Consider the following 43,213-nt stretch of genomic DNA (forward strand, 5'->3'; position numbering starts at 1 on the left):
AAGGACCGCGAGCGCGATCTGGATATCGGCTATGTGCTGCAGAGCGGCAGTCTTAAAGGCCTCGGCATCCGTGTTCGCAATGTGATGGCGCGTTCCAACTACCGCAGTGATATCGACGAAAACCGCCTGATCCTCAGCTACACGTGGGAGCTGTTATGAGCCCGCGGTCACAGATCTGTGGTGCAGTCACCCATGACTTCGTACGTCACGCGATGGGTCTGGCCCTGATGATCGACATATTCCATGGTCGCAGGCACAACCCCGCAGGCGGTTGCGGTGTTCGTCACTGAAACCACCTTGGCGATGTCCAGCGGCTGCGCCGGGTTGTACGAGGTGGCGGCTGGCTCGTTGCCGGCGGCCAGGGCCGAGGTGGCGGTGAGGGTCAGACACAGGTTGATCAAGGTTTTCATTTTTCCGTACTCCGTGTTGATTCCGATGTCTCAATTCTAGGCTTTGCCCACGACCGATAAAGGGGCCTCGGCCTGATTCAGCCTTACAGAAAACGTAACAATCGCTGGTTCTTTTTGATCGGGTACATATCCGTTTCTGCGGTAATGGCTGCTTATGGTTCCGCCCTTACGGCGGGGGCGGCTACCGCGGTATCCATGCCGCGGAGCCCCCTGCGCAACGCCTGCGTTCGGCCTCAGGGAAAGGGGCAGATCAAGATCAAAAACCAAAGCAGAGCCACGGCAAGATCAAAAGATCGCAGCCTCGCTTCGCTCGACAGCTCCTACAGGGAAATGCGTGCACTTGAAGTCAGGCCGGCCGGTAGGCCGCCTCGCTTTTGCTTTTGCGGTGCACGCCCCCTCGAGAGGCCGAGCGGAGGTTCTGCGCAGTGGGCAACCCGGCATGGATGCCGGGTTAGCCGCGCACGGCCATGGATGGCCGATCGCGGCGGGCCCACGGAGCAGGACCGGAGCGAGGGCATGCCGAGCCTAAGCGAGGCACCGAACGAAAGGGGCAAGAGCGCTTTGGTTACTTTCGCGCTTTTCGAAAGTGACTCGCTGTAAGAGCGAAACCATAAGTCGCCGTTACCGCAGCAACGGATATGTACACGATCAGAAAAGAGCCGCCATTACCGCAGAAACGGATACGCCCCCAATTCTAAAATACCCCTCCAGAGCAAAGTCGAAGGGCGGTGTAGACTGAGGCCCTGTCCTCTTTCGGCAAGACAAGGGAGTGTGCCCAGCCATGATCGGTGCCGAGTTACTGTCCTCCGAAACCCTGACGGTAGGGTGGCTGATCTATGCACCGGTGCTGATCTGGGCCATTGCGCGAGCCCCCTGGGTCGAACTGTTCAGCGATCGCCGCCGCCAGCATCTATTGTTCGGCACGGTGTTCGCCCTGTTCATGCTCTGGCTGGTGCGACGGGACTTTGATACCGGCGTGTCCTATCACTTCATCGGCATGACGGCGGTGACGTTACTGCTGGATTGGCCGTTGGCGATTGTCGGCGGGTTGGTCGCGCAAGCGGGATTGGTGCTGCTCGGTCGGCAGGACATGGCGGCCATGGGGGTCAACGGCGCGCTGCTGATCCTGCTGCCGGTGTTGGTCACCGAGTGCTGCGCCATCCTGGTCGAGCGCGCGCAGCCGCGTAATCCCTTTGTATATATCTTCTGTTCCGGTTTTTTTGCCGCTGCGTTGTCTGCCCTGTTGTGCCTGACTCTGGCGCTCACGCTGCTGTGGTATGACGAACGTTTCGCCATGCCGTACTGGCTGACAGATTTTGTCGGCTACCTGTGGCTACTGATTTTCCCGGAAGCGTTTATCAACGGCATGGTGGTCAGTGCATTGGTGGTGTTCTGCCCCGAATGGCTGGAGACGTTCAATCGCACCCGCTACCTTTCGGCGCCCTGGAAAGACGACGATCCCAAATCTTGATCCACATCAAACCCAAAAAACGTTGCCGAATCCATGCTCTGGAAAACCTTCAGGAGCAATGGCATGAGTGTGTATGAGTGGGCCAGGCAGGAGTTGCGTCAGAGTCTGGATATGGCGCAAGAGGTGGGCTTCGATCCGGGATTGAGCCTGCGCGCCTTGCTCAGTGCGGTGGTGCAGCAGAGCAAGGCGGTACGCAATGTCGAAGACCTGGCCGATGAGTTGCGGTTTCTCGCCGAGAACCTCGACGAGGGCCAGGACTATGGCTTTATGCGGCCCTGAGGGGCGGGATCAGTGGCGCGGGTCGAAGTCGCCGCTGAACATCTCGTCCTCGGCATCGGGAGGCATCGGGATCTTGTGTTCTTCCGACGCCCAGGCGCCCAGGTCGATCAGTTTGCAACGGTCTGAACAGAATGGCCGGAACTTGCTTTCGGGGCTCCATTCGACAGGGGCGCCGCAGGTTGGGCAATCGACGGTTGGGGTTTGGCTCATGACTGGCCTCCACGCAAAGTAAGGTAAAAGTGATGCAGGCGTTCGACCTCGCTGTGCAGCCAGGCGAGGTCGCGGTCGTTGACCACCACATCGTCGGCATGGTTCACGCGGTCCTGTCGGCTGGACTGGGCCTTGAGGATCGCCTGGACCTGCTGTTCGCTGGTCTGGTCACGCTGCAAGGTGCGTTCGATCTGTAACTGTTCCGGGGCATCGATCACCAAAACCCGTTGGGTCATGGTGTACTGCCCGGACTCGATCAGCAGCGGCGAAACCAGAATCGCGTAAGGCGATTGTGCCTTGGCCAGATGGTGGGTGATTTCTTCGGCGATCAGCGGATGCAGCAGCGCTTCGAGCCAGCGGCGTTCATCCGGCACTTCGAAGATCAGCTTGCGCAGCGCCGCACGATCCAGTTGCCCATCGGCTTGCAGCACGCCGGGGCCAAAGTGCTCGGCGATCTTCGCCAGTGCCGGGCGACCGGGTTCGACCACCCAGCGAGCCGCATGATCGGCGTCTACCACATGCACGCCCAGATCGATGAAGTGCTGGGCGGCCGCGCTTTTGCCGCTGCCGATGCCGCCGGTCAGGCCGAGAATCCAGGGTTTTTCCACAGGGGTATTCATTTCAAACCGACAAACTGCCAATAGAAGCCGGTTATTTGACCACCCCAGAGCAAGGCAATCCAGCCGGCAATAGCCAGATAGGGGCCAAAGGGCAGCGGAGTCGAGGTTTTCGCATCCCGCAGGCGCAGCAAAATCACCCCGATGACGGCGCCCAGCAGCGATGAAAGCAGGATGGTCAGCGGCAGGATCTGCCAGCCACCCCAGGCGCCGAGCATCGCCAAGAGCTTGAAGTCACCGTAGCCGATGCCGTCCTTGCCGGTGATCAGCTTGAACAGCCAGAACACCGTCCACAGCGCCATGTAGCCGGCCACCGCGCCCCAGAGCGCGTCATGCAGTGAGACGAAGAGCCCGAAACTGTTGACGATCAACCCCAGCCATATCAACGGCAGCACCAGCACGTCTGGCAACAGCTGGTGTTCGGCGTCGATCAGGCTCATCGCCAACAGGCCCCAGCTCAGGACCAGCACCATGCAGGCCTGCCAGCCGAAACCGAAATGCCAGGCGACGAACGCCGACAGCACGCCGCAGGCCAGTTCGGTCAGCGGGTAACGTTTGCTGATCGGCGTCGCGCAGTTCGAGCATCGCCCACGTAAAAACAGATAACTGAGCACGGGAATGTTTTCCCACGCTCGAATCCGATGGCCACAGTCGGGGCACTCGGAGTGAGGCAGTATCAGGTTGTAAGCCGGGCCAGGGGCTTCGGGTGGCAAATCCAGTACGTCATGGGCCTGCAGGCGCCATTCACGCTCAAGCATTTTCGGCAGGCGCCAGACCACCACGTTGAGAAAACTGCCGATTACCAAGCCGATCACCCATGCGGTGATCGTGAAGGCCAGCGGGTTGAGACTCAAAAATTCGTTCAAGGACATATCAGATCGCTGAGCCGAGTTGGAAGATGGGCAGGTACATCGCAACCACCAGGCCGCCGACGATAACCCCCAGCACCACCATGATGAAAGGCTCCATCAGACTGGTCAGGTTATCGACCATGTTATCCACCTCGTCCTCATAGAAGCTCGCGACCTTGTCGAGCATGTCGTCCAGTGCGCCAGACTCTTCGCCGATGGCCGTCATCTGGATTGCCATGTTCGGAAAGATGCCGGAGGTGCGCATGGCAAAATTCAGCTGCATGCCGGTGGAAACATCCTGCTTGATGCGTAATACCGCTCGCTTGAACACGATGTTGCCGGTCGCGCCCGCCACTGAATCCAGGGCTTCGACCAGTGGCACCCCGGCGGCAAACGTCGTCGACAAGGTGCGGGCGTAACGGGCCACGGCGGACTTGTACATGAGCGCGCCAACCAACGGCAGTTTCAGCAGCCAGGTGTCCATCCGGTCCCGGAAACCCGGGGACTTTTTAAAGGCATGACGTACGCCGAAGATCGCCGCACCCAGCATGCCGAGCATCATCCACCACCAGGCCTGCATGAATTCCGACAAGCCGATGACCATCACGGTGAAGGCCGGCAGCTCGGCGCCAAACCCCGAGAACACCGACTCGAATTGCGGCACAACCTTGACCAGCAGAATCCCGGTCACAATGATCGCGACGAACACTACCGCCAGCGGGTAGGTCATGGCTTTCTTGATCTTGGCCTTGAGGCTTTCGCTCTTTTCCTTGTAGGTCGCCACCCGTTCCAGCAGGGTATCCAGGGCGCCGGCCTGTTCGCCGGCATCCACCAGGTTGCAGTACAGCTCATCGAAATATTGGGGCTTTTTACGCAGGGCTGCGGCGAAGCTGTTGCCGGCCGCGACTTCCTGTTTCACTTCGTCCACCAGCTTGCGCATGTTCGGGTTATCGAAGCCCTCACCGATAATGTCGAACGATTGCAGCAGTGGTACGCCGGCTTTCATCATGGTCGCCATCTGCCGGGTGAACAGGGCAATGTCCAGGGGCTTGATGCGTTTGCCTGCACTAAAAATGGACGCGGTTTTTTTCCGCACCTTGCCCGGGTTGATCCCTTGCTTGCGCAACTGGGCCTTGATCAGCGCGGGATTCTGGCCGGTCAACTCACCGGTCATTTTTGAGCCCTTCTTGTCCGTGCCTTCCCAGGCATATACGCTGATTTTCGCTGCTTTGGCCGCCATGTTCAGTCCTTCGTGACCCGGTTGATTTCTTCAAGGCTGGTGATGCCTTGCATGGCCTTGAGCAGGCCCGAAGTACGCAGGTCGTTGAAGCCGTCCTTACGCATCTGGATGTCGATTTCCAGTGAATTGCCTTCGGCCATGATCAGCCGTTGCAGTTCTGGGGTGTTCTTTACCACTTCATAAATCCCTACTCGCCCTTTGTAACCGTTGTTGCACTGATCGCAACCGACCGGTTCATAGATCGTGAACGAGCCGATGCGTTCCTGGGGAAAGCCTTCTTTGATCAGCGCCTCGCGGGGAATCTCGATGGGCTTTTTGCAATGACTGCACAGTTTGCGCGCCAGGCGCTGGGCGATGATCAGGCTGACCGAGGTCGCGATGTTGAACCCCTGAATCCCCATGTTGTGCAAGCGGGTCAGGGTTTGCGCGGCGCTGTTGGTGTGCAGGGTGGAAAGCACCATGTGCCCGGTCTGGGCGGCCTTGATGGCGATTTCGGCGGTTTCGAGATCGCGGATTTCACCGACCATGATCACGTCCGGGTCCTGACGCAGAAACGAGCGCAGCGCCTGGGCGAAATCCAGTCCTTGCCTGGGATTGACATTGACCTGGTTGATGCCTTCGATGTTGATTTCTACCGGGTCTTCGGCAGTGGAAATATTGATGTCGACGGTGTTGAGGATGTTCAGCCCGGTATAGAGCGATACGGTCTTGCCCGAGCCGGTGGGGCCAGTTACCAGGATCATTCCCTGTGGTTGCTTGAGGGCGGCCATGTACAGGTCTTTCTGGTCGGGTTCGTAGCCGAGGGCATCGATGCCCATTTGGGCACTGGACGGGTCGAGGATCCGGATCACCACCTTCTCGCCCCACAGGGTTGGCAGGATGTTGACCCGGAAATCGATGGACTTGCTTTTGGACAGGCGCATCTTGATTCGCCCGTCCTGGGGTTTGCGCCGTTCGGAGATGTCGAGACTGGCCATGACCTTCAGCCGCGAAGCAATGCGGTTGGCCAGTTGTGTCGGCGGCCTGGCGACCTCCCGCAGCATGCCATCGGTGCGCATCCGCACGCGGTAGATTTTTTCATAGGGCTCGAAATGCAAGTCGGAAGAACCGCTCTTGATCGCGTCGAGCAGCATCTTGTGGACGAAGCGAACCACGGGGGCATCATCGGCATCTTGCCCCACGAGGGCATCCTGTTTCTGCTCATCGACCGACTCGATGTCCAACCCGTCGAGGTCGACATCGGCCATGTCTTCCAGACCGGTGGAGTGGTTGTCGAAGAATTTTTCGATGGCGTCGCTGAGCTTGTCTTCCTCCACCAGAATGGCTTCGGTGCTCAGCCCGGTGCTGAACTGGATGTCGTTGATGGCTTGATGATTGGTCGGGTCGCAAATCCCCACGAACAGCTTGTTCCCACGCCGCCAGAGGGGCAGGGCGTGATGCTGGCGGATCAGCTTCTCGCTGACCAGCCCTCGAGGCTGGGTGTCCTTGTCCAGGCAATTGAGGTCCAGCAAGGCCATACCGAAATGCTCCGAGGCCACTTCGGCGACTTGCCAGCTCTTCAGTAGTTTGTTTTGCACCAGATAGCTGACCAGCGAGATTCGATTGCGCTGGGCTTGCTGATACGCCTCTTGCGCACTTTGGTCAGTGATCAGCTCGGCCAGCACCAATTGCTTGGCCAGACCGCTAAGGGCAATGTCATTCATTGGGATACCGACGCCAGACAGTTAATGACTTATAGCCTAGTCAAGCAGTGGAACCAAACCAGCCGGAGTGAGGTGACAAAAAGTGTCAGATAGTGCGGATCCTTGGAGTAGGAAAGGTCTTTAGCGCGATCTCTCGCCCCGCAGGCAGGGGCGCGCGCGGCTTGGCATGACCTGTGCTGTGCCTTGTTCAGATCATGAGATTTCGACTCATGCATGGAGCCTGTCTATGAAAAATCAAAATGGTTTTACTCTGATCGAGCTGCTGATCGTGGTGGCGATCATCGGGATTCTGGCGACGTTTGCGTTGCCGCAGTATTCGAAGTACCAGGCGCGGGCGAAGGTCACCGCTGCTCTTGCAGAGATCTCGGCGCTGAAGGTGCCTTTCGAAGACATCATGAACCAAGGCACTGACCCCACCCTTGCTCTGATTGGCGGCACGGCGACTACAGGTAACTGCACTATTACGGCATCGGGTACCTCCTCTACCGGTGTGGGCAGTATTGGCTGCACGATCCTCAATGCTCCAGGGCCGGTGCTGAGCAAGACCATTACGCTTTCGCGTACGCTCGCCGGTGGCTGGACATGCGCCACCACGGCGGCACAGGAATACGCGCCTAAAGGCTGCACTGGCGCCTGATCCGTTTTCATCCTTCAAATGCCCCGCGTTTCACGACGCGGGGCATTTTTTTGCTCGTCATTTTCCGGGTTGTTCGAATAATCAAGAAACCCCCGACAAATCATGGCCTTAGGCCTGCGCTAAAACCCGCAAGTTGCATGTAGATAATTCCGCAGTCATGCAATTTGCATGATTTCGAAAATCGCAGTATTGACTAACTTATTGATTTATATCTATTTATTTTTAATCTGACAGTTGGCACAGCGTTCGCACTCTCTCTAGTAACCCTGCTGACAAGACACGCAGCAGACTTTCCAGAAATACAGGAGTTACTCGTATGAAGAAGTTCGCTATCGCTGCCGCTACTGCTACCGCGCTGACCCTGACCATGGCCAACGCTGCATTCGCACAGACCACCCAAGCGACTCAGGCACCCATGATGCTGGCCGCCGGTGAAGTCACTGAAGCGAAAGAGGATGTTTCCGATACCTGGATCACAACCAAAGTCAAAGCAGACCTGGTAACCGAAAAAGGCATCCCAGGCACCGACATTAAAGTCGAAACCAACAAAGGCGTTGTCTCCCTGTCTTCCATGACCGTACTGACAGATGCTCAGAAAACAACCGCCGTGGCTATCGCCAAGAAAATCAAAGGCGTCAAAGCGGTATCCGCTGATGGCCTGAAATCCGAGTAAGACAAGGCTTCTCGCCTGGACCGGGAGAAGGTGCGGTAGACGGGCCGAGTCATACGTCTGCCGCTACTTGAGAGTTCATGCGAAGGCCACAAGGATGTGGCCATTACAGGCCCCGGCATTCGTGTCGGGGCCTGTTCTATTTGCAGCAACGCATCACTTGTAGGAGCGAGGCTTGCCCGCGAAGAACGATTACGCGGTATCCCTGATGGACCGAGGCGGCTGGTTCGCCGGCAAGCCTGGCTCCTACATTAGGGACGTGGGGCAAGCTCGATTGTTCAATTACCACGCTTGCTGGTGATTCGAACCAACCGGTTGCCTTCAAAGCGCAGGTACTGGTACATCCCGCTGTTGGGGCCGTAGGTCCATTCCTCGACCTGAAACTCTTCCCGCCGATTGGCGCTGCGTTTATAGCCCAACAAGTCGCGGGCAACGGGTTCTCCGCATTTTTGCAGCACTTCGCCGGACCTGTCCCCGACGCTGATCAATTGACTGCCGCAACGCAAGGTATCGGCTGCCGCTGCCTGGCCGGCAATCAGCATCAGAGCCACGCTCAGAAGCCAACGTGCGCCCATCACTCGGCATCCAGATGCATGGGCGTGATAACGTGGCCATCGCTTTCTGCCTCACCGAGGCTGGCATCGATGAAGTACACGCGGTCATCGGCCAATTGACCCTTGTCCACCAGATAATCCTTGATGCTGCTGGCCCGTTCTTGCCCCAGTTGACGCAACAGCACCTCGCTGGAGCTCCAGAAGCCAATCACGTCTTCACGCATTTTTTTGCTGCGTTCTTCCTTGCCCAAGTCCTTCCATTCGGCGGGCGGCTGGGTCTTCAGGCGTGTGCGGTAGATCCCTTCGAGCAGCGGGCCTTTCTCGCTGTCCGGCACTTGCAGCAATGAGGCCTGGGCCGGCACCTTGTCACCGCGACGCTGGAGCATTTTGTAGTAGTTGTACTGGTATTCCCGCTCCAGGCGTTGCTCGGCAATCAGCGGGCCATCGCTGCTCTTGGCGGCGGTGCCTTCGATTTCCAGGCGCAGGGCCGGACGTTCCTTGAGCGCCTGGGACAATTTGACCAGCGCCGCTTCGGCGTCTTTGCTCAAGTCACTGGAACCCGGTGCAAATGCCACGCTGCCCAAATCTTCCGAGCCACCGCCGCTGACCAGACCGCCAATCATTTTGAATGGCGCTGCGGCGGCTTTCACGATCAGGTTGCGCAGGGTCTGCCAGATAATCGGCATGACACTGAACTGCGGGTTGTTCAGGTCGCCGCTCACTGGCAGCTCGATGGAAATCTTGCCGTCGACATCCTTGAGCAAGGCAATCGCCAGCTTCAACGGCAGGCTCACAGCGTCCGGGCTGTCGACCTTTTCACCCAGTTGCAGCTGCTCGACCACCACTTTGTTTTCGGCCAGGAGCTGGCCGTTGGTGATCTTGTAATGCAGGTCGAGATTGAGTCGGCCCTTGCGGATACGGTAACCGGCGAACTTGCCGGAGTAGGGCGTCAACGTCGTCAGTTCCACCCGTTTGAAACTGGTGGCGATGTCCAGGCTGGCCATCGGGTCGAACGGGTTGACCGAACCCTTGATGGTCACCGGCGCATAGCGGTCGACCTTGCCTTTGACGTCAACACTGGCCGGTTTTGCCTGCCGGCTGTCAATGGTGCCGATTTTTCCGTTGAGCTGTTGAACGGCTGTGGCGAAGTTCGGGGTCAGGCTGAAGTCGGCGAAGTTTGCCGAACCGTCATTGATGGCAATGCCGCCAATGTGGATGCCCAACGGTTTGTCTTTTCCGGCTGCCGGTTTGGCAGCGACGGTTTTTGCGCCGGCATCGGCCGGTTGCGGGATCAGCAGGTCATCGATGTTGGTGGTGCGGTCATCGTTGATCATGAAGCGTGCATAGGGCTGGAACAGGTTGATCTTGTCGATCGACAAGCTGTCGCCATGCTGATAGTTCAGGCCTTCGAGTACCACCTGTTGCCACTTGAGGAAGTCGCGGGTTTTCAGGGTGTCGAGGGTATGCAGTTGATCGACCTGGGCTTTGCCTGTGACGCTGAACGCCAGCGGCTCGGTGCTTTTCAGGTCGACCGCCAGATCACTGCCCAGCATGCCGCTGCGCAGTTCGAGACGAATAAACGGGTTGATGTAGGACTGGGCGACACGCAGGTCGATGTCCTTGGTCTGCACGTTCAGTTTGGCGTTGATCGGGGCCAGATTGACCACGCCGTCCGCGGTGATCTTGCCTTGCTTGCCCACGCCGGTGTCGAGCTTGAGGTTGAAAGGTGAGCCATTGAGGCTGTCGAAATTTTGCAGGTCCAGGTTCAGCGGACCCAGCTCCAGCGCCACCGCCGGTTGTGCCTTGCGGTCGGCCAGGTGCACCTGATAATCGCGTAGCTGCACGTCTTTGAGCAGCACCTGCCAGGGTTTGCTCGGCGCGGTCGGTTCAGGCTTCGGCGAATCGGCTGCTGCCGGTGTGCTGGCTGGCTCGGCATTGGCTTTGTTGGCCGCTTTGGACGGCTGACTGGCGAACAGTTTTTGCCAATCGAGTTGCCCGTCGGCTTCGAGGGCGGCCCAGGTTTCCAGTTTCTGACTGCGGATCTTGCCGACCACCACTTGCTGTTTGGCCAGATCCACGGTGGTTTCGCTGATGTCCAGCCGCTCGAGCTTCGCCAGCGGTCGACCGTCCGGTGTCTTGATGGAGAAAGGTGCGACGCTGACGGCAACGTTGCTCAGCAGCAGTTCGGTTTCCTTGGCCAGGTTGAGTTTGTAGTCGGTGCTGAGGCTGACGACGCCATCTTCGAGTGCGAGTGGCACAGCATCGCGTACGTAGGGCCAAAAGGATTTCATCTTGCCGTCGGTGATTTTCAGCTTACCTTCGGAGGCGATCGGGATCAGGCTGAAGTTACCGGTCCAGTCGATCTGTCCACCTGCCGGGCCGACGGCCACCAACGTCATGTCGGCGCTGTCTTCGGGCAGGGTGCTGAGGTTTTTCAGTTCGAAGTCGAGTTTGTCGTAGAGGAATTCGATGGGTTCGCTGGGCCGTGCATCCTCGAAATGCAAGGAGCCGCTGGCCAGTTTGATTCGCTCCACGCGCAGCGGAAAGGGTTTGGCGTCCGGATCGACCGGGGTCGGTTCGCTGGCGGGGATTTTGAACAGACCGAGCAGGTTGAGCTTGCCGTCCTTACTGAAGAGGATTTCAGTCTTGGGTTTGTCCAGTTCAATATCGGACAGGTGCAATGCCTTGGTCCAAAGACTGTCGATCTGCAGGTTGGCGTACAGGCGTTCGAAGCCCACTTGCTCCTTGCCCGGCTCGCCGATGACCAAGCCCCAAAGGGTGACTTCAAGGCTGAACGGGTTGAGTTCGATTCGCTGAATCGTCGCGGGTGTCGTGGCGTAGTTGGCCAATTGTTGATTGGCAATCCGCAACGCGATGCCCGGTAAAATCAGAAACCCCAGCAGGCTATAAAGAGCCAGGGCAGTCAACAAGGCGCCGATAGCGCGAATCAATCCTTTGGGCATGTGCGGCTTCATCTGTCGGAATCGGAGTGCCTTGGAGTATGGCATGCGTTTGCGGTTCCGAAGCTACCACGCTTAATAGGATTTATCTGATCATCGGCGTGGATTTTCAGAGCTGCAGGATCAGCGTTTTCAGCGGTGGCTGCTGGTCCATCGACGGGAAATCACTACCCGGTGTCAGCGCTGTCCACTCACGCACCGGGCGCCCGGCCTTCTCTGCGCAGCGCAAAACCTGCTCGCGCCAATCGTCCATGCTGACCTTCGCCAGGTTGTTGCAGCAGATCAGCACGCCATCATCGGCGGTGGTCAGCAGCGCCGGTTTGAGCAGGCTCTGGTAGTCACGCAACAGGTCGACCGTGCCGAAGGCACTCTTGGCCCAGGCCGGAGGATCGAGCAGCACCAGATCGTACTGACGCGGGTCCAGACGTTGATAGCTCGGCAGTTTCTGCCCGCGACGCTGACTGATCGGCAGGCCGGCCAATTGACGAATCGCCGGGAAATAATCGGACTGGATGAATTCCATCGTCGGCAATTGCGGGTTGAGCAGACCGTTCTCGCGGCCGACCGCCAGATTGCCTTCGGCAAAGTCCAGGTTGCACACCTCGCTCGCACCACCCGCCGCGGCGCTGAGGCCGACGCCACAGGTGTAGGCAAACAGGTTCAGCACACTTTTGTTTTTGCTGTGCGCCTTGACCCAGCCGCGAGCGTTGCGCAGGTCGAGAAACAGCAACGGATCCTGGCCGGCGTGGCGCCCGCGAACCCGGTAGTTCAGTCCCCATTCGTGACCGATCAAGTCTTGCAGGGCGGCTTCGTCGGCGCGGTAGACGGTGTCTTCGCGGTCGATGCGCGAGTTGCCACGGGAACGGTCGTTGTAGACCAGCAGGGTGTCGAGGCCCAGCTGTTGATTGACGGTCTCGTGCAGTTGCAGCAGGGCGTCACGCTCCAGCGCCTGATGAAAGCTTTGCACCAACAGTTGCGGGCCGTAGCGGTCGATGGTCAGGCCGCCGGCGCCTTCCTGGCTGCCGTGGAACAGGCGATAGCAATCGGTGTCTTGCTGATGCAGCTCGGCGAGCAAGTCCTGGCGACGATCAAGGGCGGCGCACAGCGCCTGATTCAAGGAAGACATGCTGGGCGCCTTGCAGGAGGGAATTAGGGCGCGGGAGTTTAACAGCTTGGACGATAAAGAACCTGTACCTGTTGGAGCGAGGCTTGCCCGCGAAGACGGCGGGACAGTCAACATCAATGTCGCCTGACACACCGCTTTCGCGGGCAAGCCTCGCTCCTACAGGTTCAGGCGTTGATCGATCAGCCCTTGCACCACGCTCGGGTCGGCGAGGGTGGAGGTGTCGCCCAGGCTGTCCAGTTCATTGCAGGCGATCTTGCGCAGAATTCGTCGCATGATTTTGCCCGAACGGGTTTTCGGCAGGGCCGGCGCCCATTGGATCAAGTCCGGTTTGGCGAAGCTGCCAATTTCCTTGCTGACATGCGCGAGCAATTGTTTCTTCAGTTCGTCATTGGGTTCGGTGCCATTCATGGGCGTGACGAAGGCATAGATGCCCTGGCCTTTGACGTCATGGGGATAACCGACCACGGCAGCCTCGGCGATGCTGTCGTGCAGCACCAGCGCGCTTTCCACTTCGGCCGTGCCGATGCGGTGCCCGGAGACGTTGATCACGTCGTCGATGCGCCCGGTGATCCAATAATCGCCGTCCTCGTCACGACGCGCGCCATCGCCGGTGAAGTAGTAGCCGGGGTAGGGCTTGAAGTAGGTTTCGATCATCCGTTTCGGGTCGCCGTAGACGCTGCGGATCTGCGCCGGCCAACTGGACTTGATGGCCAATATGCCGCTGCCGGCACCTTTGATTTCCTTGCCGTGTTCGTCGAGCAATACCGGTTGCACGCCGAACATCGGTTGGGTGGCGCAACCGGGTTTGATCCGTTGGGTGCTGACCAGCGGGCTGAGCATGATGCCGCCGGTTTCGGTCTGCCACCAGGTATCGACAATCGGGCAGCGCTGCTCGCCGACTGTATTGAAATACCACTCCCAGGCTTCCGGATTGATCGGCTCGCCGACGGTGCCGAGTAACCGCAGGCTCTCGCGGGACGTTTCCTTCAACGGCTCGGGGCCTTCACGCATCAGTGCACGCAGGGCAGTCGGGGCGGTGTAGAAGATGTTCACATGGTGCTTGTCGATCACCTGCCAGAAGCGCGAGGTGCTGGGGTAGCTCGGCACGCCTTCGAAGATCAGCGTGGTCGCCCCGTTGGCCAGTGGTCCGTAGACAATGTAGCTATGGCCGGTGACCCAGCCGACATCGGCGGTGCACCAGAAGACTTCACCGTCGCGATAGTCGAGCACGTACTTGAAGGTCATGGCCGCTTGCAGCAGATAGCCGCCAGTGGTGTGCAGCACGCCTTTGGGTTTACCGGTGCTGCCGGAGGTATAGAGGATGAACAGCGGGTCTTCGGCGTCCATCGGCTCTGGCGGGCAGTCATCGCTGACGTCGCGCAAAGCCTGGTGGTACCAGATGTCCCGATCGTCGACCCAGTTAACCCGGCCTTGGGTGCGTTCGACCACGATCACGGTGTTCACGTCGGGGCAGCTTTGCAGCGCGGTGTCGACGTTCTGTTTGAGCGGCACGAATTTACCGCCGCGCACGCCTTCGTCGGCAGTGATTACGGTGCGGCAATCGGCGTCGAGGATCCGGTCACGCAACGAGTCCGGGGAGAAGCCGCCGAACACCACCGAATGAATCGCACCGATCCGCGCGCAGGCGAGCATGGCGTAGGCGGCTTCGGGGATCATCGGCATGTAGATGCACACGCGGTCGCCTTTCTTCACGCCACGGCCTTTGAGCACGTTGGCCAGTCGGCAGACGTTGTGATGGAGTTTTTTGTAGGTGATCTGGGCGGATTCGGCGGGGTCATCGCCTTCCCAGATGATCGCGATTTGATCGCCGCGTTTTTCCAGGTGACGGTCAATGCAGTTGTAACTGACGTTTAACTGTCCACCAGCGAACCAGCTCGCTTCACCGGTTTTCAGATCGTAACGCTGGACGGTTTGCCACGGTGCGCTCCAGTCGAGAAAGCGTGTGGCCTGTTCGGCCCAGAAGGTGCTGGGGTGCTCGATGGATTGGCGGTACAGGCGTTGGTAGTCGTCTTGACTTAACTGTGCAGCCCGGCGGACGGCATCGGCTTTGGGGAACGTGCTGATATCGAACATGACGGTTCCTTATTCTTGTTACGACAAGTAATAAAGATGCGCCGAGTGGGGGAAGGGTTCAATACCGAAAGCAGACACAACCTGTAGGAGCAGAGCTTGCTCGCGAAGCAGACGCCTCGGTGCATCAAGTACACAGAGTCATCGTTCTTCGCGAGCAAGCTTCGCTCCTACAGAACAGGTGTCAAATCACCCGCGGTGACGACCGCGGAAGTAGTTGATCAGGCCTTGGGTGGAGGCATCGTCAGCCGGGGTTTCTTCGCTGCCGACCAGGCGGTTATAGACACCTTTGCCCAGTTCCTTGCCCAGTTCCACGCCCCACTGGTCGAAGGCGTTGATGCCCCAGACCACGCTTTGCACGAAGACTTTATGTTCGTACATCGCCACCAGTGCGCCGAGACGACGCGGGCTGATACGTTCGACCACCAGGGTGTTGCTCGGACGGTTGCCCGGGATCACCTTGTGCGGCGCGACTTTTTGTACTTCCTCTTCGCTCAAGCCCTTGTCGCGCAGTTCGGCTTCGGCCTCGCCCAAGGTCTTGCCCAGCATCAGCGCCTGGCTTTGCGACAGGCAGTTGGCGTACAGCCACTGGTGGTGGTCGGACACCGGATTGAAGCTGACGATCGGCACGATAAAATCAGCCGGAATCAGCTGAGTGCCTTGGTGCAGCAACTGGTGATAAGCGTGCTGACCGTTGCAGCCGACGCCGCCCCAGATCACCGGGCCGGTATCGGTGGACACTGGCGTACCGTCCTGGCGCACGCTCTTGCCGTTGGATTCCATGTCCAGCTGTTGCAAGTGTTTGGTGATGTTGCGCAGGTAGTGGTCGTACGGCAGGATCGCGTGGCTTTGCGCGCCCCAGAAGTTGCCGTACCAGACGCCGAGCAACGCCAGCAGCACTGGCATGTTCTGTTCGAATGGCGCGCTCTGGAAGTGCTGGTCCATGGTGTAGGCACCGGACAGCAACTCCTTGAAGTTCGACATGCCGATGGCCAGAGCAATCGGCAAACCGATAGCCGACCACAGCGAGTAACGGCCGCCGACCCAATCCCACATCGGGAAGATGTTTTCTTCGCGAATACCGAACGCCACCGCAGCAGCATTGTTGCTGGATACGGCGATGAAGTGACGGTACAGCTCGGCTTCCGAACCACCCTGAGCCAAGTACCAGGCGCGTGCGGCCTGGGCGTTTTTCAGGGTTTCGAGGGTGTTGAAGGATTTCGACGAGACGATAAACAGCGTGGTCTCGGCGCGCAGCTTCATGGTCAGTTCGTGGAATTCACTGCCGTCGATGTTCGCCAGGTAATGGCAGCGCACGCCTTTCTGGGCGTAGGACAGCAGCGCTTCGGACACCAGTTCAGGGCCGAGGAACGAGCCACCGATGCCGATGTTGACCACGTCAGTGATCGGCTTCTCGGTGTAACCGCGCCACAAACCGTCGTGGATACGGCCCACGAGGTCGGTGATCTGGTTCAACACCTTGTGTACATCGGGCATCACGTTGACGCCGTTGACCGACAGCTTGTCGCCCACCGGGCGGCGCAGTGCGGTGTGCAGCGCGGGGCGGCCTTCGGAAGAGTTGACGATTTCGCCATCGAACAGCGCTTTGATCGCGCCTTTGAGGTCGACTTCGTTGGCCAGGCCCACCAGCAGATTGCGGGTCTGGGCGTTGATCAGGTTTTTCGAGTAGTCGAGAAACAGGCCGCAGCTGCTAAGGGTGAATTGAGTAAAGCGCTGCGGATCGGCATTAAAGGCTTCGCGCATGCTGAAATCCTGCATGGCTTGGCGGTGGTCATTCAACGCTTGCCAGGCGGGCAGAGCGGTAACGTCGTGAGGAGTGCGGTAGTACGCCATCGCTGCGGTTTTCCTTTTTACTTGAACGGCCTTTTGAACACTAAAAATCCCGGAGGCGCTGTGGGTGGGCGTCCGGTCAACTGCGTCGACACGATTTCATGGCGCAGGGCGAATACAGTAAACCTCGCGCTGCAATCTGTCTTGACTTTGTCTGACCTGCTCCCGGTACTTTTTTAACATTTAAACAGGGAGCGGTCCGACAAACGGAAGGCTGACAGAGGGAGGGGCTCGATCAGGCGACCTGAACCGGAATGGCATTGCTGGTGTGGCTCAACTCGTTACCCGGTGCCATGTAGAGCATGCGCGGCTGGAAGTTGAGCAGTTCGGCTTCGCTGTAGTGGGCGTAAGCGCAGATGATCACGCGGTCGCCGACCTTGGCCTTGTGCGCCGCGGCACCGTTGACCGAAATCATGCGCGAACCTTCTTCGCCACGAATCGCGTAGGTGGTGAAGCGTTCGCCGTTGTCGACGTTGTAGATCTGGATCTGTTCGTACTCACGGATGCCGGACAGATCCAGCCATTCACCGTCGATGGCGCAAGAGCCTTCGTAATCGAGTACAGCGTGGGTAACTTCGGCGCGATGCAGCTTGGCCTTGAGCATGATGGCGTGCATGAGTGTTTCCCCAGGTCGGAATCGAACGGCGGGCAGTTTGCCCGAAGGCATGAAGGGCGGCAATACGATGTGGAAATTGACGCAAGACCAATGTGGGAGCGGGCTTGCCCGCGATGGCGTACTAACAGTCAACATCTCTGTCGACTGTTAAATCGCTATCGCGGGCAAGCCCGCTCCCACAGGGTTTTGTAGTGTTTATGCGGGCGCGTCGAGATTCAGATGCAGGTTGTCGATCAACCGCGTCGTGCCCAGGAACGCCGCTACCAGAATCACCAGATCCCGATCTTCGGCCGTCGCCGGACGCAAGGTCAGCGCATGGCGAATTTCCAGATAATCCGCACGCAGGCCAGCGGCTTCAAGCTGTTTGATTTGCTCGTTGATCAACGTCGGGTAATCCCGCTCGCCCTGTTTAATTGCATCGGCAATATGGCTCAGGGTGCGATAGACCACCGGCGCGATGGCCCGTTGTTCTTCGCTGAGGAAACCATTGCGCGACGACAGCGCCAGACCGTCGGCCGCACGTACGGTAGGCTCACCGATAATCTGGATCGGCATGTTCAAGTCATGCACCAGGGCGCGAATCACCGCCAGTTGCTGGAAGTCTTTCTGGCCGAAGATCGCCAGGTCCGGCTGGACCATGTTGAACAGCTTGCTGACCACGGTCGCCACCCCTTCGAAATGCCCCGGACGGCTGGCGCCGCACAGGCCCTCGGACAGTTGCGGAACACAGACGCGGGTCTGACCGGCCATGCCGTCGGGGTACATTTCTTCGACGGTTGGTGCGAACAGCAGATGGCAACCGGCCTGGAGCAGCTTCTCCTGATCGGCGGCCAGGGTCCGCGGGTACTTGTCGAGGTCTTCGCCGGCACCAAATTGCAGCGGATTGACGAAAATGCTCGCGACCACGAAATCCACCCGTTGGGTGGCTTTGGTAATCAGCGCGATATGCCCACTATGCAGGTTGCCCATGGTCGGCACGAAGCCGATGCGCTTGCCTTCGCTACGGGCACGGGCCACGGCGGCCCGCAGTTCGCGTACGGTTTTTACGGTGTTCATGCAGAGAATCCGTGTTCGATGCCAGGGAAAGTCGCCGCTTTGACTTCAGTGACGTAAGCGCTCAAGGCGGCTTGAATGCTGGTTTGGCCGGTCATGAAGTTCTTCACGAATTTGGGCACGCGACCGGTAATGGACAAACCAAGCATGTCGTGCAGGACCAGTACCTGGCCGTCGGTGCCACTGCCGGCGCCGATACCGATCACCGGGATCTTCACCGCCTGGGAGATTTCTTCAGCCAGTTCGCTGGGCACGCATTCGAGCAGCAGCATGGCCGCGCCGGCCTGTTCCAGGGAAATGGCATCGGCACGCATTTGCCGCGCCTGGTTCTCGTTGCGTCCCTGGACTTTATAGCCGCCCAGGATGTTGACCGATTGCGGTGTCAGCCCCATGTGCGCGCACACCGGGATGCCACGTTCGGCCAGCAGACGGATCGAGTCCGCGAGCCACAATGCGCCTTCAACCTTGACCATGTGCGCACCAGCCTGCATTAACAGGGCGCTGTTGGTCATGGTTTGTTCGAGGGTGGCGTAGGCCATGAAGGGTAGGTCGGCGAGGATCAGGGCATCGGTGTTGCCGCGTTTGACGGCCGCTACGTGGTAGGCCATTTCAGCGGTGGTCACCGGCAGGGTACTGTCGTGACCCTGCAAAACCATGCCGAGGGAGTCGCCCACCAGCAGCACTTCAACCCCGGCCTCATTGCAGGCATGGGCGAAGGTCGCGTCATAGCAGGTCAGCATGGTGATCTTTTCACCTTTCTGCTTGAGGCTCTGGAGCGTGGTCAGGGTGATGGCTGGCATGAAAAAATCCTCATTACAGGCGCTATGGAAACTACTGCGAGTAACGCGCGTGATTCGTCATTTATACAGGCGCACCTTCTTTCGTGGTGCTTGTAAGGCCTGGATTGCGCCCTTTGGCGCCGCGTTGGCGGCAGCGGGACGCCTATAGTCGTGAGGAGAACCCGGGAAGTCAATTGCGTGTGTTACCGCATTGTTACGTGTGCGGTGTTACCGGCGTTACTGATGCGATTCAGCAGGTTGGCAGGGATGATTTGCAGATTTTTTGTCCGACAAAAATCCAATGTGGGAGCGAGCCTGCTCGCGATAGCGGTCATTCAGTCAACATCATTGTTGAATGTCAGTCCGTCATCGCGAGCAGGCTCGCTCCCACAGGGATATTTGTCAGGCGTGAGAAATACGTTCCAACCCGACGAACGGGCAGGCGGCGACTAATTCTGTGAGGGTGCGGCCATCGGCCAGGCGCAGATCCGCAGGTGCCAACTCGGCCAACGGATAGAGCACAAAGGCCCGTTCCTGCAGGTGATAGTGGGGGACTTTGAGACGAGGCTCGTCGATCAATCGATCGCCGAACAGCACAATGTCCAGGTCCAGCGTGCGCGGGCCCCAGCGTTCAAGGCGTTCACGGCCCTGGCCGTTCTCGATGGCTTGCAGCGCATCCAGCAGGTCCAGCGGTGCCAGGCTGCTGTCGAGCGCGGCGACCGCGTTGGTGTAACGCGGTTGGCCGGGCAGCAGCGAGTCGCTTTGATAAAACCCGGAAACCCCGACCAGTTCGGTTTGCGGCAACTGCGCCAGTGCTGTGACAGCGCTGCGCAACTGTTCGGCGGGGTCAGCCAGATTGCTGCCCATGCCGATGTAGATGCGTTCCATGGCTTATTCGCCTGTAGCGCTCGGTGCGCCGGCAGTGCGCTTGCGCTTGGCGCCGCCGCTACGGCGACGTTTGCGCGGAGCACCGGTACCGTCGTCCTTGCCGCTGAGGTCGCGGATCATGTCCCGGCGTTCGCTGTCGTTGGCGTCCTGATAGTCGGTCCACCATTCGCCCAGGCCATCGGTCTGCTCACCGGCGCTTTCACGCAGCAGCAGGAAGTCGTAACCGGCGCGGAACCGCGGGTTGTCCAGTAACAGGTCGGCGCGTTTGCCGCTGCGCCGTGGGAGACGCTCCTGCATATCCCAGATCTCGCGGATCGGCATGGTGAAGCGTTTCGGAATGGCAATGCGCTGGCACTGCTCGGCGATCAATTCGTGAGCGGCTTCCTGCATCGCCGGAATCGGCGGCATGCCGCGTTCTTGCAGGCGCAACACACGGGCCGGCAGGGCAGGCCAGAGCAGGGCGGCAAACAGGAATGCCGGGGTGACCGGTTTGTTCTGCTTGATTCGCAGGTCCGTGTTGATCAGGGCTTCACTGATCAGCGTGTGGGTGTAGGTCGGGTTGTACTCCAACGCTGCCGCACTGGCCGGGAACAGCGGATCGAACAACTGCAGGTCGACCAGCATTTCGAAGGTGTCCGCGGCATAGCCGGAGAGGAACAACTTGAGCACTTCTTCGAACAGACGAGCCGACGGAATCTCGCGCAGCAACGGCGCCAGTTCGCGGATCGGCGTGGCGCTGTGTTTTTCGATGCCGAAATTCAGCTTGGCGGCGAAACGCACGGCCCGCAGCATCCGCACCGGGTCTTCCTGGTAGCGTTGCTTCGGATCGCCGATCAGGCGGATCAGGTGATTGCGGATGTCGTGTACGCCGTTGGCGTAGTCGAGAATGCGCTCGCTGACCGGATCGTAATACAAGGCGTTGATGGTGAAGTCGCGGCGTTGCGCGTCTTCTTCCAGGGTGCCGTAGACGTTGTCGCGCAAAATGCGCCCGCTTTCATTACGAGACGATTGGTTGCTGTCTTCGTCCTCGTCGTTTTGCGGGTGATTGGCGCGGAAGGTCGCGACTTCAATGATTTCGCGGCCAAAGTGGATATGCACCAGTTTGAAACGCCGACCGATGATCCGCGCGTTTCGGAATTCGGCGCGTACCTGTTCAGGCGTGGCGCTGGTGGCGACGTCGAAATCTTTCGGCGTAATGCCGAGCAGCATGTCTCGCACACAGCCGCCGACCAGATAAGCCTGGTAACCGGCGTTCTGCAGGCGTTCGACGATATTCACCGCGTAACGGCTGAATTGTGCCTTTTGCAGCGAATGTTGGCCGCTGTTGAGCACTTCAGGCGTACTGCGAATGTGTTGCGTATGACGCTTGGGAGAACGGAATGACTGGAACAACTTCTTCAGCATGGGATGCACTGTTTGAAGGAATGTTCGGCCATAACGAAGAATGACCGCATGATGGGCGGGGATTCTAGCATTTAGTCGGGGGATGGTGTAGGACACAGCAGATATGAGCTGCAAGCCACAAGCTACAAGAGAAAAGCGAAGCGCAGGCGAGGGAGGTTTTTTCAAATCGCAGAAACCACAAGGGGAGCCGAAGCTCCCCAAGAAGTAGTTGCATGCTCTATTTTTATTATTGGTTTCGGGCTTCTTGTTTTTGTTGAGTGCCCTCGCCATGAAGTTTTCCTTCATGACCCTCCCAATCGGGAGCCAAGAGCAAACGGATTGCTTTGGTCGCTGTGTTGCTGTGATCGTTCGATCCAACCAGTTCAGGCACTGTCTTGGGACAGTTTTTTATTATTCTCGGCCTGGTCGTGGGGCAAGCCCCAAATGCAACGCCTCTCCAAAAGAATCAGTTAGCTACGCCTCTCGCCGTCTTGTTTTTATTGTGCGTGAGTCGATTCGTCTTATTTTTATTGTCTTGTACATTGCTTGTTATTGTTCTTGTACTGAACATATAGCAGGGTGCGTGCCAACTTTTGTGAAGCCCAGTAAAACAAGGGGTTAGGCGGGCTAATGGTGTTTTTCGAGGCCAAAAAAACCGGGGCTTCGTTACCGTAAGCCCCGGCTTCTGTTACGCGAAAAAGCTGAGGTAACAGTTTCTTCACAATGTCATGTGTTACCCGCACATCCGACAGCTGCGGTTCAGCTCTCGCTGGCCACCCCGGTCTTGCGCCGCGGAATGCCCAGGCGCTGACGGCGCTCCCACAGGCATTTGCGACTGACCCCTAGTTTGCGGGCCAGTTCGGTTTCGGTCATGTGGTCCTGATGCTCCAGAACGAAGTGCTGGAAGTAGTCTTCCAGGGACAAATCTTCGGTCGGTTCGTGGCTGGTGTTACCGGCGCCGTTGCCTTGCTGGGGCGCCAGACCGATGAACTCATCGTCATCCAGATCGCTCAGTTCGATGTCAATGCCCAGCAGCTCGGCGGAAATTTCCGGGCTCTCGCACAGAATCACCGCACGCTCGACCGCGTTTTCCAATTCGCGAACGTTACCCGGCCAGGAGTAATGCCGAATGGCCTGTTCGGCATCCAGGGCGAATTTCAGATCGGTGCGGTTGACCCGTGCGCTCTGCCGCGCGAGGAATGCAGTGGCAATTTCGTTGACGTCCGCGCCGCGCTCGCGCAGGGCCGGCAACTTCAAGGCGATCACGTGAAGACGGTAATACAAGTCTTCACGGAACTGGCCAATCTTCGCCAGGCTCTTGAGGTCCCGATGGGTCGCGGCAATCAGGCGTACATCAACCTTCTGCGACTGCACCGAACCGACCCGGCGGATTTCCCCTTCCTGCAACACACGCAGCAGGCGGGCCTGCGCTTCCAGTGGCAGTTCACCGATTTCATCGAGGAACAAGGTGCCGCCGTCCGCCGCTTCCACCAACCCGGCACGCCCGGCACTGGCGCCAGTAAACGCGCCTTTTTCGTGGCCGAACAGTTCGGACTCGATCAGGCTTTCCGGAATGGCCGCGCAGTTCACCGAGATCATCGGCGCTTTGGCGCGTTTGGACAGGTTGTGCAGGGCGCGTGCTACCAGTTCTTTACCGGTACCGGATTCACCCTGGATCAGGACATTGGAATCGGTTGGCGCGACTTTACGGATCTTGCTGTACAGGTCCTGCATTGGTGGGCAGGAGCCGATAATGCCGATTTCGCCGTTGCTGTTGTCGACACCGTTTTTCGCGGCGCCATTGCTCGTTTTGCCGACGACCGGTTCACCGCTGGTTTGCGCCGATTGCCGGTCACGCAGGATTCGCGCGACGGCCTGGAGCATTTCGTCGTGATCGAAAGGCTTGGCGATGTAATCCACCGCGCCCATCTTCATGGAGTCGACGGCCGAACGCAGGCTGGCATAACTGGTCATGATCAGCACCGGAGTGCCCTGGCCAAGTTTGATCAACTCGGTACCGGGTGCGCCCGGCAGACGCAGGTCGCTGACGATCAGGTCAAATGTGGGGATGCTGAAACGCTCTTGTGCTTCCTGCACGGATCCGGCTTCGCTGACCTGGTACTGGTTACGTTCCAGCAGACGGCGCAAGGCGGAGCGGATAATTGTTTCGTCTTCGACGATCAAAATGTGCGGCATTGATTCGATACTCTCGACGGTCTCAGTTCACAGCGGACGTCGCTTCGACATGACGCGGCAAAGTTACCCGGATACGGGTGCCGCGTTGGCTTTGAACATCAGCCGGGCTGTCGATGGTGATTTGTCCATAATGCTCTTCAACGATGGAATAGACCAGTGCAAGGCCCAGACCGGTGCCTTCGCCAGGGTCTTTGGTGGTGAAGAAAGGTTCGAACAATCGGTCCATGATGCTCGAGGGAATACCGCTGCCTTCGTCTTCGACGATCAGATCGACCGTGTGTTCGCCGGCTTCGCTTTTGACTCGTACCGCACTGCCCGGAGGCGAGGCGTCGCGGGCGTTTGAGAGCAGGTTGATCAATACCTGGGCGAGCCGCTGCGGGTCACCTTCGACCCAGTGGTCGGGATCGCACAGATTATAGAACTGTACTTCGAAATTGCGCCGGTTCAAGGCCAGCAGGCCGATGGCATCCTGGGCCACTTCCGCCAGACAGACGGGCTCGTCACTGTGCTGATAACTGCCGGCATGGGCGAAGCTCATCAGCGACTGAACGATGCGTGACACGCGTTTGGTCTGCTCGAGGATCTGCCCACTGATTTCCGTGAGTTCGGCGTCTTCTTCACGCTCTTCGCGCAAGTTTTGCGCGAGACAGGCAATGCCGGTGATCGGGTTGCCGATTTCATGGGCCACGCCGGCTGCCAGTCGACCGATGCTGGCCAGGCGCTCAGAGTGCACCAGTTTGTCTTCGAGCATCTGGGTTTCGGTCAAATCTTCCACCAGCAGCACCAGGCCACTGTTACCTGGCGCCAGAGGCTCATCGATCGCCGCTTTGTGCAGGTTCAGCCAGCGCGTCTGACCGTCGAGGGCCAGGTGCTGTTTGTGCAAATGCTCGTCCGGCAGATTGATGAAGCCTTGCAGCAGCTCTTTCCAAGGGTCGGCAATGGTGCTCAGGCGTGAACCGACCACACGCTGCGCGGCAATCCCGGTCAGCTCCTCCATGGCTTTGTTCCACATGAGAATTTCCTGGTCCTTGGCCAGCGAGCACACGCCCATCGGCAGTTCCTGCAAGGTCTGGCGGTGGTAGCGGCGCAGGGCATCGAGTTCGGCGGCAAGACCGGTGAGGCGCGAGTGGTAATCCTCAAGACGGCTTTCGATGAAGTGGATGTCTTCGGTGACGTAGTTTTCGCCGCCAGCCTTGTAGGGCAGGAAGGTTTCGACCATGTCCTGCGCCACGCTCGGGCCCATCAGGCCGGAAAGGTTGGCTTCGATACGGTCACGCAAGCGGCGCAAGGCATACGGCCGGCGCTCGTCGAACGGTAAGTAGAGGTCGCGCAGGGCCTGTTCGACTTCCTTCTGTGCAGCCTTGGCACCCAAGGGTTTGGCCAGTTGCGTGGCGAATTCCTGGGGCGAGGCCGCGTGCAGTTCGCGGCGTTGCGGGCGGCGAACGTTATCCACCGCGCAGGCTTCGGCGGCGCTGGCCTCTTCGGGGCTGGCGTTGGTGAACAACGAGATCAGCGTGAACATCAGCACGTTGGCGGCCAGCGAGGCGATTGCTGCCATGTGCCAGCTAGTGTCGTCCAGCACGTAAATCATGTTCAGCAGTGGAATGTAGAAGCCTTGCAGATTGCCGACCAGCGGCAGCAACATGGTCACCAGCCACACCAGAATCCCCGCCAGCAGGCCTGCGATGAAGCCGCGACGGTTGGCGGTCGGCCAGTACAGTACCGACAACACCCCGGGCAGGAACTGCAACGTGGCAACGAAGGCGACGATGCCGAGGTTGGCCAGATCCTGCTCGGCGCCCAGCATCAGGTAAAAACCGTAACCGGCCATGATGATCGCGACGATCAGCGCCCGGCGGGTCCATTTCAGCCAACGGTAAATATTTCCTTCGGCCGGCGGCTGATAGAGCGGCAACACCAGATGGTTCAGCGCCATCCCGGAGAGCGCCAGCGTGGTGACGATGATCAGGCCGCTGGCCGCCGACAATCCGCCGACATAGGCCAATAGCGCCAGGGCTTTGCTGTTGGCGGCGATGCCAATGCCCAGGGTGAAGTATTCCGGATTGGTCGTGGCGCCGAGTTTCAGGCCGGCCCAGAGAATCAGCGGCACCGCGAGGCTCATCAACAGCAGAAACAGCGGTAAACCCCAGCTCGCACTGACCAGCGAGCGCGGGTTGAGGTTTTCGGTAAAGGTCATGTGGTACATGTGCGGCATCACAATCGCCGAGGCGAAGAACACCAGCAGCAGCGTGCGCCACGGGCCTTCCTGCAATGGCGTGTGCAGGGCAGCGAGGGCGGTCTGGTTTTGCAGCAGCCACAGTTCCAGCTGCTGCGGGCCATCGAACACGCCATACAGCGCATACAGGCCGACGCCGCCAATCGCGATCAGTTTGATCACCGACTCGAAGGCAATCGCGAACACCAGGCCTTCATGTTTCTCGCGGGTAGCGATGTGGCGTGAGCCGAAGAAAATCGTGAACAGGGTAATCAGTGCGCAGAAGCTCAGGGCCACGCGATGCTGCACCGGCTCGCGGGTGAGGATACTGATGGAGTCGGCCACTGCCTGAATCTGCAGCGCCAGCAACGGCAGCACGCCGATCAGCATGAAAATTGTCGTCAGTGCGCCAGCCCAGGTGCTGCGGAAACGAAACGCGAACAAGTCGGCCAGGGACGAGAGTTGATAAGTACGGGTGATTTTCAGGATCGGGTACAAAAGCACCGGCGCCAGCAGAAACGCTCCGGAAACCCCGAGGTAGCTGGACAGAAAACCGTAGCCGTACTGATAGGCCAGGCCCACCGTGCCGTAAAACGCCCAGGCGCTGGCGTAGACACCCAGCGACAGGGTGTACGTCAGCGGGTGGCGAATGATCGCCCGGGGGATCATGCCCCGTTCGCTGATCCAGGCCACGCCGAACAGCACCGCCAGGTACGCGGCGCTGATCAGGATCATCTGGGTCAGGCTAAAGCTCATCGGCATCTTTTTGGCTCTGCAGGATGAAGGTCACGACGATCAGGATCAGCCAGAGCAAATACGGGCGATACCAGGCGCCAGTGGCGTCGATCCACCAATCCATGATGGCCGGGGAGAACAGATAAATCCCCACTACCAGGAGCAGGACCAAGCGATAGATGTACATCCCGGCCTCTCTTTTTTATGCGCGTGCCCGAAAACGTGCGGCGATGGTAACGGATGGGCGCGCCACTGCAAGTGGCATCACTGCAGTTGCGCTTCGGGCAATGTCAGTGTGCGCGGGATCAGCGATGCATCCCAGTGGGTAATCCCCCAGTTCAGCACTTCCCGTGGCGTGGCGTCATTCAGTTCGGTCGCAGGTTTGTGCCCCAGCGCCCGCAATGCGCGCAGCAACAGCGGCGTGGCCTGATCTTCGGTCAGCGGCGGCGATCGATAGGATTTGCCGAGTTTGTGGCCGTCCGGCTGGGTAATCAGCGGGATGTGCAGGTAGCGCGGTTGCGGCAGGCCCAGCAGTTCTTGCAGATAGAGCTGGCGCGGCGTGGAATCCAGCAGGTCGGCGCCGCGCACGATATCGGTGATGCCTTGCCAGGCGTCGTCCAGCACCACCGCCAATTGATAGGCGTAGAGCCCGTCGCGACGGCGGATCACAAAATCACCGACTTCCCGGCCCAGGTGTTGACGGAATTCGCCCTGCACCCGGTCGATGAAGTGGTATTCCAGCTCCGGTACACGCAGGCGGATCGCCGCGTTCTCGGTGTCGTGCCCCGCGTTGCGGCAGAACCCGGGATAGATGCCGTGATACGGCTCCAATTGCTTGCGCGAACAGGTGCAAGCGTAGGCCAGGCCCTGATTGAACAGGCGATTGATGACTTCGTCATAGGCAGCGTGCCGTTCACTCTGTCGGACCATGTCGCCATCCCACTCGAACCCGTAGCTTTCCAGCGCCTTGAGAATCGCCGCCTGAGCGCCGGGCTCTTCCCGTGGCGGATCGAGATCTTCCATGCGCACCAGCCAGCGGCCGCCGACCGAACGGGCGTCGAGGTACGAGGCCAGCGCTGCGACCAGCGAACCGAAATGCAAGTGGCCGCTGGGCGTAGGGGCGAAACGCCCGATGTAGGCGGGGGAGGCGATGGTGGTCATAAGGGCGATGTCAGGCTGTTCAATCGTTTTGAGCATGGCTTGAAGCCGCCTTCGCGAGCAAGCTTCACTCCTACAGAAGATTGTGCTGGCCTTTGTAGGAGCGAAGCTTGCTCGCGAAGGCGATCTTGAAGACGCAACAAATATCAGCAAATGTCAGAAACAAAAAACGGAGCGTTCGCACGCTCCGTTCTTCGTTCAAGTCGCAAAGATTACTTGCCGACTTGTTTTTCCTTGATTTCCGCCAGGGTCTTGCAGTCAACGCACATGTCGGCGGTAGGGCGGGCTTCCAGTCGCTTGACGCCGATTTCGACGCCGCAGGACTCGCACCAGCCGTATTCTTCGTCTTCGATCAATTGCAGGGTTTTGTCGATTTTCTTGATCAGCTTGCGCTCGCGGTCGCGGGCGCGCAATTCGAGGCTGAATTCCTCTTCCTGGCTGGCACGGTCTGCCGGGTCAGGAAAGTTGGCCGCTTCGTCTTTCATGTGATCAACAGTACGGTCGACTTCCTGCATCAAGTCCTGTTTCCACTTGTTCAGGATCTTGGTGAAGTGAGCGCGCATGGGCTTGCCCATGTACTCTTCGCCCTTCACTTCTTTGTAGGGTTCGAAGCCGCTGATCGACTGATTTTGCTGCTTTGCTTGGGTGGGCATGAAATGGACCGCCTCTACTCTTGTAATCCATTGCGCAGGATTGCTCCATCACCGACACCTGCCGGCCCTGCGGCTGCAAGCGGGCGAACTTACCAGATCAAATCGGACCGCGCTACTCCCGGATGTCGAGCCCGCGGCCCGTGGCGCTTGCAAAAGATTGCAAAGCCTTGCCTGGTGGCTCTGGAGACCTGATCAATTATTGATTTTAGTCAAACCTGGAGCATACGCTTGAACCGTTTGAGACCAGCATTATATGGGCTCTGACCGCTTTAGGTTCTCGCTCGTTCCTGCGCTTGGGTAGAATCGATTCTTTTCCCCGTTGTAAGGAAGGCTAATGGCTCTGTCCTACAGTGCGCGCAGTCGCGCTATCGAACCATTTCACGTCATGGCCCTGCTGGCGCGGGCCAACGAGCTGCAAGCAGCCGGGCACGACGTGATTCACCTGGAAATCGGCGAGCCGGACTTCACCACCGCCGAGCCGATCATCCAGGCCGGCCAGGCCGCGCTGACGGCGGGGAAGACTCGTTACACCGCCGCTCGCGGCATTCCTGAGTTGCGTGAAGCCATTTCGGGCTTTTATCAGCAACGTTACGGGCTGAACATCGATCCGCAACGAATTCTCATCACGCCCGGCGGTTCAGGCGCATTGCTGTTGGCCAGCGCCTTGCTGGTGGACCCAGGTAAACACTGGCTGCTGGCAGATCCGGGTTACCCGTGCAACCGGCATTTCCTGCGGTTGGTGGAAGGCGCGGCGCAACTGGTGCCGGTCGGCCCGGACGTGCGTTATCAGCTGACCCCGGACCTGGTTGCGCGTCATTGGGACCACGACAGCGTCGGCGCACTGGTGGCGTCGCCGGCCAACCCGACCGGGACCATCCTGACCCGCGACGAGTTGGCCGGGCTCTCTGCAGCGATCAAGGCCCGCCACGGCCACTTGGTGGTTGACGAGATCTACCATGGCCTGACTTACGGCACGGAGGCGGCCAGCGTGCTGGAAGTCGACGACAGCGCCTTCGTCCTCAATAGTTTTTCCAAGTATTTCGGCATGACCGGCTGGCGCCTCGGTTGGCTGGTAGCGCCAGAAGCGGCGGTCGGTGAGCTGGAAAAACTCGCCCAGAACCTCTACATCAGCGCGCCGAGCATGGCCCAGCACGCCGCATTGGCTTGCTTCGAGCCCGCCACTATTCAAATTTTCGAGGAGCGCCGCGCCGAGTTCGGACGACGTCGTGATTTCCTGCTGCCAGCCCTGCGTGAATTGGGCTTCGGTATTGCCGTAGAGCCGGAAGGTGCTTTCTATTTGTACGCTGATATCAGCAAGTTCGGCGGCGATGCCTTCGCGTTTTGCCGACATTTCCTCGAAACCGAGCACGTCGCGATTACGCCGGGCCTGGACTTCGGTCGTTATCAGGCCGGGCATCATGTGCGGTTTGCCTACACCCAGAGTCTTCCACGCTTGCAAGAAGCGGTCGAACGGATCGCTCGCGGTTTGAAGAGCTGGCAAGGCTGATGCGCTTTCATCCTCCCCTCGAAGAAGGTCGTTTGATTCGTCGCTACAAACGTTTTCTCGCTGATATCGAAACCGTTGGCGGCGAGTTGCTGACCATTCACTGCCCAAACACCGGTTCGATGCTTAATTGCCAAGTCGAAGGGGGGCAAGTCTGGTTCAGCCGTTCCAACGACCCCAAGCGTAAATTGCCCGGCACCTGGGAAGTCGGCGAAACCCCGCAGGGGCGACTGTTCTGCGTAAACACCGGGCGTGCCAACGGTTTGATCGAGGAGGCGTTGCGGGCCAATGTCATCACCGAGCTGAACGGCTTTACCGAACTGAAGCGCGAAGTGGCCTACGGTCAGGAGAGCAGCCGCATCGATTTCCGTCTCGATTACCCGAGCGGGCCAGCGTATGTGGAAGTCAAAAGCGTCACCCTGGGCTTCGATGGCTCGTTGGTGGCGGCATTTCCCGACGCGGTCACCCAGCGCGGGGCCAAGCATTTGCGGGAGTTGGCGCATTTGGCCCGGGACGGGATTCGTGCCGTGCAGTTGTATTGCGTGAACCTGACCGGCATCGACTCCGTGCGTCCTGCTGAAGAAATCGATTCGGCCTACGCGGCGGCGTTACGCGAAGCGGTGGCGTGCGGGGTCGAAGTGCTGGCGTATGGCGTTCACTTGACCCACGAAGAGATGGTGGTCGATCGGCGGCTGGAAGTGCTGTTAAACGGTTAGAGCGTGACCCAGATCCCTTGCTCGTCTTCGTGGCAGGGGATGGTGGTCAGGGATTGCCCGGCGCATGGGCCGGCGACGCATTCGCCGTCTTCGATCAGAAACAATGCGCCGTGGGTGGCGCACTGGATCAGGCTGTTGCTGGGGTCGAGAAACTGGTCGGGCTTCCATTCCAGTCCGACGCCCCGGTGCGGGCAGCGATTTTCATACACATACACCCGGCCACCCCGGCGCACGGCCAGGAGCTTCTGACCGTCGACGTCGAAACCGCGACTGCTGGCGTCAGCCAATTCGGCGCCTGTGCAAAGATGCTTCATGTCTATCCTCAAATCCCGCAGCTCGTGACCAGATATGTCCGAGCTTGACGTTCAAATGCAAACAATTATCAAATGGCCGCTCACCCACGGGGCGATTGCCGGATGCCGAGGATACTTGGCTTGTCATCTCGATGCCCGGGAAACCCTTTAAAGGAAGCTGTTTATGCGCCTGAGTACCCGCGTTGCTGCGCTCTGTGTCGGCCTGCTTGTCAGTCACCAGGCCTTGGCAGCCGAGTTGCCGCAACGTTGGGTCAGTGCTGGTGGCGCCTTGTCGGAATGGGTCAGCGCACTGGGCGGTGAGTCGAAACTGGTGGGTGTCGATACCACCAGTCAGCATCCCGAATCGTTGAAGACACTGCCGAGCATCGGCTATCAACGGCAACTCTCGGCAGAGGGCATACTGAGTTTGCACCCGCAGATCCTGGTGGGTACCGAAGAAATGGGGCCGCCACCGGTACTTTCACAGATTCGCAGCGCGGGCGTTCAGGTCGAACTGTTCTCGGCCCAGCCAGATTTGCCGACGTTGCAGGGTAACTTGCAGCATTTGGGCAAATTGTTGGGGGCTGAAGATCGGGCTTTGCAAGTGTTTTTGACTTATCAACAGCAACTCGATCAGCAACAAGCGCGGGTAAGTCAGGTGCAACTCAAACACAAAGCACCGGGCGTATTGCTGCTGTTGGGCCACGCGGGCGGCAAGCCGTTGATTGCCGGTAGAGACACCGCCGCTGATTGGTTGCTGCGACAGGCCGGCGGCCACAATCTGGCAACCCATACTGGCTACAAACCGTTTTCCGTAGAGTCCCTGGCCAGTCTGAATCCCGAAGTGCTGGTGTTTGCCGACCGTGCGCTGACGGGCGATGCGGCGCGGGCGGCGCTGTTCAAGGAGAATCCGATCCTCTCGTCCACCCGCGCGGCCAAGGACGGGCGAGTCATGGAGCTGGACCCGACGTTGTTGGTGGGTGGGCTGGGGCCACGGTTGCCGGAAAGCCTGATCAGGCTGTCTGACGAGTTCTATCCCGGTACGACCGGCCAATGACCCTTCTGGTTAAACCCCGTGCGCTATTCATTGGTCTGAGCCTGCTGTGTTTGCTGGCGATCTGGTTGTCGCTGGCGTTGGGGCCGGTGAGTTTGCCGTTGTTCGATACCTTGCGTGCGGCGTTGCGGCTGATTGGTTTGCCAATCGCACCCGACGGGTTGGAGCAGGCCGAGCTGATCCTTGGGCAGATTCGCTTGCCACGAACCTTGCTGGGCTTGGCGGTGGGCGGCGTTCTGGCGCTGTCCGGCGTGGCGATGCAGGGCCTGTTTCGCAATCCGCTGGCCGATCCGGGATTGGTGGGGGTCTCCAGTGGCGCGGCATTGGGCGCAGCCATCGCGATTGTCGGTGGATCGGTGTTCGGCGGTCTGCCTGAATCCTTCGGGCCTTATCTGTTGTCGGTGTGTGCGTTTCTCGGTGGGCTGGGTGTAACGGCGCTGGTCTATCGACTGGGGCGGCGCAATGGCCAGACCAACGTCGCCACCATGTTGCTGGCCGGCATTGCATTGACTGCCCTGGCCAGCTCGGCGGTAGGGTTATTCACCTATCTGGCGGATGACGCGACCCTGCGTACCCTGACCTTCTGGAACCTGGGCAGCCTTAACGGCGCCAGCTATTCACGACTTTGGCCGTTGCTACTGGTGAGCACCGGTGTGGCGCTGTGGTTGCCGCGTCGGGCCAAGGCCTTGAATGCATTGTTGCTGGGGGAGTCGGAGGCCGGTCACCTGGGTATCGATGTCGAAGGCCTCAAGCGCGAACTGGTGTTCTGTACGGCGCTGGGCGTCGGCGCGGCGGTAGCGGCAGCGGGGATGATCGGGTTTGTTGGCCTGGTGGTGCCGCATCTGGTACGGCTGCTGGCCGGTCCCGATCATCGAGTGCTGTTGCCGGCGTCGGTATTGGCGGGCGCCAGTCTCTTATTGTTTGCTGATCTGGTTGCGCGACTGGCCCTGGCGCCGGCCGAGTTGCCGATCGGGATCGTCACAGCCTTCATCGGCGCACCGTTCTTTCTGTATCTACTGCTCAGAGGGCGCGCCTGATGTTGCGAACGCAGAACCTGCAAATCCGGCGCGGTCGAAAGATTGTTCTCACCGACATCACTCTTGAGCTCAAACCGGGCGAAGTCCTCGGCGTGCTGGGCCCCAACGGGGCTGGCAAAAGCACATTGCTCGGTGCCCTCTGCGGCGAATTGCCTGCGGACCACGGCAGTGTCTGGCTCGATGAGCGGGAGCTGAGTCATTGGGCCGGGGCGCAGCGAGCCCAGCGTTTGGCGGTGTTGCCGCAGGTGTCGACCCTGGATTTTGCCTTTCGCGTCGAAGAAGTGGTCGGCATGGGCCGTTTGCCTTATCAGAGCGGCCGGGTCCGGGATGACGAAATCGTCGCCGCCGCGCTGCAGGCGGCCGATGCGCGGCACCTGAGTGGACGCAGCTATCTGGCGCTGTCTGGCGGTGAGCGTCAGCGGGTGCATCTGGCGCGGGTGTTGGCGCAGCTCTGGCCGGGGGAGGCGGGGCAAACGTTGTTGCTCGATGAGCCGACATCGATGCTCGACCCGCTGCATCAACACACCACTCTGCAAGCGGTGCGCGAATTTGCCGATCGTGGCGCTGCGGTGCTGGTGATCCTGCATGATCTGAACCTGGCGGCACGCTATTGTGATCGTCTGTTACTGCTCGAAGGTGGGCGTCCCGTGGCGCTGGATACGCCGGAGCAGGTGCTGCGCCCGGAACCGCTCAAGGCTGTGTTCGGGTTGGAAGTACTGGTGCAGCCGCACCCGGAGCGTGGGCATCCGCTGATCATCGCCCGCTGAGCATTTCATCGAGGTGAGAACATGCGTGTGATGGTGATCCTGGCTGTACTGTTGCTGAGTGCCTGTCAGCATGTGCCGGTGGTGCCGCCACCGGTCAGTGGCGAGATCCGGGACTTGCGTAGCGGTCAAACACTGACGGCGCAGGAACTGCTTGCACGGTTGGCCCAGCCTTCGCGGTTGATCGTCGGCGAGCAGCATGACAATCGTGATCACCATCAACTGCAATTGTGGTTATTACAGGCGCTGGGGGAGCGGCGGCCCCAAGGCAGTCTACTGCTGGAAATGCTCACGCCGGATCAACAAGTGCGCGTCGATCATGTTAAGAACTCTTCACCGCTACCCGCTGACTTGCCCAATGCATTGGCCTGGCAACCGGGTTGGGAGTGGAATCTGTACGGGCCGATCGTCGGTTTTGCCCTGACTCAGCCGTACCCGTTGCTGGCGGCCAATCTGGATACGCTCGAAATCCGTACTGTCTATGCCAAACCGCCAACATTGAGCGGTTCTCGCTCCAATGCCCCGATGGTCAAAGAGACGTTGCTGGCACAAATCAGCGATTCCCATTGTGGCTTGCTGCCCACATCGCAAATGCCCGCGATGCTGGCCGTCCAGCAGCAGCGTGACCGGCGAATGGCCGGACGATTACTGGCTGCACCAACACCTTCACTGCTGTTTGCCGGCGGGTACCACGCGCGTAAGGATGTCGGGGTGCCGATCCATGTGCTGGATCTGGGTAAGCCCGAAGCACCGATGGTATTGATGCTGGCGGAGCAGGGCGCTGAGGTCACGCCGGCCATGGCCGATTACGTTTGGTATACGCCCGCCACACCACCGCAGGATTACTGCGCGCAAATGCGTCAACAGTTCAGCAAGCAGTCAGGGCAGTAAAATCTGGCGAGTTTTCCACAGGCAAAAAAAGACCCGGCAAGAGCCGGGTCAAATAACCGTGATTAGCCTGATGAGGAGATAATCTGAGAGTCCGAACCAAGGGCTTTTCAGAATATCGACCAGTCTCGCGACCAGTTGTGATAATCATAGCGATTCTCATTACCAAGTCAACCGCTGATTTTCATTTTCTGTGGATCTCACCAGTTCCCTTGGTGAGGGCCCCGCAATCATTGGTCTTCAGGCTGTGTGCGTAAGCGTAATTACCCGTTCAAATCTTGTGGCGTGACGAGATAGCGTCCAGCTGTTTGTTCAGGGCTTCCTTGCGTTCGGCGGGAATGTCGTTCCAGTGAACATCCATCAGTGCGCCTTCGATCGCATACAACAACACCTTGGAAGCCCGAAAACCGCGCGTGCGCACGGCCCGATAAGCATCCACAGCTCCCAGCCGACGCAAGTCCGAGGCACTGTGGATGCCCACGGCATGCAGCCATTGCGCCGACGTCTTGCCAAGATTTTTCAGGTGTTGCAGTTCATCATTCATCAAGCCTCCTTGCGACAGCCGAACGGTGCGTGGGCGAGCCTCTCAGCAGTGTAGCCATCAGTAGGAAAAGCGTGATTGTTTGGTCGGTTTCGACGCAAAAGCTTCTAAGAAATGGGCTCAAGAAGTGGCGTGAAAAGGCTGCGAGTGTTGTCGGAGGAAGGGCGGAGGATTGAGTTTCAGGGTAGAAAAAAGTACAGAGTCCAGCGCAAAGCAGGGGCGCCGGACCTGATAGAACGTCGCTTTTAACGGGTGCGATAACGCAGTCGCGTACCGAAATTCATCGACATCAGAATCTCATCGGCACTCAGCTCTGGCGGGAAGTACGCGCCGGAGATCTGCGCGTGGGCCAGGCTCGCCCCTTCCAGGGAAGCGTTGCGAAAGTCGATGCCGCGCAAGTCGGCAGAGCGGAAATAGGCATCGGTGAAGTCGACGCCGTCGGCGTTCAGTTCACGCAGATCGAGACCACGGAAGTCGCCGCCGACCATGTCGATAGGTCCATCTTTCGGGCGTTCGTTGTTAAAGCCTGTGATGTCGTCTTTGTGCAGCAAGGCATAAAGCGGGGTGTCGAGAAGTTTCGGCTGGTTCATGTCACATCACCTGATGGTTTTATGACGCCAGTATAGTGCCACTATTTGACAGCCGTGAAGCCGGTGAAGGCTTCACGGTTGAAATAGTTTCTTACAGGCCTGGCAGACGTTGGCGAATCTGCGCAACGACGGTATCGAGCGTGCCACTTTCATTGGTCTGGACGCGTTTGCTGCACAGGATTTCTGCTGGCGTCAGGGCCTCGCGGCTGGCTTGTTGGGCGGCGATAACGGTCAGGTTGGCGTCGGACGGATCGTTATCGTCTGCCTGACGTTGCTTCAACCAGCTCTCGATCACCGCTTGCGGTGCGTCGCAGTCGAGGATCAGGAACGGCGCGCCCGTGGCTTCGGCGATTTTCGCCGCGCCGTCGCGTTGGTCGCGCTTGAGGTAGGTGGCATCGACCACCACCGGGAAACCGGCATGCAAAATTACACCGGCGATTTCATGCAGACGGCTGTAGGTGGCGGCGCTGGCATCGGCACTATAGATGCCGGCCTGCGGGTCGTTCGGTACGGTTTGCTCGCCGAACATACGCTTGCGCTCGACGTCGGAACGCAGGCGAATGGCGCCGAGGGCTTCCACCAGGCGCATGGCCACGTGACTCTTGCCGACGGCGGAAACACCGTGGGTAATCGCCAGGAAGCGCGAAGGAATGGTGCTGTAGCTTTCCGCCAGGTTGGCGTAGTTGCGGTACTGACGCAGAGTAGTGGCGCGCTGCACCGGATCGGCCTCGGCAGGCATGCTGAACAGGCTGACCTTGGCGCGAACCAGTGCGCGGTAGGCTTTATAGAAGTTCAGCAGCTCCAGGCCCTGATAGTCGCCAGTCAGTTCCAGGTATTGGCTGATGAAACGGCGCGCCAGGCTTTTCAGGCCGCGGTCTTCCAGGTCCATGGCCAGGAAGCCGGTGTCGGCGTAAACGTCGGTGAAGCGGAACGGTTCGTTGAACTCGATGCAGTCGAAGATCACCACGTTGCCGTCGATCACGGTGGCGTTGCCCAAATGAATGTCACCGTGGCACTCACGAATGAAACCGTCGGCCTTACGCTGGGCGAATAGTGGCTTGAGGCGTTCGAAGCTGCTTTCGGCCCAGGCTTGCAGCGCCTCGAGTTGCAGCAGATCGGCCTTGTCGCTGAGGAACGGGCGGATCTGTTCGAAGTTCTGCCGCACCGGCGCCATCACGCTGTCCGGCGTGCCAGCTTCGTGTTCGGCAGGCACTTTTGGCGCGATGAGGTGGAATTGAGCGATCTGCGCCGCCATCTCGTCGATGTGCGTGGTGGTCAATTCGCCGTTGGCTTGCAAGGTGCTGAGCAATTGGCTTTGTGGAAACTGACGCATTTTCAGGGCGTAATCGACGACCGGACCTTCACCGCCCAGTTGTGGTGCCTCGGCGCTGCCAGTGATCGGCAACACTTCCAGATACAAGTCATGGGTCAGGCGCTGGTTCAGGCGCAGCTCTTCAGCGCAGAAATGCTCGCGAGCCTCAAGGCTGGTGAAGTCGAGGAAGCCGAAATTCACTGGCTTCTTCACTTTATAAGCGTAGGGGCCGGTGAGCAGCACCCACGAAATATGGGTTTCGATGACCTGAAACCCTTCTACGGGATGCGGGTAGAGGGCCGGGTTTTGCAGGGCAGCGATCAGGGACTGGCTCACAGGCGATCCTTCAGAGTCTGGGGGAAATTCAAGGCCGCCATTATGGCCGCAAGTCCGCCCGACGCAAACCTCGGAGGGCTTCTGTTGAGTATGAATAAAGTGCGTATAATCCGCCGCCATGACTCGAACTCGATCCCCCCGCACCCCAAAAAAACCACCTTCCAGAGGCATGCGCCCCTGGCTGGGCTGGGCCCTTAAACTCAGCCTGGTCGGCCTTGTGGTGCTTGCCGGGTTCGCGGTTTACCTCGACGCAGTGGTCCAGGAGAAGTTCTCCGGCAAGCGCTGGACCATTCCGGCCAAGGTTTACGCGCGCCCGCTTGAACTGTTCACTGGCCAAAAGCTGAGCAAGGAAGACTTCCTCACCGAGCTCGATGCCTTGGGCTACCGACGCGAAGCCGTCAGCAATGGCCCCGGCGCGGCGGCGGTCAATGGCAATACCGTCGACTTGAATACCCGGGGCTTCCAGTTCTATGAAGGCATGGAGACGGCTCAGCCCGTGCGTGTGCGCTTCTCCGGCGATTACGTGGCCGAGCTCTCGGCAACCAACGGTTCGAAGCTTTCAGTGGTGCGACTGGAGCCGCTGCTGATCGGCGGGATTTACCCGAAAAACCTTGAAGACCGCATCCTGATCAAGATCGATCAGGTACCGCCGTATCTGCTCGAAACCCTGGTTGCCGTAGAAGACCGGGATTTCTACAGCCACTGGGGCGTGTCGCCGAAGTCGATTGCCCGAGCCATCTACGTCAACACCTCGGGCGGCAAGATGACCCAGGGCGGCAGTACGCTGACGCAACAGTTGGTCAAGAACTTCTACCTCACCAGCGAACGCAGCCTGACCCGTAAGCTCACCGAAGCCATGATGGCGATGTTGCTTGAGCTGCATTACGACAAGCGCGAAATTCTTGAGGCTTACCTCAATGAAGTGTTCGTCGGCCAGGATGGTCAGCGCGCGGTGCACGGTTTCGGCCTGGCCAGCCAATTCTTCTTCGGGCAGCCATTGTCCGAGCTGAAACTGCATCAAGTCGCTTTGTTGGTGGGCATGGTCAAGGGGCCGTCCTATTACAACCCGCGTCGCAACCCTGAGCGGGCGCTGGAACGGCGCAATCTGGTGCTCGATGTTCTGGCGGAACAAGGCGTTGCCACCGCCGAGCAGGTTGAGGCGGCGAAGAAAATGCCACTGGGTGTGACCACTCGCGGCAAGTTGGCCGACAGCTCGTTCCCGGGCTTCCTCGATCTGGTTAAACGTCAGTTGCGCGAAGACTACCGCGACGAAGACTTGACCGAAGAAGGTCTGCGGATTTTCACCAGTTTCGACCCGATCCTGCAGATGAAGGCCGAAGCATCGGTCAACGACACGTTCAAGCGTCTGTCCGGGCGCAAGGGTTCCGATGAGGTTGAGGCGGCCATGGTCGTGACCAACCCGGAAACCGGCGAAGTCCAGGCCATGATCGGTAGTCGTCAGGCGAGTTTTGCCGGCTTCAACCGGGCGCTGGACGCGGTACGACCGATAGGCTCGTTGATCAAACCGGCGGTTTATCTGACAGCCCTCGAGAAGCCGAGCCAGTACACGCTGACCAGTTGGCTGTCGGACGACTACTTCTCGGTCAAAGGCGCGGACGGTCAGGTCTGGAAACCGCAGAACTATGATCGCCGTACCCACGGTACGGTGTTCCTTTATCAAGGGTTGGCGCATTCTTACAACCTGTCGACCGCGCGTCTTGGCTTGGCGGTGGGCGTACCGAATGTCTTGAAGACTCTGGCGCGCCTGGGTGTGACTCGGGAGTTCCCGGCGTTCCCGTCGATGTTGCTGGGTGCCGGCGGTATGACCCCGATCGAAGTGGCGACCATGTACCAGACGTTGGCCAACGGCGGCTTCAATACGCCGATGCGCGGGATTCGCAGCGTGCTGACTGCCGAGGGCGAACCGCTCAAGCGTTATCCGTTCCAGATTCAGCAGCAATTCGATCCGGCGTCCATTTACCTGATCCAGAGCGCCATGCAACGGGTCATGCGTGAAGGTACGGGCAGTTCGGTTTACAACGTGTTACCAAAAACCCTGACCCTGGCCGGCAAGACCGGTACCAGTAACGATTCGCGGGACAGCTGGTTCGCCGGTTTCAGTCAGGATCTGCTGGCAGTCGTCTGGCTGGGGCGCGATGATAACGGCAAGACGCCGTTCACCGGTGCCACCGGTGCGTTGCAGGTCTGGACCAGTTTCATGCGCAAGGCCGATCCGCTGCCGCTGGACATGCCGCAGCCGGACAACATTGTTCAGGCCTGGGTCGATTCGCGCACCGGGCAAGGTTCTGAAGGCAGCTGCCCAGGCGCGGTGCAGATGCCGTATATTCGCGGCAGCGAACCGCCTCCCGGTGCTGCTTGCGGTGGCGAAAGCCCTGCTGAATCGGTGATGGATTGGGTCAAGGGCTGGATGAATTAAGCAAAGAGGGTTTCAAGTGAACAAGTGGTTGATTCCAGCAGTGACCGCCGTGGCTTTGCTCAGCGGCTGCTCCACCGTACAGCGAGGTTCGATCCCGGTTGTGGATTCCGGCACCGCCGTCTCCAACAGCGAGCGGATTTCGGCGAATGGCGGTTTCCGGCAGTCGACGGTAAAACGTCCTGCGCAAGCCCAGACTCAGGCGATCCCGCAAGGTGACACTGGCGTTGTTGTGATGGTGCCGGGTGGTGGCGCTGTTTCCTCGGCCCCGATCAGCACTTCGCCGATTACCCCAGGCCCGATCGATACCTCGCCGGTTCAATCGGCACCGATCAATCAGGGCAGCTACAGCATGCCATCGACGCCAAGCGGGATTCCTTCGAGTTCCGGCGGCCTGTCTGCCGATGAGCAACTGGACGGTCCGGTCCTGGCGTTGTTGACCACTGCCCAGCAGCAACAGGCCAGCGGCGACCTTAATGGTGCGTCCTCCAGTCTCGAGCGCGCCCAGCGTGTCGCGCCGCGTGAGCCGCAAGTGCTTTATCGCCTGGCCCAGGTGCGTATGGCCCAAGGCGATGCGGCACAGGCCGAGCAATTCGCTCGTCGTGGTTTGACGTTCGCCAGTGGTCGTCCGGCCCTTCAGGCCAGCCTGTGGGAATTGATCGCCCAGGCTCGTGAGAAGCAGGGTGACTCCGCCGGTGCAGCGTTGGCTCGTCAGAAGGCCAAGGTCTCGCTGTGATGGATGCACGCTTCCCGAAGATTGCCGAGCAGTTGCTGTTGATCGAGCGCGAATTGCGTGTCCAGGGCTGGTGGGACGAAGTCGCGCCGTCCGCTGAAGCGCTATCCAGTGTCGAGCCATTTTCGGTGGATACGCTGGATTTCGAGCAATGGCTGCAATGGATTTTCCTGCCGCGCATGAAAGCGATCCTGGAGCAGGATCTGCCCTTGCCGAACGCGTCGGGTATTCAGGAGATGGCCGAAATGGTCTTCGCCGCCCGCAACGTCCAGGGCAAGGATCGGCAGCTTCAGGTCTTGCTCAAAGAGTTCGACCTGTTGATCACCGCCTCTCGCTAACTCCAATCCGTTGTAGGCGCCTACATACAGTTTTTCGCGATCTGTTTCTGTGCTTCGGTGATGCGCTCCTGACGTTGTTGGTCGGTCAGGCGGCGCATCTCACCGTCGACATCCTCCCGTAGTCGCGGATTATTCTGCAGTTGAGCCAGGTTCGTTCGGGCCTGTTCGCAGAATCCTCTTAGCTGGTCTTGCTGCTCGGCGACCTGCTTTTTCACTTTGTTGTCGATGGCCCGTTGATCGCCTATGACGTTGCTGCGCGGTGGCGCGCTCGGTTTGCCGACGGGCGGGGCGGGCGTCACCACGAGGGTCGGCTCCTGGCCTGGGGGTGGTTGCGCATCGAAATGAGTGACGCCTTGGGCATCGACCCATTTGTAGATCTGACCCGCCATGCACAAAGGGCTCAGGCTGATCAGCAAGCTGGCGGTGAAGAAGAACGTTCGCATGCCATTTCCTTGTCATGGGTGCGCAATCGAAGCTAACACAGTTGCGGTTTAAAGGTTTTTTCTTGCGTTCTCATGCGCTTAGTTCGAATAAAGCACATTGACGGCTTGACTTGCGATGGGCGAAACAGAAGAATCCAAAGTCCGCTGTAGAGGGACTGCCAGAAGCAGACCCACTCGGTAGATCATGAGGCGCACATCCGCGCCGACCTGTTACACCCGCAACGCGTTACCTCGCGCTGGGTGGGAAAGGCCCGCAACACTTGGGACGTTCCCAATACTTGCTCAGTCAGTGCTGACGTAGTCGGCGACCACCGTCGCTCATGCTCTGCCGAGAAGTAAACCTATTAAGACCCGTCCTCATGTATGTGGACGGTATTCTGGCGTTTTAGAGGTGAACAACGTGGAGCTTTTATCTGGCGGTGAGATGCTCGTCCGCTTTTTGCGTGACGAAGGCGTCAAATATATCTACGGGTACCCGGGCGGTGCTCTTCTTCATGTCTACGATGCCCTGTTCAAAGAACCGGAAGTGACCCACATCCTGGTTCGTCACGAGCAGGCTGCGACCCATATGGCCGACGGTTATGCCCGTGCCACCGGTAAAGCCGGCGTGGTACTGGTGACTTCCGGTCCGGGCGCAACCAACGCCATCACCGGTATTGCCACGGCCTACATGGACTCCATTCCGATGGTGATCATTTCCGGCCAGGTGCCTAGCACCATGGTAGGCACCGATGCATTCCAGGAAACCGACATGATCGGTATCTCCCGGCCGATCGTGAAGCACAGCTTCATGATCAAGCATGCGTCGGAAATCCCGGAAGTCATGAAGAAGGCGTTCTACCTGGCGCAATCCGGTCGTCCTGGTCCGGTCGTTGTCGATATCCCGAAAGACATGACCAACCCGGCCGAGAAGTTCGAATACATCTTCCCGAAAAAAGCCAAGCTGCGTTCCTACAGCCCGGCCGTTCGCGGTCACTCCGGGCAAATCCGCAAGGCAGCCGAAATGCTCCTGGCGGCCAAGCGTCCTGTGCTTTATTCAGGTGGCGGGGTGATTCTCGGTGGTGGCTCCGCGCCACTGACCGAACTGGCAAAGATGCTCAACCTGCCAGTGACCAATACCCTGATGGGTCTGGGTGCCTACCCTGGCACCGACCGTCAGTTCATTGGCATGCTCGGCATGCACGGCAGCTACACCGCCAACCTGGCGATGCACCATGCCGATGTCATCCTTGCAGTCGGCGCGCGTTTCGATGACCGCGTGATCAACGGCCCGGCCAAGTTCTGTCCGAATGCCAAGATCATTCACATCGACATCGACCCGGCTTCGATTTCCAAGACCATCAAGGCAGACGTGCCTATCGTCGGTCCGGTCGAGAGTGTCCTGACCGAAATGGTCGCGATCCTCAAGGAAATCGGTGAGACCCCGAACAAGGAGTCCGTTGCCAGCTGGTGGAAGCAAGTCGATGAGTGGCGCGGTGACCGCGGCCTGTTCCCTTACGACAAGGGCGACGGCAGCGTGATCAAGCCGCAGACCGTGATCGAAACCCTGTGCGAAGTGACCAAGGGCGACGCCTTTGTGACCTCCGACGTGGGTCAGCACCAAATGTTCGCCGCGCAGTACTACACGTTCAACAAGCCAAACCGCTGGATCAACTCCGGTGGCCTGGGCACCATGGGCTTCGGTTTTCCGGCGGCCATGGGCATCAAGCTGAGCTTCCCGGATGATGACGTCGCCTGCGTAACGGGCGAGGGCAGCATCCAGATGAACATTCAGGAACTGTCGACCTGCCTGCAATACGGTTTGCCGGTGAAGATCGTCATTCTGAATAACGGTGTACTGGGTATGGTTCGCCAGTGGCAGGACATGAGTTATGGCAGCCGCCA

General features: G+C 59.3%; 41 protein-coding genes (1 of these 41 only partly in view). 15 read left to right on the forward strand and 26 right to left on the reverse strand.

Annotated elements, in window-relative coordinates; genetic code table 11:
• Positions 1 to 159, forward strand: partial view of an OprD family porin gene (locus PMI18_RS12710; protein WP_007901963.1) — the 3' end only. It extends 1,110 nt beyond the left edge of the window; only the last 159 of its 1,269 coding nucleotides appear in the window; the start codon falls outside the window, past its left edge; it ends in the stop codon at positions 157 to 159.
• An 8-nt stretch (positions 160 to 167) separates the two neighbouring features.
• Here the strand turns inward: PMI18_RS12710 and PMI18_RS12705 are convergent, their stop codons facing one another.
• Positions 168 to 410, reverse strand: a complete 243-nt coding sequence (locus PMI18_RS12705) for a DUF2790 domain-containing protein (RefSeq protein ID WP_007901964.1) — start codon at positions 408 to 410, stop codon at positions 168 to 170.
• 781 nt (positions 411 to 1,191) lie between these two features.
• On the opposite strand from PMI18_RS12705, the gene PMI18_RS12700 reads away from it, so the two are divergent.
• Both PMI18_RS12700 and PMI18_RS12695 read left to right on the forward strand, forming a co-directional pair.
• Complete coding sequence (locus tag PMI18_RS12700; RefSeq protein WP_007901965.1) at positions 1,192 to 1,881, forward strand: energy-coupling factor ABC transporter permease; 690 nt, start codon at positions 1,192 to 1,194, stop codon at positions 1,879 to 1,881.
• Between the two features lie 63 nt (positions 1,882 to 1,944).
• Positions 1,945 to 2,160 carry a hypothetical protein gene (locus PMI18_RS12695; RefSeq protein WP_007901966.1) on the forward strand — a complete coding sequence of 72 codons (216 nt, stop codon included), beginning with the start codon at positions 1,945 to 1,947 and terminating at the stop codon, positions 2,158 to 2,160.
• 9 nt (positions 2,161 to 2,169) lie between these two features.
• Here the strand turns inward: PMI18_RS12695 and yacG are convergent, their stop codons facing one another.
• From yacG to pilB, 5 genes are read right to left on the reverse strand one after another with little or no spacing between them, the layout of a single operon-like run.
• Positions 2,170 to 2,370, reverse strand: a complete 201-nt coding sequence (gene yacG, locus PMI18_RS12690; RefSeq protein WP_007901967.1) for a DNA gyrase inhibitor YacG — start codon at positions 2,368 to 2,370, stop codon at positions 2,170 to 2,172.
• A complete protein-coding gene (gene coaE, locus PMI18_RS12685; protein ID WP_007901968.1) occupies positions 2,367 to 2,990 on the reverse strand; it encodes a dephospho-CoA kinase in 624 nt (207 codons plus the stop codon). The genes yacG and coaE overlap by 4 nt, the downstream gene beginning before the upstream one ends.
• Complete coding sequence (locus tag PMI18_RS12680; protein ID WP_007901969.1) at positions 2,987 to 3,859, reverse strand: prepilin peptidase; 873 nt, start codon at positions 3,857 to 3,859, stop codon at positions 2,987 to 2,989. The genes coaE and PMI18_RS12680 overlap by 4 nt, the downstream gene beginning before the upstream one ends.
• Before the next feature lies 1 nt (position 3,860).
• Positions 3,861 to 5,078 carry a type II secretion system F family protein gene (locus PMI18_RS12675; protein ID WP_007901970.1) on the reverse strand — a complete coding sequence of 406 codons (1,218 nt, stop codon included), beginning with the start codon at positions 5,076 to 5,078 and terminating at the stop codon, positions 3,861 to 3,863.
• Between the two features lie 2 nt (positions 5,079 to 5,080).
• Positions 5,081 to 6,781, reverse strand: coding sequence for a type IV-A pilus assembly ATPase PilB (gene pilB / locus PMI18_RS12670; RefSeq protein ID WP_007901971.1), 1,701 nt, complete (start codon positions 6,779 to 6,781; stop codon positions 5,081 to 5,083).
• A 226-nt stretch (positions 6,782 to 7,007) separates the two neighbouring features.
• Here pilB and PMI18_RS12665 point away from each other — a divergent pair, with 226 nt between their 5' ends.
• Positions 7,008 to 7,418 carry a pilin gene (locus tag PMI18_RS12665; RefSeq protein ID WP_007901972.1) on the forward strand — a complete coding sequence of 137 codons (411 nt, stop codon included), beginning with the start codon at positions 7,008 to 7,010 and terminating at the stop codon, positions 7,416 to 7,418.
• Positions 7,419 to 7,734: 316 nt separating this feature from the next.
• Entirely contained in the window at positions 7,735 to 8,091 is a 357-nt protein-coding gene (locus PMI18_RS12660; RefSeq protein ID WP_007901973.1) for a BON domain-containing protein, read from the forward strand.
• Positions 8,092 to 8,366: 275 nt separating this feature from the next.
• Here the strand turns inward: PMI18_RS12660 and PMI18_RS12655 are convergent, their stop codons facing one another.
• The 15 genes from PMI18_RS12655 to dksA form a co-directional block, all read right to left on the reverse strand.
• Entirely contained in the window at positions 8,367 to 8,663 is a 297-nt protein-coding gene (locus PMI18_RS12655) for a DUF2845 domain-containing protein (protein WP_007901974.1), read from the reverse strand.
• Positions 8,663 to 11,650, reverse strand: coding sequence for a DUF748 domain-containing protein (locus tag PMI18_RS12650; RefSeq protein ID WP_007901979.1), 2,988 nt, complete (start codon positions 11,648 to 11,650; stop codon positions 8,663 to 8,665). Before PMI18_RS12650 ends, PMI18_RS12655 begins: the two co-directional genes overlap by 1 nt.
• A gap of 61 nt (positions 11,651 to 11,711) precedes the next feature.
• The gene (locus tag PMI18_RS12645) at positions 11,712 to 12,728 is read right to left on the reverse strand and encodes a class I SAM-dependent rRNA methyltransferase (RefSeq protein ID WP_007901980.1); all 1,017 of its coding nucleotides are present in this window, start codon (positions 12,726 to 12,728) and stop codon (positions 11,712 to 11,714) included.
• Positions 12,729 to 12,884: 156 nt separating this feature from the next.
• Positions 12,885 to 14,822 (reverse strand): acetate--CoA ligase, encoded by a 1,938-nt coding sequence (gene acs, locus PMI18_RS12640; RefSeq protein WP_007901984.1) that lies wholly within the window; start codon positions 14,820 to 14,822, stop codon positions 12,885 to 12,887.
• A 186-nt stretch (positions 14,823 to 15,008) separates the two neighbouring features.
• Positions 15,009 to 16,673 (reverse strand): glucose-6-phosphate isomerase, encoded by a 1,665-nt coding sequence (gene pgi, locus PMI18_RS12635; RefSeq protein ID WP_007901989.1) that lies wholly within the window; start codon positions 16,671 to 16,673, stop codon positions 15,009 to 15,011.
• A 232-nt stretch (positions 16,674 to 16,905) separates the two neighbouring features.
• Positions 16,906 to 17,286 (reverse strand): aspartate 1-decarboxylase, encoded by a 381-nt coding sequence (gene panD, locus PMI18_RS12630; RefSeq protein WP_007901998.1) that lies wholly within the window; start codon positions 17,284 to 17,286, stop codon positions 16,906 to 16,908.
• Positions 17,287 to 17,481: 195 nt separating this feature from the next.
• Positions 17,482 to 18,342: a pantoate--beta-alanine ligase gene (gene panC, locus PMI18_RS12625; RefSeq protein WP_007902004.1), complete on the reverse strand. Its 861-nt coding sequence runs from the start codon at positions 18,340 to 18,342 to the stop codon at positions 17,482 to 17,484.
• Positions 18,339 to 19,139 carry a 3-methyl-2-oxobutanoate hydroxymethyltransferase gene (gene panB / locus PMI18_RS12620; RefSeq protein WP_007902006.1) on the reverse strand — a complete coding sequence of 267 codons (801 nt, stop codon included), beginning with the start codon at positions 19,137 to 19,139 and terminating at the stop codon, positions 18,339 to 18,341. The genes panC and panB overlap by 4 nt, the downstream gene beginning before the upstream one ends.
• 381 nt (positions 19,140 to 19,520) lie before the next feature.
• On the reverse strand, positions 19,521 to 20,006 hold the full coding sequence (folK, locus tag PMI18_RS12615; protein WP_007902009.1) for a 2-amino-4-hydroxy-6-hydroxymethyldihydropteridine diphosphokinase: 486 nt from the start codon (positions 20,004 to 20,006) through the stop codon (positions 19,521 to 19,523).
• A 3-nt stretch (positions 20,007 to 20,009) separates the two neighbouring features.
• Entirely contained in the window at positions 20,010 to 21,410 is a 1,401-nt protein-coding gene (locus tag PMI18_RS12610) for a polynucleotide adenylyltransferase PcnB (protein WP_033036534.1), read from the reverse strand.
• A 738-nt stretch (positions 21,411 to 22,148) separates the two neighbouring features.
• Complete coding sequence (locus PMI18_RS12605) at positions 22,149 to 23,585, reverse strand: sigma-54-dependent transcriptional regulator (RefSeq protein ID WP_007902014.1); 1,437 nt, start codon at positions 23,583 to 23,585, stop codon at positions 22,149 to 22,151.
• Between the two features lie 22 nt (positions 23,586 to 23,607).
• Positions 23,608 to 26,562, reverse strand: coding sequence for a sensor histidine kinase (locus PMI18_RS12600; protein ID WP_007902016.1), 2,955 nt, complete (start codon positions 26,560 to 26,562; stop codon positions 23,608 to 23,610).
• Positions 26,546 to 26,722, reverse strand: a complete 177-nt coding sequence (locus PMI18_RS30940; RefSeq protein ID WP_003176118.1) for a hypothetical protein — start codon at positions 26,720 to 26,722, stop codon at positions 26,546 to 26,548. The genes PMI18_RS12600 and PMI18_RS30940 overlap by 17 nt, the downstream gene beginning before the upstream one ends.
• Positions 26,723 to 26,799: 77 nt before the next feature.
• The gene (gluQRS, locus tag PMI18_RS12590; RefSeq protein ID WP_033036540.1) at positions 26,800 to 27,696 is read right to left on the reverse strand and encodes a tRNA glutamyl-Q(34) synthetase GluQRS; all 897 of its coding nucleotides are present in this window, start codon (positions 27,694 to 27,696) and stop codon (positions 26,800 to 26,802) included.
• A 209-nt stretch (positions 27,697 to 27,905) separates the two neighbouring features.
• Positions 27,906 to 28,346 carry an RNA polymerase-binding protein DksA gene (gene dksA / locus PMI18_RS12585; protein WP_007902025.1) on the reverse strand — a complete coding sequence of 147 codons (441 nt, stop codon included), beginning with the start codon at positions 28,344 to 28,346 and terminating at the stop codon, positions 27,906 to 27,908.
• A 334-nt stretch (positions 28,347 to 28,680) separates the two neighbouring features.
• On the opposite strand from dksA, the gene PMI18_RS12580 reads away from it, so the two are divergent.
• Together PMI18_RS12580 and sfsA are read left to right on the forward strand one after the other, a co-directional pair.
• A complete protein-coding gene (locus PMI18_RS12580; protein WP_007902028.1) occupies positions 28,681 to 29,853 on the forward strand; it encodes a pyridoxal phosphate-dependent aminotransferase in 1,173 nt (390 codons plus the stop codon).
• Complete coding sequence (gene sfsA / locus PMI18_RS12575; RefSeq protein ID WP_007902034.1) at positions 29,853 to 30,566, forward strand: DNA/RNA nuclease SfsA; 714 nt, start codon at positions 29,853 to 29,855, stop codon at positions 30,564 to 30,566. Before PMI18_RS12580 ends, sfsA begins: the two co-directional genes overlap by 1 nt.
• Here the strand turns inward: sfsA and PMI18_RS12570 are convergent.
• A complete protein-coding gene (locus PMI18_RS12570) occupies positions 30,563 to 30,880 on the reverse strand; it encodes a Rieske (2Fe-2S) protein (protein WP_007902038.1) in 318 nt (105 codons plus the stop codon). The genes sfsA and PMI18_RS12570 overlap by 4 nt on opposite strands.
• Positions 30,881 to 31,043: 163 nt before the next feature.
• Here PMI18_RS12570 and PMI18_RS12565 point away from each other — a divergent pair, with 163 nt between their 5' ends.
• The 4 genes from PMI18_RS12565 to PMI18_RS12550 are packed head-to-tail and all read left to right on the forward strand — an operon-like array spanning position 31,044 to position 34,605.
• A complete protein-coding gene (locus PMI18_RS12565; protein ID WP_007902039.1) occupies positions 31,044 to 31,916 on the forward strand; it encodes a heme/hemin ABC transporter substrate-binding protein in 873 nt (290 codons plus the stop codon).
• Between the two features lie 50 nt (positions 31,917 to 31,966).
• Complete coding sequence (locus PMI18_RS12560) at positions 31,967 to 32,950, forward strand: FecCD family ABC transporter permease (protein ID WP_177319030.1); 984 nt, start codon at positions 31,967 to 31,969, stop codon at positions 32,948 to 32,950.
• Positions 32,950 to 33,717 carry a heme ABC transporter ATP-binding protein gene (locus PMI18_RS12555; RefSeq protein ID WP_007902041.1) on the forward strand — a complete coding sequence of 256 codons (768 nt, stop codon included), beginning with the start codon at positions 32,950 to 32,952 and terminating at the stop codon, positions 33,715 to 33,717. Before PMI18_RS12560 ends, PMI18_RS12555 begins: the two co-directional genes overlap by 1 nt.
• Before the next feature lie 21 nt (positions 33,718 to 33,738).
• Positions 33,739 to 34,605 (forward strand): ChaN family lipoprotein, encoded by an 867-nt coding sequence (locus PMI18_RS12550; protein WP_007902043.1) that lies wholly within the window; start codon positions 33,739 to 33,741, stop codon positions 34,603 to 34,605.
• 268 nt (positions 34,606 to 34,873) lie between these two features.
• Here the strand turns inward: PMI18_RS12550 and PMI18_RS12545 are convergent, their stop codons facing one another.
• The 3 genes from PMI18_RS12545 to PMI18_RS12535 all read right to left on the reverse strand — a co-directional run bounded on the left by PMI18_RS12545 (position 34,874) and on the right by PMI18_RS12535 (position 37,381).
• On the reverse strand, positions 34,874 to 35,146 hold the full coding sequence (locus tag PMI18_RS12545; RefSeq protein ID WP_007902045.1) for a TfoX/Sxy family protein: 273 nt from the start codon (positions 35,144 to 35,146) through the stop codon (positions 34,874 to 34,876).
• A 242-nt stretch (positions 35,147 to 35,388) separates the two neighbouring features.
• A complete protein-coding gene (locus PMI18_RS12540) occupies positions 35,389 to 35,733 on the reverse strand; it encodes a pentapeptide repeat-containing protein (protein WP_007902047.1) in 345 nt (114 codons plus the stop codon).
• A 91-nt stretch (positions 35,734 to 35,824) separates the two neighbouring features.
• Positions 35,825 to 37,381: a bifunctional aminoglycoside phosphotransferase/ATP-binding protein gene (locus PMI18_RS12535; protein WP_007902051.1), complete on the reverse strand. Its 1,557-nt coding sequence runs from the start codon at positions 37,379 to 37,381 to the stop codon at positions 35,825 to 35,827.
• Positions 37,382 to 37,499: 118 nt separating this feature from the next.
• On the opposite strand from PMI18_RS12535, the gene mrcB reads away from it, so the two are divergent.
• From mrcB to PMI18_RS12520, 3 genes are read left to right on the forward strand one after another with little or no spacing between them, the layout of a single operon-like run.
• Positions 37,500 to 39,818, forward strand: coding sequence for a penicillin-binding protein 1B (mrcB, locus tag PMI18_RS12530; RefSeq protein ID WP_033036537.1), 2,319 nt, complete (start codon positions 37,500 to 37,502; stop codon positions 39,816 to 39,818).
• 16 nt (positions 39,819 to 39,834) lie between these two features.
• On the forward strand, positions 39,835 to 40,551 hold the full coding sequence (locus PMI18_RS12525) for a tetratricopeptide repeat protein (RefSeq protein WP_007902056.1): 717 nt from the start codon (positions 39,835 to 39,837) through the stop codon (positions 40,549 to 40,551).
• Positions 40,551 to 40,886: a YqcC family protein gene (locus tag PMI18_RS12520; RefSeq protein ID WP_007902060.1), complete on the forward strand. Its 336-nt coding sequence runs from the start codon at positions 40,551 to 40,553 to the stop codon at positions 40,884 to 40,886. Before PMI18_RS12525 ends, PMI18_RS12520 begins: the two co-directional genes overlap by 1 nt.
• 20 nt (positions 40,887 to 40,906) lie before the next feature.
• Here the strand turns inward: PMI18_RS12520 and PMI18_RS12515 are convergent, their stop codons facing one another.
• Complete coding sequence (locus PMI18_RS12515) at positions 40,907 to 41,329, reverse strand: DUF4124 domain-containing protein (protein WP_007902062.1); 423 nt, start codon at positions 41,327 to 41,329, stop codon at positions 40,907 to 40,909.
• Between the two features lie 400 nt (positions 41,330 to 41,729).
• Here PMI18_RS12515 and PMI18_RS12510 point away from each other — a divergent pair.
• Positions 41,730 to 43,213: acetolactate synthase 3 large subunit (locus PMI18_RS12510; RefSeq protein ID WP_007902064.1), on the forward strand; the 1,484-nt coding region annotated here is incomplete at its 3' end.

Origin of the sequence: Pseudomonas sp. GM102, from assembly GCF_000282555.1 — a bacterium.
GTDB lineage: Bacteria > Pseudomonadota > Gammaproteobacteria > Pseudomonadales > Pseudomonadaceae > Aquipseudomonas.

Excerpts from the sequence above, each read along its gene's own strand:
- panC (WP_007902004.1), bottom strand. The coding sequence starts at position 18,342 with ATGAACACCGTAAAAACCGTACGCGAACTGCGGGCCGCCGTGGCCCGT.
- PMI18_RS12665 (WP_007901972.1), top strand. The coding sequence starts at position 7,008 with ATGAAAAATCAAAATGGTTTTACTCTGATCGAGCTGCTGATCGTGGTG.
- coaE (WP_007901968.1), bottom strand. The coding sequence starts at position 2,990 with ATGAATACCCCTGTGGAAAAACCCTGGATTCTCGGCCTGACCGGCGGC.
- yacG (WP_007901967.1), bottom strand. The coding sequence starts at position 2,370 with ATGAGCCAAACCCCAACCGTCGATTGCCCAACCTGCGGCGCCCCTGTC.
- panD (WP_007901998.1), bottom strand. The coding sequence starts at position 17,286 with ATGCACGCCATCATGCTCAAGGCCAAGCTGCATCGCGCCGAAGTTACC.
- PMI18_RS12565 (WP_007902039.1), top strand. The coding sequence starts at position 31,044 with ATGCGCCTGAGTACCCGCGTTGCTGCGCTCTGTGTCGGCCTGCTTGTC.
- folK (WP_007902009.1), bottom strand. The coding sequence starts at position 20,006 with ATGGAACGCATCTACATCGGCATGGGCAGCAATCTGGCTGACCCCGCC.
- PMI18_RS12695 (WP_007901966.1), top strand. The coding sequence starts at position 1,945 with ATGAGTGTGTATGAGTGGGCCAGGCAGGAGTTGCGTCAGAGTCTGGAT.
- PMI18_RS12675 (WP_007901970.1), bottom strand. The coding sequence starts at position 5,078 with ATGGCGGCCAAAGCAGCGAAAATCAGCGTATATGCCTGGGAAGGCACG.
- sfsA (WP_007902034.1), top strand. The coding sequence starts at position 29,853 with ATGCGCTTTCATCCTCCCCTCGAAGAAGGTCGTTTGATTCGTCGCTAC.
- mrcB (WP_033036537.1), top strand. The coding sequence starts at position 37,500 with ATGACTCGAACTCGATCCCCCCGCACCCCAAAAAAACCACCTTCCAGA.
- gluQRS (WP_033036540.1), bottom strand. The coding sequence starts at position 27,696 with ATGACCACCATCGCCTCCCCCGCCTACATCGGGCGTTTCGCCCCTACG.
- pgi (WP_007901989.1), bottom strand. The coding sequence starts at position 16,673 with ATGGCGTACTACCGCACTCCTCACGACGTTACCGCTCTGCCCGCCTGG.
- PMI18_RS12660 (WP_007901973.1), top strand. The coding sequence starts at position 7,735 with ATGAAGAAGTTCGCTATCGCTGCCGCTACTGCTACCGCGCTGACCCTG.
- PMI18_RS12555 (WP_007902041.1), top strand. The coding sequence starts at position 32,950 with ATGTTGCGAACGCAGAACCTGCAAATCCGGCGCGGTCGAAAGATTGTT.
- panB (WP_007902006.1), bottom strand. The coding sequence starts at position 19,139 with ATGCCAGCCATCACCCTGACCACGCTCCAGAGCCTCAAGCAGAAAGGT.
- PMI18_RS12700 (WP_007901965.1), top strand. The coding sequence starts at position 1,192 with ATGATCGGTGCCGAGTTACTGTCCTCCGAAACCCTGACGGTAGGGTGG.
- PMI18_RS12650 (WP_007901979.1), bottom strand. The coding sequence starts at position 11,650 with ATGCCATACTCCAAGGCACTCCGATTCCGACAGATGAAGCCGCACATG.
- PMI18_RS12550 (WP_007902043.1), top strand. The coding sequence starts at position 33,739 with ATGCGTGTGATGGTGATCCTGGCTGTACTGTTGCTGAGTGCCTGTCAG.
- acs (WP_007901984.1), bottom strand. The coding sequence starts at position 14,822 with ATGTTCGATATCAGCACGTTCCCCAAAGCCGATGCCGTCCGCCGGGCT.
- PMI18_RS12540 (WP_007902047.1), bottom strand. The coding sequence starts at position 35,733 with ATGAACCAGCCGAAACTTCTCGACACCCCGCTTTATGCCTTGCTGCAC.
- dksA (WP_007902025.1), bottom strand. The coding sequence starts at position 28,346 with ATGCCCACCCAAGCAAAGCAGCAAAATCAGTCGATCAGCGGCTTCGAA.
- PMI18_RS12705 (WP_007901964.1), bottom strand. The coding sequence starts at position 410 with ATGAAAACCTTGATCAACCTGTGTCTGACCCTCACCGCCACCTCGGCC.
- pilB (WP_007901971.1), bottom strand. The coding sequence starts at position 6,781 with ATGAATGACATTGCCCTTAGCGGTCTGGCCAAGCAATTGGTGCTGGCC.
- PMI18_RS30940 (WP_003176118.1), bottom strand. The coding sequence starts at position 26,722 with ATGTACATCTATCGCTTGGTCCTGCTCCTGGTAGTGGGGATTTATCTG.
- PMI18_RS12655 (WP_007901974.1), bottom strand. The coding sequence starts at position 8,663 with ATGGGCGCACGTTGGCTTCTGAGCGTGGCTCTGATGCTGATTGCCGGC.
- PMI18_RS12570 (WP_007902038.1), bottom strand. The coding sequence starts at position 30,880 with ATGAAGCATCTTTGCACAGGCGCCGAATTGGCTGACGCCAGCAGTCGC.
- PMI18_RS12605 (WP_007902014.1), bottom strand. The coding sequence starts at position 23,585 with ATGCCGCACATTTTGATCGTCGAAGACGAAACAATTATCCGCTCCGCC.
- PMI18_RS12680 (WP_007901969.1), bottom strand. The coding sequence starts at position 3,859 with ATGTCCTTGAACGAATTTTTGAGTCTCAACCCGCTGGCCTTCACGATC.
- PMI18_RS12600 (WP_007902016.1), bottom strand. The coding sequence starts at position 26,562 with ATGCCGATGAGCTTTAGCCTGACCCAGATGATCCTGATCAGCGCCGCG.
- PMI18_RS12580 (WP_007902028.1), top strand. The coding sequence starts at position 28,681 with ATGGCTCTGTCCTACAGTGCGCGCAGTCGCGCTATCGAACCATTTCAC.
- PMI18_RS12545 (WP_007902045.1), bottom strand. The coding sequence starts at position 35,146 with ATGAATGATGAACTGCAACACCTGAAAAATCTTGGCAAGACGTCGGCG.
- PMI18_RS12645 (WP_007901980.1), bottom strand. The coding sequence starts at position 12,728 with ATGTCTTCCTTGAATCAGGCGCTGTGCGCCGCCCTTGATCGTCGCCAG.
- PMI18_RS12520 (WP_007902060.1), top strand. The coding sequence starts at position 40,551 with ATGGATGCACGCTTCCCGAAGATTGCCGAGCAGTTGCTGTTGATCGAG.
- PMI18_RS12515 (WP_007902062.1), bottom strand. The coding sequence starts at position 41,329 with ATGCGAACGTTCTTCTTCACCGCCAGCTTGCTGATCAGCCTGAGCCCT.
- PMI18_RS12610 (WP_033036534.1), bottom strand. The coding sequence starts at position 21,410 with ATGCTGAAGAAGTTGTTCCAGTCATTCCGTTCTCCCAAGCGTCATACG.